Consider the following 57671-nt stretch of genomic DNA (forward strand, 5'->3'; position numbering starts at 1 on the left):
AGTGGAACCAGACAACAGGAACTGCATATAATGAGGAAAGTTATATTGTTAGAATAAATGCCAAAACAGGTAAAATAATTAAATTGGCAGAAGGAACCCAGCCTGTGGTAAAAGGAAAGAAAATCTATTTTTCCGGTTTAGATAAAGAAGAAGTTGATTTTGGAGAATACAATTACAAAAAATCAGAACAAAATTATGTTTGTGATTTGTATGGAAAACATTTGAAAAAGACAAACAAAAAAATAAAAATTAAAAAAACAAATGAAATAGGCAAGAATTTTAAATTGTACAAAAAGTATAATGAAAAAGGCACAAAATATAATATGAATGTCATATTGAAATTCCCTAACGGAAATAAAGAAATCATAGGCAAATATTTTGAATCCTAAAATTTATTGGAAAACATATAAATCATAAATTAGATGTGCAAATTTGAACTCAAAAATATATGAAAATATAATCCTAAACAAGAAATTGATTGCCATCAAATAAGGGGCGCCCTGGAAGTGAAAATGTAGCTTCCAGGGCGCTTTTTTGCTGTATATGATAGGGGTCAGTTCGTGAAAAAAATAAAAAATTTTAGTGGTATAATATGCATAACAAATCATTTAAATAATTTGTACGAAATGAGAAGAAAAATAAATATGAAAAGGAGAAATGATTATGAGTAAATTTACACAAAATGAAGAAACAGAGATTGTTAAAAGTGCGAGAGATATTACTGCAACAATTGAGTATGAAGAAAGAGAGGTAAAAAGATTAAAATCAGAAAGCTTTAGTGAACCACCAGAGCCACCTGTGCGAAAGATACTTGAAAAAGCAAAAAAAGTTGAACCTAAATATCCTGAAAAGCCGCAAACTGCTTTAAAATATTCTGAATACTTTAAGGAAAGTATTGAGGAAAAATTAGCAAAGTTTTCTTTACCAGTAAAAATTTTACTTGGTATTGTTTCAATTCCTTTAATATTAACTGGAATTATTTTTTTAATACTAGTTATAATAGTTGCTGTTAGTTACAAAGATTATATTATAAAAAAGAAAGAATTGAATAATCAATTAGCTAATTCTAAAGAATATTTACAGGCAGTTGCAAATGCAGAAAAAAAAGCACAGGATAAACAAAACGAATTAGAAGAGAAAATACGTTTAGAGCAGGAGAAAATCGACAAAGAATATGCTACTCAGAAACAGCAATACGAAAGTGTTACACTTCCGAAATATAATGAGGATCTTAATTTATGGAGTGTTAATCAAGAAAGAAAGATTGCAATTATTGAAGAGGAAATAAGATTAAATAAAGAGGCTTTAGATGAACTTTATGTAAATACAAAAATACTTTCGCTTACATATAGAGAACTGTGGATTTTAAGCTGGTTATATAATGATATGAGTACATCAGATCACGATATAAGATATGCTACAGAATTGCTTGACCGAGATAGACAGAGATTAGCTACACAGGAAGCAGGAAATATAGTTCGCAGATCTGTTGGACAAGTAGAGCAGACTATGAAGGTAGGATTTAATGCAGTATATAATGCAATAGAAAAAGGTAATGAATTGCAGTTAGATACAATAAATAATCTATCAACAATGCGACGCAATATGAATACAGGAAATATGATTGGAACAGTTCAGAGACATAACTCTAACAAAATGCTTGAACAAATGGTGAAGAAGAGACGTTAATAATATAAAATGCCACAGAAAATTAAGATTCTGTGGTATTTTATTTATTTGAAATAATTGTAATCATCCTGCTTGAGTTATGTAAACTAAATTACGGATTTTGACTGATTTTTATATAATATTCTGTAAAAAATAACAGTTTTATTAGTATAAATTCTATTGATTACAGATGATAGAAAAATAATCAGAAAATGTCCGTAAATATGAATTCCTAATTGAATAAAAATTATTATTTCCAATATTTTTTTACAGATATTTGTGTAATTTTAGTTATAATCCGTAATATTCTAAATGCGAGAAATTTTGGATAATAATTGTTGATGTTTTTTACGGATAAATTTTTCTTTTTTGATTTCATCCGTAAATATAGTAAAAAATCCAAAAACAAATCCTATATACAATCTACAAGCAAACCCCAAACTATAAATCCCAACAAAAATCCCCCAAAAACAAACCATAAACACAATCTACAAGCAAACCCTGCTTTCCCACTATATAAATATCCCTCAAAATACATCTCTACATTCATTGACGAATATATCCTAATTAGGTATAATTTACTTTATGAGTTTAAAGCAAAAAAGCAGTAAATTATGCTAAATACAAAATAATATGAAGTGCATTTGTATTGCACTATCAGTTTTATACATAATGACGAAAGGCAGGTTACATATTTTGAGTAAAAAAATTATGTTAGGTAACGAGGCGATTGCCAGGGGAGCATACGAAGCAGGAGTTAAAGTTACTTCAGCTTATCCTGGAACACCTAGTACAGAAATTAGTGAAAATGTTGTTAAATATCCGGGAATTAAGGCTGAATGGGCACCAAATGAAAAAGTAGCAACAGAAGTTGCAATTGGTGCATCTATGGCAGGCGTACGTTCAATGTGCATGATGAAACACGTTGGTGTAAACGTTGCATCTGACCCATTATACACAGTATCTTATATCGGTGTTAATGGTGGTATGGTTTTAGTTGCAGCAGATGACCCTGGAATGTACAGTTCACAGAACGAACAGGATTCAAGAATGGTTGCAAGAGCAGCAATGGTTCCTGTTGTAGAACCATCAGACAGTGAAGAAGCAAGAGTATTTACAAAGAGAGCGTATGAACTTTCAGAAAAATATGACACTCCTGTAATTCTTCGTTCAACAACAAGACTTTCACATTCACAGGGAATTGTTAATCTTGAAGAAAGACAGGAAATAGAAGATAAGCCATATGAAAGAAATGTAGCAAAAAATGTTATGATGCCGGGAAATGCAATTAAGCGTCATATTTTTGTAGAAGAACGTTTAAAGAGAATGGCAGAAGATGCATGTACATTAGACATTAATAAAGTTGAATACAACGATACAAAGATTGGTGTTATTACAAGTGGTATCGTATATCAGTATGTAAAAGAAGTATTACCTAATGCATCAGTTCTTAAGTTAGGATTGGTAAATCCACTTCCTATGAAACTGATCGAAGAATTTGCATCAAAGGTAGACACATTATATGTTATAGAAGAATTAGAGCCTGTAATAGAAGAACAGGTTAAGGCTCATGGAATCAAATGTATTGGAAAAGAAATTTTTACAGTACAGGGTGAATACAGTGCCAATATGCTTAGAAAAGCAATCTTAAAAGAAGATTTAGATTTAGATACACCTGCACAGACACCGGCAAGACCACCAATTCTTTGTCCGGGATGTCCTCATAGAAGTACATTCTCAGTATTAAAGAAATTAAAAATTCATGCAGCAGGTGATATCGGATGCTACACATTAGGAGCTGTAAATCCTTTAAATGTAGTAGATACAACAGTTTGTATGGGCGCAAGTATTTCAACACTTCACGGTATTGAAAAAGCTAAAGGAAAAGATTTCATAAAGAACTGGGTTGCAGTAATTGGTGATTCAACATTTTTACATACAGGTGTTAATTCACTTATGAACATGGTTTACAATCAGGCAACAGGAACAGTTATGATTTTAGATAACTCAACAACAGGTATGACAGGTCATCAGGATCACTCAGCAACAGGAAAAATGTTAAATGGTGAACCAACATACGCTATTGATTTAGTAGATTTGTGTCATGCAATCGGTGTAAAGCATGTAGAAGTTGTAGATGCATTTGATATTAAGAAATTGGAAGAAGTAATTAAGACAGAAGTTGCAAGAGATGAAGTTTCTGTTATTATTTCTCAGTCACCATGTGCATTGCTTAAGTCATTTGTGCCAAAGGGCAAATGTTATACAATTCCTGAAAAATGTAAGAAGTGTGGAATGTGTCTCGTACCGGGATGTCCTGCAATTACAAAGAATGAAGACGGAACAGTTTCAATTGATGCAACAATGTGCAACGGTTGTGGATTATGTATGCAGAATTGTAAATTTGATGCAATTGGATTAAAAGAGAGAGGTGACAAATAATGGCAGATACAAAGAATATTATGATTGTTGGTGTAGGCGGACAGGGTACACTTCTCACAAGTAGAGTTTTAGGTGGAATCACAATTGAAAGCGGATATGATGTAAAACTTTCAGAAGTTCATGGGATGGCACAGCGTGGAGGAAGCGTTGTTACATTTGTAAGATATGGAGAAAAGGTAGCTGAACCAATTGTTGAAGAAGGTCAGGCAGATGTATTAATCGCATTTGAACGTCTTGAAGCATTAAGATATGCACATTTTCTTAAAAAAGACGGTGTAATTATTGTAAATGACCAGAGAATTGACCCCATGACAGTAGTTACAGGATTAGCAGAATATCCTGAAAACATTATTGAAAATCTTAGCAAAAAACATAAAGTAATCGCAGTAAATGCAATGGATGAAGCATTAAAACTTGGAAATTCAAGAGTATTTAATGTAATTATTTTAGGCGTTGCTGCAAAACATATGGATTTTGAAAAAGATAAATGGATTGAAGTTATAAAAGCAACAGTTCCACCAAAGACAGTAGATATTAATATTGCTGCATTTGAAAAAGGATACGAATTAGCATAATAAAAATAAACAATAAAGAAGGTGTAGTTGTGATAATTGATACACATACACACACTTTCCCAGATAAAATTGCCACCAGGGCATTAGCCGGGATGGAGAAGAGTATTGTTGATAATCATGGCTGGGATGTAAAAATAAAGGTGGCAGGAACAAGAGATGCACTTAGTGAATCTACAAAGAAAAATGGAGTAGATATTTCAGTGGTTGTTCCGGTTGCCACGAAACCAGAGCAGTCTGTGAGTATAAACGAATTTGCAGCACACACAAATGAAAAAACAAAAGAAACCGGGGTTTTTTCATTAGGAGCAATACATCCTGACAATGAAGATTATAAGGATATTTTAGATGACATTAAGAAAAAAGGATTAAAAGGAATTAAGGTTCATCCTGACTATCAGAAAGTTGAATTTGATGACCCAAGATATCTTAGAATTTTTAAATATGCAGATGAACTTGGGCTTGTAATTGTAACACACGCAGGAGAAGATATAGGTCTTCCGAAAAAGATTCACTGCACACCTGATATGGTGCTTAATGTACTAAACAAAGTTAATCCTAAAAAATTAGTCCTTGCTCATATGGGTGGATGGAATTTATGGGATGAGGTAGAAGAAAAATTAGTGGGAAAAAATGTCTATTTTGACACGGCTTTTTCTTTTGAAAAAGGTATTCCCCACTTAGAAAAAGAACAATTTTTAAGAATTGTTGAAAAGCATGGTGCAGATAAAATTTTATTTGCAACAGACAGTCCGTGGTCTGATCAGGGATATACACTTGAAAGATTAAAAGAATTTGGAATGCCTGAAAAAGCATTGAACCTTATATTAGGGGAAAATGCAAAAAAACTATTTGAATTTTAATGAGGTAGAGAAATGCCAATCACAGAGATTTTAGAGAAGAACGCAAAAGAATACGGAAAAGATGTCTGCTTAGTAGAAATTAATCCGGACTTGCAGGAAAAGAAAAGAGTAACATGGAGAGATTACGAATTAATCGAATCCAATCCAATGTGTCAGTATAGAAGAGAAATTACATGGCACGTATTTAACGAAAAAGCAAACCGTTTTGCAAATCTGCTTATTAGCAGAGGAATTAAGAAAGGCGACAAAGTAGCAATTCTTTTAATGAACTGCTTAGAATGGCTTCCAATTTATTTTGGAATTTTAAAGGCAGGAGCTTTGGCTGTCCCATTAAATTTCAGATATGCAGCAGACGAAATAAAATACTGTGTTGAACTTGCAGAAGTAGATGTATTAGTATTTGGACCTGAATTTACAGGCCGTGTAGAAGAAATTGTTGATGAAATTGATGAAAAGAGAATTTTATTCTATGTAGGTGGTGACTGCCCAACATTTGCTGAAGATTATGATAAGTTAGCAGCAAATTGCCCAAGCTATTCACCTGACATTAAATTAACAGATGATGATTATGCGGCAATTTATTTCTCATCAGGAACAACAGGTTTCCCTAAAGCTATTTTACATAAACACAGAAGTTTAATGCATGCAGCAAAAGTTGAACAGAAACATCATGGACAGACTAAGGATGATGTATTTCTTTGCATTCCTCCACTTTACCATACAGGCGCAAAAATGCACTGGCTTGGAAGTTTTCTTGTGGGAGGCAAGGCAGTATTGCTTAAAGGTGTTACACCAAAGACTATTCTTGAAACAGTGTCAAATGAGCAGTGTACAATTGTATGGCTTTTGGTACCATGGGCTCAGGATATTTTGCTTGCAATAGAAAAAGGCGATGTTAAGCTTGAAGATTATAAATTAGACCAGTGGAGACTTATGCATATTGGTGCACAGCCGGTTCCACAGAGCTTAATTAAAAAATGGAAAACAATTTTCCCTCATCATCAGTATGACACTAACTACGGTCTTAGTGAATCAATTGGACCTGGTGCTGTACATTTAGGAGTCGAAAATATTGACCATGTTGGTGCAATCGGTGTTCCGGGATATGGATGGGAAGTTAAGATTGTGGATGAAAATGGTGTAGAAGTTAAGCAGGGAGATGTCGGTGAATTAATCCTTAAAGGACCTGGTGTAATGGAATGTTATTACAACGACCCTAAGGCAACAGCAGAAACACTTAAAGACGGCTGGTTATACACAGGAGATATGGCTGAGCAGGATAGTGAGGGATTTATATACCTTGTAGACAGAAAGAAAGACGTTATAATTTCCGGTGGTGAAAATATTTATCCGGTTCAGATAGAAAACTTCTTAAGCAAACATCCTGATATTAAGGATGTAGCTGTAATAGGTATTGCTGATACAAGATTAGGTGAAATATCAGCTGCAATTATTGAATTGAAACCAGGTGTAGCAACAACAGAAGAAGATATTAATAATTTCTGTAAGGAACTTCCACGTTACAAGAGACCTAGAAAAATTATTTTTGCGGATGTACCTAGAAATCCAACAGGTAAGATTGAAAAACCTAAGTTAAGACATATGTATAACAGTGAAAACTTAGTAGATGCCCAGAACAGAGCGTAAAATAATGCTTGATTTAAGTATAGACAATAGTTTTATTGGTGAAAAGTTATTTAGCATTAATATTAACAAAGATAATTAGAAAATATTAATAATTAAAGCGATAAATTTCTGATATAAATCGAGATAATATCAGTATTTTTATCGCTTTTATTTTGTAAAAAAGGCTTAGCATTAATGCATAAGCCTTTTAATTATTATATAAAATTAATAGTTATTTGTTAGATTTAGACTCCAAGTTGATGATCTACGTTTTAGTTTTATTGATTGATTAGCACCAGCTTGACATGAAGTTTCAGAGCATATAGCTTTCCAATTTGAAGGAGAATAAGACCAAGTACTTCCAACAGAACAAGATGCAGAACCATTATAATTATAATTCTTAAAACCAGATTTTTTTGTGAAACCAGATTGTCCAACGGAGTATGTATTAGATGTAACACTAACTCCATTTCCAAAAGTATGAGAGTTACCATTACATGCTGTGAGTTTCCCAGTGGCTTTTGTAATATTAATATATTCTTGATTTCTATAAGTTGAAATTTCATAATTTACAGTAATAGTTATTTTAGCTGTTCCACTACTGTCGCTCTTATTTGAGGTAGTTGATTTATCCCCTGCATATACAACATCTAAACCAAACTTATCTTTAATTTTTTCACATAATGATTTGTCATTAGAAGAATCTGAAATAGTGTCAAGATTAACTTCTAATGAATCTATTCTAGTATGTTCTTCAACAGTACCTAAATCTTTTAATAAAGTATCTTTTACAATATGCTTTATACCGCAATCTTCGGTAACTTTTTTTGAAGTATATCCTTCAATATTAGAAAATACATTGTCACCGAAAAAAGATTTGATTACTTTTGTTTCTGAATCAAAACTATTAGCTTTAATAAAATTAAAGTTAGGACTAATTGAAGTCAAAGCTAATATGGATGAAAAGAAAATAATTTTTGATTTGTTTAACATAAAACCTCCTATGTACTTTAAAAAATTGACATTGACGCTAAAGCTTTAACAATTTTTAATATAACAAGTATTGAAATATATGTCAAGAAAATATTACTGCGAAAAAAATAATTCTCATAAAAATATTGGTTGACAGAAATTAAACTATAAGTTAATATATAAATAAAATAAAATTATTTAGGAGGAGCGATATGAAAAAGTATTTGGCGGGAATTACAAGTGCAATTGCAACACTAGCATGTATCTTGGCAAACTATCTGGTGAGACTTGTTAATAAGGAAGTTTCAATGTCTTATAAGGCATGGGAAGGAATAGGAAAAGAGATTATTATTTACATAGTCTTAGGATTGATTATTGGATATAATATTTATGTATTAAGCAAAAATATTAAGAATAATACAATCACAATAATAGTTGCCGTAATTGTTAACATAGTAATTGCAGCTATTTTGTTTTATTGGTGGGATCAGGTATGGACAATAGTTTTATTAGTGGGAAGTTATTTAGCACTATTATTAACAAAGATAATTGAAAAAGAAGCATAAATAATAAAAGCGATAGAGTTCTGATATGAATCCACAACACAAGTTGAGACAATATCATTAATTCTATCGCTTTTATATTTAAAGGAAAGAGGAGGACACAGAGATGAGAAAAAGAAGATGCAAATGGGGAATTTGTTTCACAGCTTTATTAGTATGTGTAATGAGTGCAAGTGTTTTTGCGGCAACAGCTAGTAGAACAACTGTATATGCAGATTCAGAAGATAAATCGATTCAACTGGAGTACAGATGCTATGATACAGAAAAAGATAGAGGAATAATTATGGATTAAATATAGAAGAGGCAGTTGCGTCTGTGATTAAATCACTAAAGCNNCGTCTGTGATTAAATCACTAAAGCAACTGCCTCTTCTTAGATAAGTATATTACTGCCGGATTATTCCGGTAATATTATTCAATTTTATTTAAACTGGTGATTCTGTATCTGTAATCTGCATCCTGGTACATAACCACTGAAATATAAGTAACTGCTCATGTTAATGTTTTTATTATTATAAGAAACTGTGTTGTCTCCGTTTAAAATATCTTTAGCAGCTTTAATGCAGTCAGAATTTAAATTACCGCTGTCATATAATGATAATGATCTGCTAAGAGAACCATTTCTTGCAGGAGTAAACTGTCCACTCTGGTAAACAACTCCACTAACTGTGTTAGGGAAGAGGGAAGATCTTACTCTGTTCATAACTACAATTCCTACAGCTTTCTTACCGGCATAAACCTGATTGCCTGATTCACTGTAAATAATTGAAGAAAGCATTCTTAAATCACTGCTGTTGTAACGATTCTTAACTGTTATATTAACTGTTCCGTAAGTTGAACCATTAACTTTACTTGTTATTGTAATTGTTGCCTTGCCGGCCTTTAAACCGGTAACAGTACCTTTCTTTGAAACCTTGGCAACTTTCTTGTTGCTTGATTTAAAAGAATAGTAATCAACATTATTACCATTGCTTTTTAAAAGTTTCTTTATCTTGTATGTCTTATTTACCTTAACTGTCTTCGTAATACTTATCTGTGATTTGTTTGTTGAATTAATATCTGCGTTTACCATTGTAATGCTTGATGCAATAAGCATAAATGCTATCATTAGTAAACTATAAATCTTTAATTTCACAACGACCTCCAAATGTTACACTTATATTTTACAAATGTTACAAATTTGTTACGTTTATTAATAATGCCTTAAAAAACAGTTTTTGTCAAGCGTTTTCTTAAAGGAATAATATGACAAATCGTAATAAATAATAAAAAATGAGAAGAAAAACGAAAAAAATCGAATAAATTTGTTACGGTTTGTAACAAATAAAAACAGAATTATGCAGATGTAATAAAAACAGAGTTATTCAATTTAAAACGGAATTATGCAGATTGACAAATACAAAGCTATATGGTAAATTTTTCAGGAAAAAAGAATATAAATTAACTGCCACCGGGTAGTAGCGTATAACGCTGGAGTTCATATCGTTAGGTCTTTGAAGATATGAAGTTCCGGCGATTTTTTTGTAATAAATAACAGAAGAAAATAGTGGACGGCAGAATTTGTGTAATAAAAGAATAATAAAATGCTAAACAATATTTTTAAAATAGAAAGAGGGAATAATGAACAGTAACTTAAAAGAATTTATTAAATATACAGTTTTTAATGTTTTAGGAATGATAGGGTTGTCATGCTATATATTAGCAGATACTTTCTTTATATCATTTGGACTAGGTGCAAATGGACTTGCGGCTCTAAATTTGGCACTGCCGGTTTACAGCGTTATTAACGGAAGTGGGTTAATGCTTGGAATAGGTGGAGCTACTAAATATGCAATAATGAAAAATCAGGGAAATAAGAAGTATAATGAAAGTTTTATGAATACAGTGTTTATGGCAATCGTTATTGGAATAATATTTTTCTTAACAGGGATAATTTTTTCGGGAAATATAGCAACGCTGTTGGGGGCAAATAAACAGGTTTACCATATGACATCTATTTATTTAAAAGTTCTTCTCATGTTTGGTCCGGCATTTGTATTAAATAATGTAATGAATGCATTTGTTAGAAATGATGGAAATCCCAGACTTTCTATGATAGCAATGTTAGTAGGTAGTTTTGGCAATATTATTTTAGATTATTTATTGGTAATTAAATTTAGCATGGGAATGTTTGGAGCTGTCCTTGCAACCGGATTTTCGCCGATTATGGGACTTATGGTGTTATCGGGACATATTGTTTCAGAGAATAGCAACATTAAATTTAAAGTAGCAAAAATAAGAGCGTCATTTATTAAATCAATCATAATGCTTGGAATTCCTTCGTTTGTTACAGAAATGTCATCAGGTATAGTGATTTTTGTGTTTAATATAATTATATTAGGCTTACAGGGAAATGTAGGGGTGGCAGCATATGGTGTTATTGCAAATTTAGTCCTTGTAGTGATTTCAATTTACACAGGTGTAGCACAGGGAAGCCAACCTTTGTTTAGTGCGGCATATGGGAAAAATGACAAGAAGATGCAGAAACAGTTATTTAAATATGCAATTACTGCTGTAACTTTGATTTCTATAGTAATATATGCAGTTATTTTATTATTTGCAAATCCAATTACTTCTATATTTAATGGCGAAGGAAATATGCAGCTTCAGGCTATAGCAGTTAAAGGAATGTATTTATACTTTACTTCAATTTTATTTATTGGAATGAATATTGTGATGGCTACTTATTTTGCTGCAAGAGAAAAAGTAATTCCTTCATATATAATATCTTTGGGCAGAGGGTTTGTGGTTATAATTCCAATGGCGTTTATAATGAGTTTTCTATGGAAAATGACAGGTGTATGGCTGGCAATGACTGTAACTGAGGGAATAATTGCTGCTGTCGGAGTGGCACTAATAAAAAAAGCTTAGGCCTTTAAGGTCTAAGCTTTTTTATATAAATTATTTAAACATATGATGTGCAATTCTAAATTTACTTCTGTAAATATATCTGCTAAAGAATAATGTCTTTGTCATGTTGATAGTTGAGTTCTTGTAAACAACTGTCTTATCACCATTTAATGCTTCCTTAGCTGCTGCAATACAGTCAGGATCCATTCTTCCGCTATCATATAATGCTAAAGATCTGTTAAGTGAACCGTTTCTTGCAGGAGTGAACTGTCGTCTCTGATAAAGAACACCTTTAATTGTGTTAGGGAAGAGACTTGATTTCATTCTGTTAGCAACTACAATACCAACAGCTTTCTTTCCAGCATATGGTTCTCCACATGCTTCGCTGTAAATGATAGATGACATATATCTTAACTGACTTGCTGTGTAACTGCTCTTAACATCAAGATTAACAGTGGCATATACTGAATCATCTGTGTCAGAAGTAACAGTAACAGTTGTTGAACCTGTCTTAAGACCGGTAACAGTACCTGCCTTTGAAACCTTAACTACAGTTGAGTCATCAGCTGTAAAAGTCATATCTTTTACTGATTCAGAATCAAGATTTAATGATTTCTGTAATTTGATTTTCTTGTTAACTTTAACTGATTTATTAATATCTAATGTATTGTCTGTGTTATCTGTACTAGTTATATTGTTGTATGAATTTTCTGTTGATGTTTCTACTTCTGAAGCTGTTGATGTTTCAATTGCTACTGTATTAGTATCAGGTATTGAAACTGAATCATCAGCGTGTACTGTTACAAGTCCTACTGCTGCAAACATAAAAGTAAAAACTAAAGAACTGTAAATTTTACGTTTCAAAACTAACCTCCAATTATTTATATAATTAATTACGAATAATTATTACGAAAAGTCGTAAATTTATTACAAAAATATTACGCCTATTAATAATGCCTTAAAATTCAAAAAATGTCAAGAGTAGGACACAGTCTTTTAACATATTTAAGAATAGGATAAAGAAAGATAAATAAGTTGCAATGAATAGTTTGTTTTGTTAAAATTTAAAAAGGTTTTGCCGTATAAATAGGCATTCTGAGTAAAAATGGTTAAAAATTTTTTCTAACAAATATATAGAATAAAATAAAAAGAAAGTAAAAAATAAAAAATTTACTAAAATATATAAAAATTTCGTTTTTTTGTGAAAATTATTGAAATTTGAAATAATTAGAATAATGAAAAGAGGCATTAATTTGAATATATTATCAGTTGAAAATATAACACATTCTTTTACGGAAAGAAAATTATTTGACAAAGCAAGCTTTTATCTTCATGAAGGAGACAAAGTAGGTGTTATTGGCATAAATGGAACAGGAAAATCTACATTATTAAAAATAATGGCAGGAATAGAAGAGCCGGATGAAGGAAAAGTAATTAAGGCATCGAATTTAATGATTCACTATTTGCCACAGAATCCTAAGTTTAATGATGAGGATACGGTCATAGAAAGTGTACAGAATATGGTACATCATCATGCAAATGAAAATGAACTTATAGAAGCTAAAAGTATGATGACACGTTTAGGAATAACGGATTTTGAACAGAAAACAGGAGAATTGTCAGGAGGACAGAGAAAAAGACTGGCCTTGGTTTCGGTGTTGCTTACACCATGTGATATTTTAATTTTAGATGAACCTACAAACCATTTAGATAGCACAATGGCTGAGTGGCTTGAAAATCAGCTTAAGGCATTTAAAGGCGCTCTTGTAATGGTAACTCATGACAGATATTTTTTAGATAGTGTAACAAATAGAATAATCGAACTTGATAAAGGAAAGATTTACAGTTATCAGGAGAAATATTCAGGATATTTGCAACGTAAGGCAGAAAGAGAAGCGAGTGACAAAGCCAGCGAACGTAAACGCCAGAGTATTTTAAGAAAAGAAATTGAGTGGATGCAAAGAGGTGCAAGAGCAAGGTCTACGAAGCAGAAAGCTCATATTCAAAGATATGAAAATTTGAAAAATCAGCAGGGAATAGTAGAGGATGAAAAAATTGAACTTAGCAGTATAAAGTCCAGAATGGGAAGAACAACCATCGAAATTGAAAATATTTCTAAGGCTTACGGAGACAATGTGTTAATCAAAGATTTTACATACAATTTTCTGAAAGGTGACAGAGTCGGATTTGTAGGAAAGAATGGATGCGGAAAAACAACTTTGATGAAGATTATTGATGGCCGAATTAAGCCTGACAGTGGAAATATTAATATTGGACAGACAATTAAGATGGGTTATTATACTCAGGAAATTGAAAATGACAAAGATGCGGGAATTGCTTATATGGATTCTGAAGACAGAGTTATTGATTACATTAAAAATACTGCTGAATTTGTCAGAACTGAAGAAGGGCTTGTTTCGGCATCAGTTATGCTTGAAAGATTCTTGTTCCCATCATCACAACAGTACAGTAAGATTGGCAAATTATCAGGTGGTGAGAGAAGACGATTGAATCTTCTAAGGGTTCTAATGGAAGCACCAAATGTTCTTATTTTAGATGAACCTACAAATGATTTAGATATAGAGACGATGACAATATTGGAAGACTATTTAGATAGTTTTGATGGAATTGTAATTACTGTTTCTCATGACAGATATTTTCTCGACAGAGTTGTAAGAAGAATATTTTCTTTTGAAGGAAATGGTGTGATTCGTCAGTATGAAGGTGGTTACACAGATTACATTAATAAAAAGAAGGAAAATGAAACACCGGAAGAAAATATTTTTTCAAATTCAAAGTCAAAAAATTCTTCAGAAGATAAAAATGGTAAGTCAGACTATAAAAATAGAAATAAAAAATTGAAATTCTCTTACAATGAGCAGAGAGAATATGAAACCATAGAAGATGACATATCTAAATTAGAAGAAAAACTTGAAAAATTAGATGATGAAATGAACAAAAATGCAACTAATTCCGTAAAACTAAAAGAATTGATAGATTCTAAAGAAGAAACAGAAACTCTTTTAATGGAAAAGATGAACAGATGGGAATATTTAGAAGATTTGGCTAAAAAAATAGAAGAGCAGGGAAGGTAAATATTTTTATAGAAATGATAACCATAAAATAAAGGCAAGGGAAAATTTTCCTTTGCCTTTGTTGTTTACTAATATAATAAAGTCTGTTAATGAACAGATTTTTTAGTTCTAAAAAAATGTCTGAAAGAATATTTTCATAATATTCCTTGTTTACTGATTATCAGATACTTTATCTAAACACTCTAAGAATTTCTCATGGTATTCAGTCATGTTGTTTTTTAATGAAACAGGTCTTCCGTTTTTACTTAAAAAGCAATGGCTTGTAATGCCTCGAGTTGTTACTTTGCCGGATTTTTTATCAACTATTTCATAATTTAATTTCATACGAATGCCATTGTATTCGATAAGGCTAACCTTAATAAGCATTGTTTCGCCAAACTGAACCATACGCTTGTATTCACATTGAACACTAAGAACAGGTGACATAATACCATTCTCTTCTAATTCTTTATAAGGTATACCTAAGGAATCCATAAAAGCAATTCGGGCTTCTTCAAAATATCTTAAGTAATTTGAATGATGAACAACTCCCATCATATCAGTTTCATAATAATTTGCTTTTCGCTCATATGTAAATGTCATATTAAAAATCCCTTCTATCTTAATTTAAATCATTGCATCTTTAATTTTTATCAACATTATTAGTATACATCATTTTACAAAAATGTGTTATCAAAAATATTGACAATAAAAATGCGATTTTGTATAGTGTATCTGGGTTTAGTTTTACTAAACTTTAAGGTTAGTATTTGAAAATAAAGGAAAAAATAATGGATATAGGATTTAAGATAAAAGAATTGAGAATGGAGAGGGGATTAACGCAGGAAGAACTGGCTGACAGGGCAGAACTTTCTAAGGGGTTTATTTCTCAGGTTGAAAACAATCTTACATCTCCATCAATTGCAACATTGACAGATATTTTGCAGTGTCTGGGAACGGATTTAAAAGATTTTTTTAATGATACGAAGGATGAGCAGATAGTCTTTTCGAAAGAGGATTATTTTGAAAAAAATGATAGTGAATTAAAGAATTACATACAGTGGATAATCCCTAATGCCCAAAAGAATACGATGGAACCGATTCTTCTTACATTAGAACAGGGAGGTTCGACGTATCCGGACAATCCTCATGAGGGAGAAGAATTTGGATACATATTAAAGGGAAGCGTGGAAATCCATATAGGTGGAAAAATTTATAAGGCAAAAAAAGGCGAGTCATTTTATTATGAAGCAAAATACAGCCATCATATAGAATCAAAAAAGGGTGCAACAATAATATGGGTAAGTTCACCACCGAGTTTCTAAAAATATCGAAACAATAATGGTAAGTTTATCACTTGATTTATAACGACGACTAAGAACTATCATAAATTTATAGGTGTGTTGATTAACGTATACAATTGTAAAAAATTGGAACCAATAAAAAGATTGGAGGATATACAGTGAGTAATAAGATTATTGAATTAAAAGGAATAACAAAGACATTCGATGACCAGCAGGTTTTAAAAGGAATAGATTTAAATATATATGAAAATGAATTTTTGACATTGCTTGGACCTAGTGGATGCGGAAAGACAACACTTCTTAGAATTTTAGGCGGATTTGAATCGGCAGACAATGGAGAGGTTTTGTTTAATGGTAAAGATATTGCAAAGGTTCCGCCATATAAAAGAGAAATAAATACGGTATTTCAGAAATATGCTCTTTTTCCATTTTTAAATGTATATGATAATGTGGCTTTTGGTCTTAATTTGAAAAAAATGGATAAGGATGTAATAGATAAAAAAGTTAAAAATATTTTAGCTTTAGTTGGACTTGAAGGATTTGAAAAGAGAGATGTTACAAGACTTTCAGGTGGACAGCAGCAAAGAGTTGCCATAGCAAGAGCTCTTGTAAATGAACCTAAAGTTTTGCTTCTTGATGAACCACTTGGAGCGCTTGATGCAAAATTAAGAAAGGACATGCAGATTGAACTAAAAAAGATTCAGAAAGAAGTAGGAATTACTTTCGTATTTGTAACTCATGACCAGGAAGAAGCGTTGTCAATGTCCGACACGATTGTTGTTTTAAATGATGGTGTTATCCAGCAGATTGGTACGCCTATGGACATTTACAACGAACCTGAAAACAGATTTGTTGCAAATTTTATTGGCGAGTCAAATATTATAGAAGGAAATATGCTTAAGGATTGTCTGGTAAAATTTGATGATATTGAATGGGAGTGCGTTGATAAAGGGTTTAAAGATAATGAAGAAATTGAAGTAGTTCTTCGTCCTGAAGATATGGATATTGTAAAACCCGAAGAGGCACAGCTTGTAGGCACAATTATTTCAAAGGTATTTATGGGAGTTCACTATGAGTATCTTGTTGAAACAAAATATAGAAATTATAAAGTTCATACAACAGATGATTATGAAGTGGGGCTTAAGGTTGGAATGACAATTGACCCATTTGACATTCAGGTTATGTATAAGATGGATTATTAATAGGAGGAAACAAAATGAACGAAGTTCATTTTCTATAAATGTTTCCGACGAATAGCCGCCGACCGAAGGGCGGGGGCATTACATGTTTTACAGGAGGAAGAAATGGGACATTATAAAAATTTAATAAAACCGTATGTGTTCTGGTCATTTTTGCTTATTGTTGTGCCGCTGTTATTGATTGTGTTGTATTCAGTTACGGCAGGCGACAATTCCGTGTTGACCATACATTTTACATTAGACAATTTTAAGAAAATATCAGATCCTGTATATTTAAATGTATTTATAAAATCTCTTAAGATGGGATTGATTACTACAGGAATTTGTGTGGTGTTTGCATATCCGATGGCATATATTATTGCAAAATTTGACGAGAGTGTTCAGGATATTTTAATTTTGCTGGTTACAATTCCTATGTGGATTAATACTTTGCTTAGAACTTATGCATGGATTAGTTTGCTATCAGACAATGGAATTGTAAATTCGTTATTAAAGGTTTTAGGAATAAATCCTGTAACAATGATGTATACAGATTTTTCAGTTGTAATGGGATTAGTATGTGACTTGCTTCCGTTTATGGTAATTCCAATCCATACATCTCTTGCCAAAATGGATTATTCCTTAGTAGAGGCAGCAAATGATTTAGGAGCAAATAGATTTCAAACTTTTACAAAAGTTATTTTTAAACTTTCGATTCCGGGTGTTATAAGTGGTGTAACGATGGTGTTTTTACTTTCAATATCAAGTTTCGTAATTCCATCTTTACTAGGTGGACGTCAGTATGTACTTATTGGAAATTTAATTGAAAATCAGTTTATATCAGTTGGAGACTGGAATTTCGGAAGTGCGATTTCTATTATCCTTGCAATTATTATATTAGGATTAATCAGATTAATGAAAAAGATTGACTCTGAGGAAGCAGGAGGTGAATAGATGAATAAGAAAGTTTCAATAGGACCAAAGTTATATATTGCGTTGTGTTTTATATTTTTCTATTTGCCAATTGCAATTACAATGTTATTTTCATTTAACTCATCGAAGTCACTTACTCATTTTACAGGATTTTCATTTAGATGGTATGAAAAATTAATTACGGACAGAGATATTATTTCGGCTGTTTATGTTTCAATCAGTATTGCCATAATTTCAACATTGGTATCAACTGTTCTTGGGACAATTACTTCAATCGGACTTTCAAGAAGTAGAAAGGTTCTTAAAGAATGGGTTCTTAGCGTAAATGACCTTCCTATTATGAATCCTGATATTGTTACGGCTATAGGTCTGATGATTTTATTTTCTTCTATTAAATTAGGTAGAGGATATTTGACAATGTTGCTTGCACATATCGCATTTTGTACGCCATATGTAATAACAAGTGTTTATCCTAAGGTAAGACGAATGGATCACAACCTTGCAAATGCTGCAATGGATTTAGGAGCAACACCTTTTCAAGCACTTACAAAGGTTATAATTCCAATGTTAAAGCCTGGAATTTATGCTGGAATGCTACTTGCATTTACAATGTCACTTGATGACTTTGTAGTTTCATATTTTGTAACGGGAAATGGTGTCCAAAACATTTCAATAGTAGTTTATAACATGACAAAAAGAACAAATCCGACAATTAATGCACTGTCAACTCTTCTTATTTTGGCAGTTGTAATTATTTTGATTGTTGTAAATGTAATTCCTGCCATTGCAAAAAGACAGCACAGAGAGGCAAATGAAATTGCATCAAAGGGACATGGAGTGTGGAAGAAATTTGCTCCGGTGCTTTCAGTTATATTGGCAATTGCAATTGCGGGCGGATGTGTTTATGGATTTGTTAAAGAACAAAACCGTCAGGTACTTAGAGTGTTTAATTCAGGAGAATATATGGATACAAATCTTCTGACTAAATTTGAAAAAGAATATGACTGTGAAGTTGTTTACGAAACATATGATTCAAATGAGTCAATGTATACAAAACTGTTAAGTGGAGCTGAGTATGACATTTTAGTACCGTCTGACTATATGGTTGAAAGACTTATAAAAGAAGAAAGAATTCAGCCGGTTAATTGGGATTTAATAACAAATAAGGATAATGTTATCAGTAATCTGTTTGAGAATGAATATGATCCTGAAAACAAATATACAGTGCCTTACTATTGGGGAACTGTAGGAATTTTATATAACAAAAATATTGTAGATAAGGCAGATTTGGCACAAGGTTGGGAAATCTTAAAAAATAAAAAATATACAGGCAATATTTATATGTATGATTCAGAAAGAGATTCATTCATGGTTGCATTGAAAGCGTTAGGTTATTCAATGAATACTTCAAATCATGATGAACTAAAGAAGGCATATGACTGGCTTGTTGACCAGCGTGAAACTATGCATCCTGTTTATGCCGGAGATGATGTTATTGACAATATGATTTCAGGCAATAAAGCAATGGCAGTTGTATACTCAGGAGATGGAGCGTATATTATGTCAGAAAATGAAGATATGGATTTCTTTGTCCCTGGGCAAGGCTCAAATGTGTGGTATGACAGTATGGTTATTACTAAGCAGTGTAAAGATACAAAACTTGCTAATGAATTCATTAATTTTATGCTAAGGGAGGACGTGGCAAAGCAGAATACGGAATATGTAGGATATGATAGTGCAGTAAAATCGGTTTATGAATATTTTAGAGATGATGAATATGAAGGAATTTCAGCATGTGCGCCTGATATTTCAAATCCGTTAAATGAAACATTTAAATATCAGGATACTGAATTAAAAGAATTCTGTGCCGGTTTATGGACAAAGGTTAAGTCTTATTAGAAGTGACTATTGCTATTATGACTTATAAAAATAAGTATGAGTTGAAATCTATAGAATTGTAACCGATTACAAATGAAGAAAAAGTATTATTAGAAAAAGGAGCATTATGGCAAATATTATAGAGATAACTGATTTTAATTCTCCGCAGTTAGATATTTATGCAAGAATGTCGGAAGGGCAGCTTCTTAACAGGCATGAACCTGAAAAAGGGATATTCATAGCAGAAAGCCCAAAGGTAGTTGAAAGGGCGTTGGATGCGGGATGTGAGCCGATATCAATGCTTGTTGAACGCAAGCATATTGATGGAGAAGCAAAACCTGTTATAGACAGATGTAGAGAAGTTCCTGTGTATACGGCGCCATTTGAAGTGCTTACACAGTTGACAGGATTTAAATTAACAAGAGGAATGTTGTGTGCAATGCATCGCCCACAACTTCCTAATGTTTCGGAAGTTTGTAGCAAAGCAAGGCGTATAGCAGTTCTTGAAAATGTAATGAATCCAACAAATGTGGGAGCAATTTTCCGTTCGGCAGCAGCTTTAAACATGGATGCGGTTTTGCTCACTCATGGATGCAGTAATCCGTTGTATAGAAGAGCGATAAGAGTAAGTATGGGAACGGTATTTCAGATTCCTTGGACTTTTTTGGACAAAGAAAAAGGAGTAAGTGAACTTAAAGAATTAGGATTTAAGACAGCCGCTATGGCATTAACTGATGATTCGGTATCAATTGATAACGAGGAACTTTTGGCAGAAGAAAAACTTGCAATAGTTCTTGGAACAGAAGGGGACGGACTTGCTAAAGAAACAATTGCAGACTGTGATTATACTGTAAAAATTCCGATGTCTCATGGGGTAGATTCATTAAATGTAGCAGCAGCCAGTGCAGTTGCATTCTGGCAAATGGGAAAATAATGTGGGCTTAGACCTTTTACTTCAGGCATTTTAAAATTAAAAGTGTAAGACTAAAATCGACTTTGTCCACTTCAAAGTGGAAATAAACTTTTCGCTTCACGTTAAAATTAAATAAAAAAAATCGCTTGACAAAAGAGTGTGGTTATTGTACTATAAAACACGCGAGTGCGACTCAAAGCAAGCGCATCATGAATAAGTGATGTGCCCAGTTAGCTCAGTTGGTAGAGCAGAGGACTGAAAATCCTCGTGTCTCTGGTTCGATTCCGGAACTGGGCATTAACTATGTCCGAATGTCATTTGGTAAGAGAAGAACAGGGAAGAACAGGAAGAACGGGACGGATAAAGGAACGTTAATAAGCAATGAAGTGATGGGAAGCAGGAATGCTTCTTTTTTTATTATATAAGTATATGAATTTTTTACATAATTAGCGTCAAGTTGGTTTGAATAAAAATAGAAATTAAATTAAAAAAATAATAATTCTAGGAAATAATAAGATTTGATATAGTCTTGAAAAAATAGTAAAATATAAAAGGATGTAAGCAAATAAACAAATGAGTAGGTGGTATATATGAAAGAACATCAGGCAAGAGAGTATATATTTGAGAAAAAAGTAAATAAATTATTAGAAGATAGTGGATATGTAACTATAAAAGAAAAAGAAATAAATGGAAATAGTTCACAACATGGAATATATAGTTATGGTATTTTAAATATGCCTTCAGCATTTACAACTCCAATAAGAATGATTTGCCAATATAAATTTTATGCAAAAAATAGAGTTGAATTGTCTCATATAAGAGATTTTTATGGAATTATTACAGATATTAATGAAAATAGGTATTTAGGCGTGGATAAAAACGAAAATATATACAATAATGTAGGATGTTATTTTAGTGCGACAGGATTTAGTCGTGCTGCTCAGGAATATGCATGGGCACATAATATATTTCTTATTTCATTTGAAAAAATAGATGTTTTTAAACCTATATTAGAAAACATAAATGAATTTGTTAATGGATTAAATGAAAATGTAATAAATACGATTTCCAAAGAAGAATTATTAGTTGGATACGAAAATGCAGTAGATGAAACACATGTATTGCCTGATGCAATGGTTGGAATAGTCAATAACGTATATCCGATTATAATTTGTGGAAATGAAGGATGGTCTATTCCAGTTATTGAAGAGGCCGAAAAATCAGAAGTAGGAAGAGTTTATATAGAACAAGTTTATAGAACGGAAAATTTGTTTGAAGCCAAATTTGAATTAACATTTATGGAAAGTGTAGCTGAATTTTCTATACCATTGGCTATTGTAGAAAAATTGATGAAGCGAGAAGATAATCCGACAAAAGAAAATGTAATATTTAATATAGATGTACCTTATTTGATTAAAAAAGGCAGAAAAGAGTATGCGTCTATGGAAGTATTTTTAGAGGGATTTGAGAAAAATCAATACAATTACAAGCAGATTTCATTTGAAAATATGTTTGATAATGAGGAGTTAGAAGAAGAATAGTAATGTCAAAGGATTTATATGATAAATTAAAAGAATATAGTAAGTCTGATTTTTACCCATTTCATATGCCGGGACATAAGAGAAATGTAAATTTAATAAAAGAGCAGTATGGAATTGATATTGATATAACAGAAATAGATGGATTTGATATGCTCTACGAAGCAGATGACGTGCTTAAGGATGCGATGGAACGGGCAAAAAAATTTTGGGGGACGGAAAAAACATATTTTTTAGTAAATGGAAGTACAGTTGGCATTTTAACAGCAATGCATTCGTGTCTTACACAGGGGGATAGAATAATAATAGGAAGAAACTGTCACAAAGCAGTATATAATGCAAGTGAATTGCTTAAGTTAAATAATACATATTTGTATCCAAAGTATATACCTAAATATGGGATAAATGGGGGATATAGTGCAAAAGAATTAGAAAATTTATTTGAAAAAAATAGTAATATAAAAGCAGTTGTCATAACGTCGCCTACATATGATGGAATTGTGTCAGATATAAAAACTTTGGCAGATATTACGCATAAAAATGGAGCAGTGCTTATTGTTGATGAAGCTCATGGAGCGCATTTTGGAATATCAGATAAATTCCCAAAACCAGCATATGATATGGGAGCAGACTTAGTAATTGAGAGTATGCATAAAACTTTGCCGACTTTTACGCAGACTGCATTGTTACATTTATCTAAAGAAGGAAAAAAAAGAGTTGATGAGAAAAAAATAAAACATTTTTGGTCAATTTTTCAGACAAGCAGTCCTTCATATGTTTTTATGGCAAATATGGATAAATGCATATCATTTTTAGATAAAAATGGAAATGAAATATATGAAAAATTTAGCAATGACATAGAAGAATTTAGAAAAAAATGTGATAAATTACATAACATACATATTCCGGGAAAAGAACTTATTGGAACGAATGAAGTTTTTGATGTTGATTTAAGTAAATTAATAATTAACTCAAGTATGGGTGGAAAACCTATGAATGATATTTTACGTAAAAAATTTCATTTGGAAATGGAAATGGAAGCTGCAAAATATGTGTTGGCTATAACTACCTTTTGTGATAATAAAGAGGGATTTGATAGATTATATAAAGCATTAGATTATATTGATGCAGAACTCAAAAAAATTACAAACAAATCAGAAATAAAGAAAATTAAGAATACAAATTTTGAATTAGTAAGAAATATTCAGGAGATGAGTATTTCTAATGCAGTTAATAGTAATACAAAGTTGGTAAATATTGAAAATGCAATAAATAAAGTATCTGCGGAGTATCTTTATTTGTATCCGCCGGGAATTCCATTAATTGTTCCAGGCGAAGTTGTTAATGTAAAGCTTGTTGAACAAATAAAGGAATACAAAAATAGAAATTATGAAATAGTTAGATATGATAAATTTAAAATTGTTGATTAATCTAATTATGTAATTAATATAAAAACAATTAAATTATTAATATTTAAATTCATAACATTTAAATTAATTTAATAATGACTAATAATATAATAAAAAATAGGTATGAACTATTTAAGTTGATTAAAGAAAAGGAAAGAAAATGGGAAAAATATTTTATATATTAGGAAAAAGTAGCTCCGGTAAGGATACAATTTTTCAGCAAATTAAAAATAATAGGCAATTGAATTTAAAGACAGTTGTCGGATATACAACAAGACCTATGAGAGTGGGCGAAAAAAATGGAGTAGAATATTATTTTGTTTCTCCTCAAAAATTAGAAGAAATGAAAGATAAGGGAAAAATAATTGAGTGCAGAGGCTATAATACTGTACACGGATTATGGAATTATTTTACAGCAGATGATGGACAAATAGATTTGGATAGTGACAATAATTACCTTTATATTGGAACTTTAGAGGCTTATAAAGGAATGAGAAAGTATTATGGAGAAGAAAATGTTATTCCGTTTTACATATATGTTGAACCAGGTGAAAGACTTTCTAGGGCGGTAGAAAGGGAAAGACGTCAGGAAAATCCAAAATATACAGAGTTGTGTCGTAGATTTATTGCCGATGAAGAAGATTTTTCAAGAGAAAAAATATTAGAAGTTGGAATTGATAAAATATATGAAAATGACAAATTATTTGAATGTGTAAATAATATTGAAAATGACATAAAGAAGTATTTATGATATATTTAATTAGTTAGTGTAAATAGATTATGAGGTTTGTTGTATGGCAAATGGAAAAGTTTTAGGTCAAAATCACATAACTCAACATTTTGAAAATGCAATAAAGATGGGAAAGATTTCTCATGCATATATAATCAATGGAGAAGCTGAGTCAGGTAAAATGGAGTTAGCGCTTCAATTTGCGAAAGCTTTACAGTGTGAGGATAATAACACTGTAGGAAAAACTCCGACAGGAGTTGCTTGCGGAAAATGTAAATCATGTCATCAGACAGATACCGGAAACCAACCGGATATAAGAATTGTGACATACGAGAAAAGTGGTATTGGTGTTGATGAGATAAGAGAACAGATTAACAATGATATTGTGATTAAACCGTATAGCAGTAAACATAAAATTTATATAGTTCCGGATTGTGAAAAAATGACAGAGGCAGCTCAAAATGCACTATTAAAAACTATAGAAGAACCGCCGGAATATGGAATAATTATTTTACTTACTACAAATGCAGATAAATTTTTGCAGACAATTTTATCAAGATGTGTTGTATTAAATATAAGAAGTGTAAAAGAAAGCACAATAAAGAATTATTTAATGAGTGAGTTTGGCATAGGTTCTTATGATGCAAGTGTTGCTGCGGCATTTGCTGAAGGAAATCCGGGAAAAGCTGTTAAACTTGCAACATCAGAAGAGTTTAAAGAACTAAAAAATTCTCTGGTTCAGACATTGATTGCAATGGAACATGGGGGAATAAATGTAATAACTCAGGCAGTAAAGACAGCGGGAGAACTAAAAAAGAATATAGATGAATTTTTTGATCTTATGTATGTGTGGTATAGAGATATGCTTGTGTATAAGGCATGTAAAGATTCAGAAAAGCTGATATTTCAGGATGATTATATGGCTATAGTTAATCAAAGTGAAAAACTAAGCTTTAGAGATATAAATATTATTTTAGAAGAAATAGATAATGCGGAGAAAAGGATTGGGTCAAATGTAAATTTTGATGCAACTTTAGAAGTATTGTTTTTGATTATTAGAGAAAGGATTCAAAAATGACAAAAGTAATCGGAGTAAGATTTAGACAGGCAGGAAGAATCTATAATTTTGCAGTAGGTGATATAGAAGTTGAAAATGGCCAGCATGTAATAGTAGAGACTGCAAGAGGAATAGAATATGGTGAAGTTGTTGGAAAGATAAAGGAAATTAATGAAGAAGAACTTTCAGCACCACTTAAGCCAATTATAAGAGTGGCTACTCCAGAAGATGATGAGAAAGAGTTAGAAAATAAAAAGAAAGAAAAAAAGGCATATAAAATCTGTCTCGAAAAAATAAAGAAACATGGATTAGAAATGAAACTTATTAATACAGAATATACATTTGATAATAATAAAGTTTTATTCTATTTTACAGCAGATGGAAGAATTGATTTTAGAGAGTTAGTTAAAGATTTGGCATCTGTTTTTAAAACAAGAATTGAATTAAGACAGGTTGGAGTTAGAGATGAAACTAAAATGCTTGGAGGAATAGGAGTGTGTGGAAGACCTTTATGTTGTCATACATTTTTACCGGAATTTGCACCGGTTTCAATTAAAATGGCAAAAGAACAAAGTCTTTCATTAAATCCAACGAAGATATCAGGTGTATGTGGACGTTTAATGTGTTGCTTAAAAAATGAGCAGGAAACATATGAATACTTAAATGCGAATCTTCCAAGTGTAGGTGAAAATGTAAAAACATTTGACGGATTACGAGGAGAAGTATACAGTGTAAATGTTCTTAGACAGAAAGTAAAAGTAATTGTAGAAGTAAATGACGAAAAGGAAATCAGAGAATATAATATTAAAGAATTAAAATTCAAGCCTAAGAAAAAGAAAATCAATTTGGCAGCAGATGAAATAAAGGCGCTAAAAGGGCTTGAAGATAAAGAGGAATCAAAATTAGATGATTAATTTAAAACAGGGAGAACGAATTGATGACCTTAATCGGAATGGATATAAAATAATTCAGAGTAAGGACAAGTTTTGTTTTGGAATGGATGCAGTATTATTGTCAGGATTTGCAGACGCTAAATCAGGGGAAAATGTACTAGACTTAGGAACAGGAACAGGAATAATTCCTATTTTAATGGAAGCAAAGACCAACGGAGAGCATTTTACAGGACTTGAGATTCAGCATGAAAGTGCTGAGATGGCTACAAGAAGTGTAGAAATGAATGAACTGCAGGATAAAATTAATATTGTGACAGGTGATATAAAAGAGGCTTCGGGAATTTTCGGCGGAGCCACTTTTCACGTTATTACTACAAATCCGCCATATATGAATGAAAATCATGGATTGAAAAATCCTGAAATGCCTAAGGCGATTGCAAGACATGAAGTTTTGTGCAATTTGGAAGATGTAATAAGAGAATCGGCAAAGATGTTAAAGCCGAAAGGAAGATTTTATATGGTGCATAGACCACACAGGCTAGTTGACATAATATCACTAATGCGACAGTATAGAATTGAGCCTAAAAGAATAAGAATGGTTCATCCATTTGCAGATAAGGAAGCAAATATGGTTCTTATTGAAGGATGCCGTGGAGGTAAGTCCATGGTTAAGGTGGAAAAACCATTGATTGTATATAAAGAACAGGGCGTATATACAGATGAGATATATGATATATATGGTTATAATAAAGAAAAATGATTAATGTTTAAGTTGTGAATAGAAAATAAACATGGAGAAAGTCTATGAGTGAAGAAATTAAGCAGGGAAAATTGTATTTATGTGCAACACCAATTGGAAATTTGGAGGATATAACGTACAGAGTTGTAAGAATTTTGAAAGAAGTTGATATAATTGGTGCCGAAGATACAAGAAATAGTGTAAAATTATTAAATCATTTTGAAATAAAGACTCCAATGACAAGTTATCATGAATTTAATAAATATGATAAGGCAAAACAGTTGGTTCAAATGATGCTAAACGGGAAAAACGTAGCAATTATTACGGATGCCGGAACGCCTGGAATATCAGACCCCGGAGAAGAGGTGGTGAGACAGTGCTATGAAGCGGGAATAGAAGTTTCATCTCTTCCGGGAGCAGCAGCTTGCGTGACGGCACTTACAATGTCGGGACAAAAAACAAGAAGATTTTGTTTTGAGGCATTTTTACCTAGTGATAAAAAAGAAAAATCAACTGTGTTAGAAGAGTTGAAAAATGAAACAAGGACAATAGTAATTTATGAAGCACCACACCGCTTGGTAAGAACACTAAAGGAATTAAGAGATGCGTTAGGAAATAGAAGTATTACATTATGCCGCGAACTTACTAAGAAATATGAAGAAGCTGATAAAACAACAATTGATGGTGCAATAGAAAAATATAATGAAAAAGAACCAAAAGGAGAATTTGTTCTTGTAATAGAAGGAAAATCTCAGGAGGAGATTAAGGAAGAAAAAAGAAAACAGTGGGAAGATATGAGTATTGAAGAACATATGGAATATTATGTAAACCAAGGCAATGATAAAAAAGCTGCTATGAAATTGGTAGCAAAAGACAGAGGAGTTTCAAAAAGAGACATTTATAATACATTAATAAAAGAATAAGATGTCTATTTTTATAAAAAATTATTACGAAATAAATAAAAATATGCTAATTAATAAAACTATTTGAATTAATTAAAAAGAGATATTTAATAGTAATAAAAATAAAGGTAAAAGAATTTAGAAATAATTGTAACCAAAAAATTATAACAATTATGTTGTAATGATTAAATGATTTTGTTATAATTTTATGGTTTAATGAATTATAGTGTCAATTCTTAGAGAGTTTAATGAAAAAGTAAACATGTTAATTTAGTGAAAATGTGCTTTATGATGACATACAGTTAGACAGAAGTTTATGCAGAAATAGGTAGTAGTTTTTGGACAAGAGCATATCAAGTTTGGAAACTATTATTTTTTTGAGACTTAAAATTCTTATAATTTTATTAAATGTTATATAAGTTTATTTTAAAATACAAAAATTATTTACTAATGGAGAAAAAAATGAAACAGAAAATAGGAAGAATAGTAAAAATTATTTGTTTTTGTCTAGTGGCAGTATTAATGGTAAATGCTTTAGAAGGATTATTTAAACCAAAGTGGTTAGAAAATCGTTGGGCATCATCAAAAACAAATAAGAGCTTTTATGAATTGGAAAAAAACAGTACAGAAGTTTTATTCTTTGGAGCAAGCGTTATTGCTGCAACAGCAGATCCGTATCAGTTATATGAAGATTACGGTATTTCTTCATATAATTTAGGTGTTATGTCACAGCCGATGATAGGAACATTTTTTTGGTTCAAAGAGGCATTAGACACACAGGATATTAAAGTAGCAGTTGTCGAAATTAAATCTGCCGGAAAATCATCTGAAAAGGCAGAGGAAAAAGCAAGAAAATCATATGATTATATGAGAATTGGAAAAAACAAACTTCAATATGCAATTGAATACAATAGTGTTCAAAGAGACGAAGATGAAGTAAAACCGGATTTATTTTCATATTTATTCCCATTATCTTTATATCATTCAAGATGGTCAGAATTAAATTATGATGATTATGATTTCTTCTTAGGAAATAACAAAAGTTATACTAGAGGCTTTTCAGTATTATCAACACAATTTAAGGATATGAATACTTATATTGAAGAGGATGCACAAAAAGGCTTATATGATGGATTTGAAGTAGAGTCAGATAAAATTGAAAGTCCAAATGAAGTTAATGCTAAGTATGTGAGAAGAATAATTGAATTAGCTAAAGAAAGAAATGTTAAGTTATTATTCGTAAAGAGTCCTGACACAGGCTGGAAAGAAAAACAGCATAATTATATTCAAAAAATTGCGGATGAAAATGATATTCCGTTTATAGATATGAATCTTAAGAGCGTTAGAAAAGAACTTGATTTTAATTATAAAACAGATTTAGCTGATGCAATTCATTTAAATATAAAGGGAGCAAAAAAGACTTCAGAATTTTTGGGAAAATATTTAACTGAAAATTATGATCTTACTGATTACAGAGAAGGAAATAATAGCGTTAAGAAGAGTTTTGAAAAATATAAAAAATATTATGAAGCATCTATAAAAGAAGGTGAATTAAGTTTCCCGACAACTTTAGATGAATATTTAAAAGAAGTACAGGATAAGAGTAATGGAAATTATGAAGTCATTTTAGCAGCAGGTTCAAATGTTAATAATATTAAATTTACTGATGAACAGAAGAACACTCTTATAAATATGGGTGTTAGTAAAAAGATATTTGAAGATAGCGAATTTGGTACAAATATAGTAAGTGTTACAAATGATGGTAAGACATACAATGAAGTGGCTAAGCAGAGTGAAGACAGTGCAGTAAGTGTTTCATTAGGTGGAACATTTAGTGATGGAACAGACTATCTTGTGAAAGCTGATGCAACAGGAAGCACACTAAAGTTAAATGACAATGAATGTACAAGTTTAACATCTTATGGTTTTAATATTATAGTATACGATAAGCAACTAAAAAGAGTTGTAAGCACAGTTTATTTGTATTCAAATAATGGTGAAACTACATTGAACAGAGGAGAGTAGCTAAAATGGGCTTTAATACACTATCTTTTATCCCATTTCTATTAATAGTAATTTTATTGTATTTTACAGTTTTTAGAAAATGTCAGTGGATATTTTTATTAATTGCAAGTATTGCATTTTATTTATTTGCAGGACCTAAATATATTGTTTTTATAATTATTTCATCGCTAAGCACATATTTTTTCGCAAGAAAAATTCAGAAAATGCATGATGCTGAGGATAAAATTTTAAAGGAACGTGAATTCTCTTCAAAAGATGCAAAGAAGGCTTTTAAGAAAAGACGTACAAAACAAAGAAGAAGAGTCCTCGTAGTTGATTTTATTATTAATTTAGGATTGTTATGTGTAATTAAATATACAGATTTTATTTTATCAGGTGTATCCACAATCCTTTCAAAATTTGGAATGGATTGGAGTAAAGAGTTTAATTTCATACTTCCACTTGGAATATCTTTTTATACATTTATGCTTGTTGGATATATACTTGATGTTTATTGGAAGAGATATAGAGCAGAAACAAATTATTTTAAACTTGCCTTATTCTCAATGTATTTCCCTCATATTGTGCAGGGACCAATTGGAAGATATAACAGGTTAGCACCACAGTTTTTTGCAGATCATCCATTTGATTACAACAGAGTAACTAAAGGATTTCAATTAATCTTATGGGGTTACTTTGAAAAAATGGTAATATCTGACAGAATACAGGCATTTACAAATGGAATATTAGCAAATTGGCAGCAGCTTACAGGTTTTCCACTTTTACTTGGAATATCATTATTCTCAATTCAGTTATATTTAGACTGGATGGGATGTATGGATATTGCCCATGGTGTTTCTGAAATATTTGGAATTAATCTTGATAGAAACTTCTGGCATCCGTTCTTCTCAAAGAATATGCCTGAGTTCTGGAGAAGATGGCATATTTCACTTGGTGCATGGTTCAAAGATTATTTATTGTATCAGGTTTCAATGTCAGGATTATGTAAGAAAATTAATAAATTCACAAGAAGAAAATGGGGAAACCAGGCTTCAAGAGCATTTTCAGCAGTTATACCGGCAGCAGTTGTATGGATTGTTACAGGTGTTTGGCATGGTGCCGCAAGTTGCTTTGTGCTTTGGGGCGTATACCATGGAATTTTAATTATAACAAGTTCGTTATTTGAAATTCCAATACAGAAACTGTGTAAATTCCTTCATATTGATACAGAATGCTTTAGTTTTAATTTATTTAGAATGATTAGAACATTTATGCTTTCGACAATAGGTAGAATTTTCTTTGCAGTTTCAGCAGGATTTACAACAATGATTGAATTTACAAAGAGAATGTTTGACTTTAGACAGTTTGGACTTCACACTCTTTGGGATGAAAGTTTATTCTCATACGGATTAGACAGACATGGATTTACATTAGCTATGCTTTTAGTTGTATTAGTATGGTGTGTAAGTATGTTACAGGAAAAATTCGATAAAGATAATAAGACAGTCAGAGATGTAATTGCAGAACAGAATATTGTTTTCAGATGGGTTTTATATTTAGGACTTATTGCGGGAATTCTTATTTTTGGAATGTACGGTTCAGGATATGATGCCGGCGCATTCTTCTATGGTAAATTCTAATCTGAAAATACAATGATGTCCGGAGTAAATACGGTATGATAATTATTTTGTATAAATACAGAATAATTTTAGTCTTATAACTCCGGCATCTATAAATTTAGTAACATATGTTGAAGAGATAGTTTTAGGAGGATTTCATGAGTTACAATTCAATTTTGGAAGCGATAAAAACTAATTCAGAAATTAATCCCGGCAAATTATGTGTGGGAGACAAAAAGAATAAGGAAACATACGGGCAGTTTTGGAAAATGATAAATAAGGGAGCTGCTTATTTGGAAAAGAATGGTGTAAAAAAAGGTGACGTTGTAGTTTTAAGAGGCGCACAAAAGGTTGAATATTTATTTTCGATATTTTCAATTCAGCTTCTTGGAGCGATTGCATGTCCATTAGAAAAAGCTGTAAAAGAGGACAGAATTCTTGAAATTATGAATTTTGTAGAAACAAAGTATTTTCTTGATACTAAGAAATTAAAGGATACTTCTGCAGAATGCATTAGTTTAAAGGAAATGTTTAAAGAGGCAATGAATGATGAAACTGAATGTGATGTAAACAAGTATGAATTGCCTAAATCAGATGATTTATCAGAAATTTTGTTTACTACAGGTACTACAGGTAAGTCAAAAGGAATTAAGATAATCTGCAAAAACAATATAGCAATAGCGCAGAATGTAAGTGAAGCTATAGGAATAACTTCAGATGATGTTGAAATGGTTACAGCACCGTTAAATCATTCTATGGGACTTAGAAGAACATATTCCGTTTTTTATAAAGGTGGAACAGTTATAATGACTGACGGAGTAAAATTTGTTGAGGATTTCTTCAAATTATTGGACTTATACCATGTAACAGGACTCACATTTGCTCCTGCAATTCTTGAACAGTTATTGAAATTTGCAAAGGATAGATTTGGAACATATAGCGAACAGATTCATTATATACAGTTAGGTTCAGCACCTTTATCTGAAAAAGCAAAAGAAACATTAAAAGAAATGTTCCCAAATACAAAATTATTTAATATTTACGGCGCAACAGAATCTGGTTGTACTGTTAGTCTTGAATTTAGCAAATACGGAGATAAAAAAGGAAGTATTGGAATTCCAAACGTAAATGCAAATATAATTTTTGTAGATGACAATAGAAATATAGTTGATGCATCAGCAGAAAATCCGGGAAATCTTGCATTTAAGGGTGCAATGAACATGCCTGGTTATTTAAAAGAACCTGAAATTACTAAAGAGGTTTTAGACGATGAAGGCACTTTATATACAAACGACTTAGGCTATATGGGAGAAGACGGATTTGTATATTTACTTGGAAGAAAAGGCGATGTAATAAATATGGGTGGAATTAAGATTGCACCTTCAGAAATAGAAGAAGTTGTTGCACAGAACGAAATGATAAAAGAATGTGCATGTATTCCTATACCTGATGAAATTACAGGAGAAGCACCTAAATTATTTATAGTTATAAATGAAGGATATGAATATGATGAAAAAGCATTACATAAATTTATGACTGATAAATTAGAAGCGATAAGAGTTCCAAAAGTTGTTCAGGTAATAGATGAACTCCCAAGAACTTTTAATGGAAAAGTAATTAAACGTAAATTAAAAGAAATGTAACTTGTAAATAGAAAATCAGAGTGATTTTAAGAGTATTTTGAGATGAGGAATTAAAATGACAAAGACAAAACAGCGTATTTATTTATTAATAGGACCATTATTATTTGTTTTATGTTGTTTAGCAATACCGGAGAGTGCATTTCCGGCTTTAGCTGAAAGAGCAGCAATAGGAACGGTTGCATGGATGGCATTTTGGTGGGTAACAGCGCCTATCGATTATGCAGTAACAGCATTTTTACCAATAGCAATAAATGCTATTGTCACTATGTGCGATATGTCTGCAGTAATATCAAATTATGCATCTGAGACAATTTTATTATTACTTGGAGCATCAATATTGACTGTATCTTGGGAAGAAACAGGACTTGATAAAAGAATTGCAGCATCATTACTTGGATTAATTGGTGATAACTTAAGAATTCAGTTAATTTTCTGGTTTATGTTATCTACAGTATTATCTGCAATTTTACCAAATGCAGTAGTATGTGCAACAATTACACCTATTGCAGTTTCGATGTTAAAGTACATAGGTGAGGGTGATATTGAACATAGTAGAATTGGTTCAAAATTATTATTATACATAGCTTACGGTGCAGGACTTGGAGGATTGACATCACCACTTGGTGGAGCAATGAATCTTGTAACTGTTGATTATTTACAGCAGCTTACAGGAAAAGAATACATGTATATTTCATGGGTAATCCGTTTCTTACCAATTATGATTACATTACTTGTTATTAACATTGTTTTCATGATTAGGGATGTTAAAAAATCAGAAAGCCTTGGTGGATCAAAAGAATATTTTAGAAATGAATATAAAAAATTCCCACCAATGAGCATAGAAGAGAAGATTTCTCTTGGATTATTTGCAGTAGCAACAATACTTGCATTCACAAGACAGTTCTATCAGACATTATTACCAGGATTAAAACCGGCATATGTATTTATTATTTGTGCAATTTTATCATTCTTAATAACACGTTCTGATGGAGAAAGACTTATGCTCTGGAAATCAGTTCAGACAAAAATTATTTGGGAAATGATTTACATTTTTGCAGGTGGTCTTGCAGTAGGAACATTAATAAATGAATCAGGTGCAGCAGAAAGAATTGGTGAATTGGTTTCAGGAATGGGACTTACAGGTGGAGTTACAACAGTATTTGTAATTATAACAGTAACTTTACTTATGTCTGATGTAACATCAAATACAGCAACTGCAGCAGTTGCAATACCTATAGTTATATCTATAGTAAAGGGAATGAATTTAAATCCAATACCTTACGTTTACATTGCATCAGTAGGAGTAAATTTATCTTATATGTTACCAACATCAATCAGAGCAATACCTGTTGGATATGGTTTACAGCCAAAGTATATGCTTAAAGAGGGTTGGAAAATGACAGTAATCATTATAATAGCAATGACAATAGTATGCTCATTATTGTTAAAATATTGGCCGGCATTTAGTACAACGTAAATATTTACAGATTAACTTAAGATGGAAACTAAATTAATGAAGTTTATATTTAATAATGTTTCCAATAACTAGTCGCCGACTAGATAGAGAGGCAATACATGTTAGACGAGGAGCAACGAAATGAAAACCAGATTTAGAAAATATAGTAAAATATTGTTCGGTGTAATTATGATGTTATATTTTGTGGCAGTAAGTAATAACGTATACGCCGATGATGTTCAATTTACACAGAAAACATATAAAATATTGTTTGTAGGAAACAGTCATACATATTACAATGATATGCCAAAAATGTTTAAAGGACTTTGTGATGCAGATAAAATAAATTGTGAAGTTACATCGATTACATCACCAGGATACAAACTTAGCCAGTTTGCAGATAAGACTAACATGTATGGAAGTCAGGTTTATCAGGCATTAACAAATAATACATGGGATTATGTAGTATTACAGGAAAACAGGGCAGTTTTAGTAGAAAAAGAAGAAGAGGCAGAAGCAGCAGTTAATACTCTATACACTTTAATACATAATGCCGGAGCAAAAATGGTTATATATGCAACACAGCCAAATAATATTGGAAGCACATTTAAAGTAGATTCATTATCATTGTTTTTATCAGATTTTCAGATTGAACAGATTTTAACAAGAAATAACTTTAAAATAGCTGATGAATATGATGGACTTGTTGCAGCATCAGGAACTAACTTTATGAGAGTAATGCAGGATTATCCTAAAATTACAATGTATAAAACAGATAATCTTCATCCATCAGTAACAGGAAGTTATTTGGCAGCATGTACTATTTACAATACAATATTTGACAGAAGTCCATATGGAAATAAATATTTACCAAATAGTGAATATGATAAAGATAATTTAATATCAAAAGTTTCAATGGAAAATGCCCTTATAATGCAGAAAATTGCAGACAGCAGATTAAAAGTAGATAGTTATTATACAACAGTAAGTAAGGGACAAAATTCTAAATTGACAGCAACATTTACATCAACTCAGACAGATGAATCAGATACTACAGAAGATACTACTAAAAAAACAGAAGATGTAACAAAAACCTCAGATGAAAAAGAGACAACAGTTACTGATAAGAAAGATACTACACCAACATATACAAATAAAATAATGTGGGATGCTGTTGATGCAAACAGTATTTCAATCAACAGAATTACAGGTGAATTTACTGCATTAAAGGCCGGAAAATATCAGGTAATGTCAACAACAGACAGCGGTTTAATATGCTATTCAACAATTGATGTAAAACAGCCATCAACAGCTTTTAACATTAATGAAAGCAAGATTTTAAAAGTTGTAAGGGGATATGTAGGAAAATATACTACTACGATAGCACCTGATGATACAACAGATACAATTACATGGAAGAGTAATTATCCGGATATAGTTTCTGTTGATGCACAGGGAAATATACAGGCAAAAAAAGTAGGCATAGCAAAAATAACTGCTGTAACTACAAGCGGAATTAAGTCAGAACGTTATGTGCGTGTAAAGTTAAAGATACCAGGTAATGTTAAGCTGACAAAAAAGGTAAAAAAAGTTAAGAAAAAGAAAGTATATCGTGTAAATGTAAAATGGAGTAAAAATACAAGGGCTACTAAATATTATGTATTCCGTAAAATGGAAGGCAAAAAGGTATTTAAAAGAGTCGCAACAACTACTCAGGCAAAATACATAGATAAAAATATTAAGAAAAATAAAACTTATTCTTACAAAATACAGGCGATATATTCAAATAGCAAACTTAACAGTGATAAAACAGCAGAGTATAACATAAAAGTTAAATAATAAAGTTTTAAGAATATTAGCAAATTATAAAAATTAATTATAAAGACCTCTAAAATGTGTAGATTATATACAAAAATCTGTTATTTTAGAGGTTTTTTACGTTAAAAAAATTAACATATATATATTAAAAAATGTTTAACAAAAATAGTTTATTGGAAATTTTGTTGACAAACAAAAACAAGGTGACTATACTTTAAGCAGAAATTAAATAAAAATTCTTCGGGGCAGGGTGATATGCATAAAGCATAAATTCCCAACCGACGGTAAGTGTTCAGAGCGTAAAGATGCACGAGTCCGTGACCTGCGAAAGCAGCTGATTTGGTGAGAATCCAAAACCGACAGTATAGTCTGGATGGGAGAAGAATAGATGATGTAATTAATCTTCATCAGTAATAAGGATTTAATCTGATTATAGATGGTTATCCGGTTAGATGTTTGTATGATTTACACAACAATTAATTAGATAAATACAACTGATGATAATTTGCTAAAAACCATACGCGAATAGGAATTAGCGATGAATAGATTAATAGACATTTTGTATTTGTGCGAAAGCCCCTTTGAATGAAAGGAGGCTTTTTTTGAACCCAAAATACATGAAAAGAGCAATTGAATTAGCAAAAAAAGGTATAGGTTATACAAATCCAAATCCTATTGTAGGATGTGTTGTGGTTAAGAATGACAAAATTATTGCGGAGGGTTATCACAAAAAAATAGGTGGATTTCACGCAGAACGAAATGCACTTACAAATTGCAAAGAAGATACAACAGGAGCAGAACTTTATGTAACGCTTGAACCGTGTTGTCATTATGGAAAAACACCACCATGTACGGAAATTATTATAGAAAAAAAGATAAAAAAAGTTTATGTGGGAAGCATGGATCCAAATAAGCTTGTAGAAGGAAAGGGCGTGAAGATTTTAAAAGAACACGGAATTGAAGTTAAGTGTGGAATTTTAAAAGATGAATGTGACAAGTTAAACGAAGTATTTTTTCACTATATTACAAACAAAACACCTTATGTTGTAATGAAATATGCTATGACTATGGATGGAAAAATTGCATGTGAAAATGGAGATTCAAAATGGGTTACAGGTAAAGACGCAAGAGAGACAGTTCAAAAAATGCGAAAGCAGTATATGGGAATAATGGTTGGAATTAATACAGTACTAGAAGACAATCCGATGTTAAATTGCCGAATAGAGGAAAATGTCGACCCGATAAGAGTAATATGCGATTCAAATTTAAGAATACCATTTGAAAGTAATATTGTTAATACGGCAAATAAAATACAAACAATAGTTGTTTGCACAAATGAGGCTGATACAGATAAACAAAAATATTTAGAAGAATGTGGGGTTGAAGTCGTAAGGCAGAAAAGGAAAGGAAGAGTTAATTTATCAGAACTTATGAAAACATTAGGTGAGAAAGGGATAGACAGTATATTGCTTGAAGGTGGTGGAACACTTAACGCGCAGGCATTAAAAGAAAATATTGTAAATAAAATCTGTTGTTTTATAGCACCTAAAATTGTAGGTGGAGCTGATGCTAAATCACCAATTGAAGGAAAAGGCGTAGAAAAAATGATGGAAGCTTACAGCATAGAAAATATGGAAATTCAAAAATTAGGAAACGATATTATGTTAACCGGATATTTGAAAAGAGGTAGTCAATGTTTACAGGAATTATAGAGGAAACCGGTCAGATAGAATACGTTAACAGCAATAGTGAGAAATATCAGATTGGAATTAAATGTGAAAAGGTTTTAGAAAAAACAGTAGTTGGAGACAGCATAGCAGTTAACGGCATTTGCCTTACAGTCACAAAAATGTGGAAAAATGGATTTGAAGCGGATGTGATGTCAGAAACGTTAAAAAGAACCGGTTTAAATGGAAGCAAAAAAGGTACATGTGTAAATCTTGAAAGAGCTATGGCAGCAGATGGACGATTTGGAGGACACATCGTTAGTGGTCATATAGATGGAACCGGGATAATAGGAAGTATACGTGAAGATAAAAATGCAGTATGGTATGAAATTTTGGCAGATGATGAAATTATAAAATATGTGGTTGAAAAAGGGTCAATATCAATTGATGGAATAAGTCTTACAGTCGCTTATGTTGATAAAAAAGGATTTAAAGTATCCACAATACCACACACAAGGATAAGCACAAATTTAAAATACAGAAATGTTGGAGATACAGTAAATCTTGAGTGTGACATTATAGGAAAATATGTAGAAAAGCTATTAGGCTATTCAGAATGTAATGAAAAGAAAGAATCAAAAATTACAGAAAGCTATTTAATAGAAAATGGATTTTAAAGAAAGAAGGAATATAAAATGAGCAAAACAATAGGAACAATAGAAGAAGCAATTAAGGATATAAAAGAAGGAAAAGTTATTTTAGTAATAGATGACCCTGATAGAGAAAATGAGGGGGATTTGGTATGTGCAGCAGAATTTGCAACAACTGAAAATGTAAATTTTATGGCAAGTTATGCAAAAGGACTAATTTGCATGCCTATGGAAGAAGAACTGTGTGAAAAACTTGACTTGGAGCAAATGGTAAAAGTTAATACTGATAACCACTGCACAGCGTTTACAGTTTCAATTGACCATGTATCAACTACAACAGGAATATCAGCGGTCGAAAGAGGAATTACGGCGAGAGCAATTGTAGGCAAAGATGCAAAGCCGGAAGATTTTAGAAGACCGGGCCATATGTTCCCACTTAAAGCAAAAAAAGCAGGAGTATTAGAAAGAACAGGTCATACAGAAGCTACAGTTGACATTGTAAAATTAGCAGGACTTAAACCTTGTGGATTATGCTGTGAAATAATGAGAGAAGATGGAACAATGATGAGAACAACAGAACTTCTTGAATTTGCACAGGAACATAATCTTACGGTAATTACAATTGCTGATTTGGTTAAATACAGAATGGAAAGAGACAGTTCAGTAAAAAGAGAAGCGGTTGCAAAGATGCCAACGAAATATGGAAACTTTAATATCGTGGGTTATCAAAATAAAACAACAGGGGAACATCATGTTGCATTAACTATGGGAGATGTAGGAAATGGAGAGCCTGTTCTTTGCAGAGTACATTCGGAATGTCTTACAGGAGATGTATTCGGTTCTAAAAGATGCGATTGTGGACAACAGCTTGAGAAAGCAATGGAGATGGTTGCAAAAGAGGGAAGAGGAATAATACTTTACTTAAGACAGGAAGGAAGAGGAATTGGATTAATAAATAAACTTAAAGCATATGAGCTTCAGGAACAGGGATTAGATACAGTAGATGCAAATCTAAAACTAGGATTTCCGGCAGATATGAGAAGCTATGGAATGGGAGCACAGATTTTGGCAGACCTTGGAGCAAAAAAACTAAGAATTATGACAAATAATCCGGCAAAAATTACAGGCTTGTCAGGATATGGAATAGAAATAGTTGAAAGAGTTCCGATACAGATAGAAGCACAAAAATATGATGAATATTATTTGAGAACAAAGCAGTTAAGAATGGCACATATGACAACTTACTAAGATTATTTGCTGAACCCGATTTCTTAAATTTAACGAAATAACGCTCGCGCTGCTTGCCGCTCGTAGCGGTTCTAAAGTTTTAGCACACAGCCTGACTTTGTAACTTACAGTTTCAAGTCAGGCTATGCACCAAAGCTTTGAACCGACGGCGACAAATGCTATTTCTTTTAAATTTAAGAAATCTGGTATAAGCAATTTAATGTTAAGTGTAATAATGTCAGAACTTATAATTTAAACCATACTTTAAAAAACTGACATCAAAATATATTATACAAGAGGAGATTTAAAATGAGAACTTTAGAAGGAAAATTAGTAGCAGAAGGATTAAAAATTGGTATTGTAGCAGCAAGATTTAATGAGTTTATTGTAAATAAACTTGTAAGCGGTGCAGAAGATGCATGCGTGCGACATGGAGTTAATGATGACGATATTACATTAGCGTGGGTTCCGGGTGCATTTGAAATTCCTATAGTAGCAAAGAAAATGGCTCAGTCAGGAAAATATGATGCCATTTTATGCTTAGGAGCAGTAATTAAAGGCTCGACAGATCATTATGATTATGTATGTGCAGAGGTAAGCAAAGGAATTGCAATGGTAGGAATGGAAACAGGAGTGCCTACAATGTTTGGAGTATTAACAACAGACAACATTGAACAGGCAATAGAAAGAGCAGGAACAAAAGCAGGAAATAAAGGATTTGATGTTGCATGCTCAGCAATTGAAATGGCAAATTTAAATCGCATGCTGTAAATTATGTAATTATTATGGTAGGCTTGCGTAAAATATAATAATTCATTTAATAATAAAAGGAAAAATTAAGTGCTAAATTATATTTGGGCAGGAATGATTATATTGTCAGTGCTTTATGGAATGGCAACAGGCAGGATGGAACAGGTAGGAAATGGAGCAATAGAATCCACAAAAGAGGCTGTGAGTATGTGCATTACAATGCTTGGAATTATGAGCATGTGGATGGGATTTATGAACGTGGCTTCTAAAAGTGGAATGATAAAAAAACTGGAAAAAATACTTGAACCGATTATTATGTGGCTGTTTCCGGGTCTGCCTCATAACCATAATGCAAGAGAACCGATAGTAACTAATATAATTGCAAATATATTAGGCTTGGGATGGGCGGCAACACCGGCAGGACTAAAAGCAATGGAGGCATTGGCAGAAAATCCATTAGAACAGAGTGGATACGTATTAAGTGAAAATAAATCAGAGATAAAGAGGCAAAGAAAAAGAAAGTGTACATTTCCAAAGCATATTGCAACTGATGAAATGTGCACTTTTTTAGTATTAAATATTTCTTCACTTCAAATTATTCCTGTAAACATTATTGCGTATAGAAGTCAATATAGTGCAGTAAATCCGTCAGCAGTTGTGCTTCCGGCAATTATTGCAACAAGTTTCAGCACAGGAGCAGGGATATTGTGGTGTAAAATAATGAGTAGAGAGTAATGTCAATCGTTTGACATAACTAATTGATTATTATAAAATTAGTTGATTAATTATACATGGAGGAAATGACAATGAGAAATACAGTAAAAAAAGCAATGGCGATAGCAATTGCAGTCTCAATGACAACAAGTATTGCAACAGTAGGTTATAACAAGATTCAGGCACAGGAAACAAATAAAACAGTAACTTTTTCAGTAGAAAAGTTTACAATTGGACAGGGTTATGTAGTTGAGCCTGTAAGCGTTGAAGTTAGTGACGATATGACAATATCTGATGTATTTGAGAAAGTAATGAATGAAAAAGAGATTAAATATACAGGTTCAAAAAACTATGGATATTTATATTTGCAAAGCATAGAGAATGCTGATACAGGAATTATTGACATACCGGAAGAAATAGCAAAAATGCCTTCTTATGAAAGTTCATATGAGTATGAAGGAGAAACTTATACAACATCATATTCAGCTCCGTCAAATGAAAAAAATGATGGTAATACACAGCCAAACAATGGTTTAGGAGAATATTCATATAATAGTATGGCTGGATGGATGATTTCTGTAAACGGAGATAATGATAATGGAAATCTTACACCGGCAGATATTGTAAAAGATGGTGATGTAATCAGATATCAGTTTTCAGTATATGGATGGGGAGCAGATGTTGGATTAAGCAATTATGCAGGAATGGAACCATTAAAGGTTGCCGATAAAACAACTCTGACAAAAGAATTAGCAAAAATTAATAAAAATAAAGCAGTATGGATGAATAATGAAAATGTTAAAACTGCGTATGAAAATGCAATTAAAGTTGCAACAAAATTGATGGCAACGCAGGATGAAGTTGATGAGGTGGTTGCAGAATTAAAGAAAGCTGAAAACGAAACAACTACAGGACAGGATGCGACAACAGTGCAACCTACAACAACAATTCAGCCTACAACAGCAGAAACAACAGTGCAGGCTACAACAACAGAAATACAGACATTAGGAAAAGCAACTGTAAACTCAGTAAAGAAAGTAAAAGCAGGAAAAGCAAAAATTTCAATTAAGAAAATTGCAGGTGCAGAAGGATATCAGTACAAATACTCTTCAACAAAGAATTTCAAAAAAGGAACAGTAATTGTAAAGACTACTAAAAAGAATGTTTTAATAACAAAGAAATTTAAGAAAAATCAGAAATGCTACGTTAAAGTAAGAGCTTACAAAACAGTAAATAAAGTAAGAGTTTATGGAAAATGGAGCAAAGTTAAATCAGTAAAAATTAAGTAATAAATATTTATATTAGAGGAAACACATGAAAAAATTATTAGCAACAATTGCAATATTCTTTATGTGTGTCTCAACTTCAGTTATGGGAAGTCAGACACCGTCAAAGGATGATATAGAAAACACAATAAATAAAATTTCATATTATCAGATGAATACGGTAAAAAATCCAGCATACGGAAGCGTAGGCGGAGAATGGACGGTGTTTGGACTTGCCAGATGTGGAAATATCAAAGATGAATATATAGAAAAATATGTAGGCAATGTATCAAAAACAGTTGCAGATAACAAAGGAATTTTATCAACAAGAAAATATACCGAATATGCAAGAACAATTATTGCATTAACTGCAATTCAAAAAAATCCTCAGAATTTTTCGGGATACAATTTATTACAGCCTCTTGCATCATTTGAAAATATAATGATACAAGGTGTAAATGGAGCTGCTTACACACTTATGGCGTTTGATTGTGGCAATTATGAAATTCCGGACGCAATGACAGGAAAACAGACAACAAGAAATAAGTTAATTGATTTCTTAGTAAAACAACAATTGAACAATGGCGGATGGAATTATATGGGGACAGAAGCAGATGTTGATGTGACTGCCATGGTTATTCAGGCACTTGCTCCATACTATAATGAAAAACAAAATGTAAAAGAAAGCATTGATAAAGGACTTGCAAATCTTAGCACTTTACAGAAATCTGATGGTGCATATGGAAATACAAGTGACTCAAACTGTGAAAGTACAGCACAGGTTTTAACTGCATTATCTGAAATGAGAATAAAAATTGATGATAGCAGATTTGTGAAAAACGGCAAAACCGTATATGATGGTTTAATGACATTTTATAAAGATAATGGTGCTTTTTGCCATACGAAGGGAAAAGGCGCAAATCAAATGTCTACAGACCAGGCAATGTATGCAATAACAGCTTATTACAGAAGTATATCAGGAATGAACAGACTCTATGATATGAGTGATGGAATTATTAAAATAGAAAATATAAAGGTAGAAACAACTAAGGCAGATAATAAAGAAGAAACAAAAAGTAGTGCGTCTGATAAAAATAAGAATGATGCAAATAACAACGATAAAAACAATTCCACAAGTAAAAACACAAAAAGGAATGCATCATCAAATTCAAAAAATAATAGTAAATCAAATGGAAATACGTTAAATAATAGCGATGATAACGACAATAGAGAAAATAATGAATCTAAGAATAGAAAAGATAATAATGTAGAAACGGAAGAAAATACTAATACTACAGATAACTTAGAAAATGCTACAGATGTTTTAGAAAATAATGATGAAGAAAATAAGATAGCTACAGACAATAATATAGAACAAACAGAAAATAAAAATTCAGTTAATAATAAAGAAAATGTTACTAAAGAAACAAAACACAAAAATAGAAGACCTTATATTATACTGATTTTTGGAATATGTTGTGGTATAGCCGGAAAATTTGGATTTGATATTTATAAATATAAGAAGAAAAGAGTGACAAATAAAGATGAACAAAACTAATTTGAGAAAATTAAGCATATGTATAATTACAATACTTATGACATTTTCCTTGTGGGGCTGTGGAAATAGTAAAAGTGTAAAATCTGAAAAGGCAACACAAAAATGTACTTTGTATGTGACTTGTATAAATGCAATAAATAGTAACAAATTACAGGATAATATACGAAAAGCACAACCAAAAGATGGCGTGATATATGAGACAAAGGAAGTTAAATTTACAGAGGGGGAATCCTGTTTCGAAATTTTAGAAAGAGAATTGAAAAATGAAGGAATACTGATTGAAAGTAGCATAACGCCGGCAACAAAAAGCGTATATATAGAAGGAATTAATAATTTATACGAATTTGACTGTGGAAAACAGTCAGGTTGGATGTATACTGTAAATGGAGATGTACCAAATGTAAGTTGCAGTGAGTACAAGATTAAAGAAAATGATGAAATAAAATTTCAATATACATGTAATTTAGGAGAGGATATAGAAAAGAAATGAGAGAAGAATTCGGAAGATTTCACCCGGTAGTAAATATATTATTTTACGCATTTATATTGGGAATTACTATGTTTGTGAATCATCCGATTATGATATTCATTTCTTTTTTATTTGCCACGGTTTATTTTGTAATTGTATACAAAAACAAAAAAATAAAAAAGTTAACAGGGTTATTAGGCTTGTTTATTTTTGCAGGGCTGATAAACCCTCTTTTTTCTCATAGAGGAATTACGGTGCTATTCTTTTTGCCAACAGGAAATGCAGTCACTTTGGAATCTATTATATATGGAATGTTTGCAGCAGGAATTTTAGTTACGGTAATGATTTGGATTTTTACATTTCAAAAAATAGTAACGGAAGATAAAATTATAGCTGTATTTGGGAAGATAGTACCTACGCTTGCTTTAATTTTTTCAATGGTATTAAAATTTGTACCGGCATTTGTGGCTCATGCAAAAGAAACTTCGGATGTAAATATAGTTATGGCAATTGCAAATGAAAGTGATATTAACAAAATGAATTTTATTCGAAAAGTAAAAATGCAGGTGAAAAATTTTTCTATTACAGCAACATGGGCATTGGAAAATTCAGTGGATACGGCTGATTCGATGGCATCAAGAGGCTACGGAGTAAAGAGAAGGACAAATTTTAATAATTATAAATTAACATTAAGGGACATAATCGCCTTGATATGGATTATATTTTTGGGCGGAATTGTAGTTTTAGGGTGTATATTTGGATGTGTTAAAACATACTACTATCCGATGTTTTATATAGAAGAAAATAAGTATGCAACATTGGTTTACATAACATATTTAGCACTTTGCGCAACACCAATTTTAATAAATATTATGGAGGAGATAAGATGGCTCAGATTGAAATCAAAAATTTAACATTTAAATATGCTATGGCAGATTCTCCATGTTTAAAAAATGTTTCATTAAATATAGAAAATGGTGATTTTGTTGTTGTATGTGGAAAATCAGGCTGTGGAAAGACGACATTGCTCAGATGTTTAAAAAGTGTACTTACTCCAAATGGAGACAAAGCTGGGGAAGTCTTATTTGAAAATAAAAAAATTGAAGAAGTTGATGAAAGAACTCAGGCAATGAAAATTGGATTTGTAATGCAGAATCCTCAACAGCAGATTGTAACGGACAAAGTATGGCATGAGCTTGCATTTGGTTTGGAAAACATGGGAATGGCAAGAGAAGAAATAGGGGCAAGAATTGGCGAGACAGCAGAATATTTTGGAATAGCAAAATTATATGAAAGGACGACAAACAGCCTTTCAGGCGGACAAAAACAGTTACTTAATCTGGCGGCAGTTATGACAATGCAGCCTAAGGTAATAATTTTAGACGAACCTACAGCTCAGTTAGACCCTATAGCGGCAGAAAAATTTATTCAGATGTTACATAAAATAAATGATGAACTTGGAACTACTGTTATTATTTCTGAACATAGATTAGACCAGTTGTTACCTGTTTGCAGTAAAGCCGTAGTTATGAAAAATGGAGAAATTTTAGCTGATGAAAATAGTTATAAAGTCGCAGATAAACTTTATAATACAGAAGAATTTCAATTTATGCCTATACCGACTCAAATTTATAAAGAGATTGGAGAATTATCTGAAAATATTCCACTTACAGTAGGTCAGGGAAGAAAATGGATTGAGAATTATGTAAACCAAAATCAGATAATAAAAGAAAATATAGCAAAACAAAATAGATTAATCAACTTAGAGTATGAGAATAAAGATAAAAATAAATCTGCGAAAGATATTGCAATCAGTGGAAAAAACATATGGTTCAGATATGAACGTGATGGAGCAGATATAATTAAGGGGATTAGTGTTAATATAGAAAATGAGCAGATTTACTGCATATTAGGAGGAAACGGTGCAGGAAAATCAACATTAATTAAAATATTGTGTGGAATATTGAAGCAATATAGAGGAAAAGTAAAAATAAATGGCAAAATTGTGTACATGCCACAGAATGTCCAGACAATGTTTCTTCATGACACGGTTATAGATGAGGTTGATGGAAATAAAGATATTTTAACAAAACTAAATCTGGATAAATATGAAAAAACACATCCATATGATTTGAGTGGAGGTGAGCAGCAAAAGCTTGCAATGGCAAAGGTGTTGTTGTGTAATCCTGATATTTTACTTTTAGATGAACCAACAAAAGGAATTGATGTAATTTATAAAAAAGAAATGGGAAAAATAATTCTTGATTTAAAAAAACAGGGAAAGACGATTGTAATAGTAAGTCATGACGTGGAATTTTGTGCAGAATATGGAGACAGATGTGCTATGTTTTTCCAAGGAAAAATTATTTCAGAAAGCAGCATAAGAGAAATGATTTGCACAAACAGATTTTACACAACAGTTTCTCATAAAATGGCAGGAGAATTAATTGAAAAAGCAATTACAAAGGAGGAAGTAGTATGGTCAATGACAGCCGGTTCTATTACGGAGTAGGTTTATTAATTATACTTATTTCATTTGTTGTATTTGCGTTAGGATTTGAAAAAAGAAAACCGAGGGCAAGAGAAATAGTAATGCTTGTGTGCATGATTAGTTTTGCAGTTATCGGGAGAGTTATTTTTTACATGACTCCACAGGTAAAACCTTGCGCTGCAATTATAATTATTACAGGAATTGCATTAGGTAAGAAGGCAGGATTTTTAACAGGAGCCATGACGGCATTTGTGTCAAATTTTTTTATGGGTCAGGGTCCCTGGACACCATGGCAAATGGTAGCCTTTGGACTTTTAGGATATATTTTTGGAATTGCATACAGTAAAAGGAATGTGGGAAGTTATATTCCTAAGAAGCAAAAAAATTTTATTTGTTTTATGGGGATGCTTGCAACAATAGTTGTTTATGGTGTTATTATGGATACGGCAACAGTGCTTATGTCTACAGACAGTCCAAGTGTTCAGGCTTTTATAACAGCTTATACTGCAGGATTTATTATGAATGTAATACATGGTATATCAACTTTTATATTTTTATGGTTTATGTTAATTCCGATGCTAAAAAAAATTGATAGAGTTAACATTAAATACGGAATGTATGTAAAATAAGTAGCAAAAAGTATTTACAAAAAACGAGCAAAAATAACACAAAAACAAGTAAAATAAATATGATTGACATTTGTAAACAAAGTGTTAAAATAAACGTGGTGCGAAGATGTACATAGTGGTACTTCGCACTATATTTTTGTTTCGTATATAAGAAACTAATGAGAAAAGAGGTAGGAAAAATGGATTACAAATTTCTTTTAGACATAGCTATTATTCTAGCTAGTACAAAGATTCTTGGTCTCTTCACAAAGAAAGTTAATATGCCACAGGTTGTTGGTGCTCTTTTGGCTGGTGTTATTTTAGGACCTGCATGTGTAGGAGTGTTAACAGAAACAGACATGATACAGAATATGGCAGAATTAGGTGTAATTGTTCTTATGTTCTGCGCAGGTATGGAAACTGACATTGAAGAACTTAAACGAAGTGGAAAAGCTTCATTTGTAATAGCACTTTTAGGTGTTATAGTTCCTTTAGTTGTTGGTGGTGGTGTTGCATATTTATTCATTAATAATGGATATATTGACACATCAGATGTTACAAGTTCAGTATTTTTACAGTCAGTATTTATTGGTGTAATTTTAACAGCAACTTCTGTAAGTATTACAGTTGAAACTTTAAAAGAATTAGGTAAATTAAAAACTAAATCAGGAAATGCAATTCTTGGAGCTGCCATTATCGATGATATTTTAGGTATCATAGCTCTTACAATTGTAACAAGTTTAGCTGACACATCAGTAAATATTGCAGTTGTTTTATTTAAGATAGTATTATTCTTCGTATTTTGCGGAGTTGTCGGAGTTATTGTTTATTATGCATTTAAGAAATGGTGTGAAATTAGTGGTAAAGGAATGCACAGACATGCAATTATTGCATTCGTTATCTGCCTTGTAATGGCATTTTGTGCAGAACATTTCTTTGGAGTTGCAGATATTACAGGTGCATTCTTCGCAGGCTTAATTATATCAATGACTCAGAAAGATCAGTTCATCGCATCAAAATTTGATGTATTATCATATTTGCTTTTAAGCCCAATTTTCTTTGCAAGTATCGGTCTTAAGGTTGAACTTCCAAAGATGGGACCTGCAATAATTGCATTTGCAGCAGTAATAACATTAGTTGCATTGTTAACAAAGATTATCGGTTGTGGACTTGGCGCAAAGGTTTGCGGATACAAGAATTATCAGGCACTTAGAATTGGTGTTGGTATGATTTCAAGAGGTGAAGTTGCCTTAATCGTAGCCAGCAAAGGTGCAGCAGTAGGTCTTATGAGTAACAATATTATGGGACCAATTATTATAGTCGTTGTTATTACAACAATCATTACACCTATTTTATTAAAACCTGTATTCAATAAGGAAATTATCCCTATTGAAGGAGAAGCATCACTTGCAGATAATTACAAGAAGATTGATGAATACAGAACAGGTGAAAAACAGGATAATTAAAATTGACATAATGGATTTTTATACATAAAATGTCATAGCTTAATCAAATGGTTAGGCTATGGCATTTTTTTTATGTAAAATTCATATTATTTATAAAAATAAAATGGCAGGTGCTAAGTGAATATTGCAACATTGTCTAATTACATAATTCCCATTTTAATATTAATAATAGTTTTATATGGATTAAAGAAAAAAACGAAAGTGTACATTGATTTTGTAGATGGGGCAAAAGATGGATTTGCGACAGTAATAAAAGTTATGCCGACTTTAATAGGGTTAATGGTGGCGGTAGGAATGCTTAGAGAGTCAGGAGCAATGGACTTTTGTGGCAAACAGATTGGAAAAGTAACAAAATATATTGGATTTCCGGGAGAGTTAGTGCCGTTAAATATAGTAAAAATATTTTCGTCTTCGGCAGCAACAGGAATGCTTCTTGATGTTTATAAAAAATATGGAGTAGATTCATATATTGCAAATGTAGCTTCAATCATATTGAGTAGTACAGAAACGGTTTTTTACACGATGTCGGTTTATTTTATGACTGCAAAGGTAACAAAGACAAGATGGACTCTTCCAGGAGCATTATTTGCCACTCTTGCCGGAACAATTGCAAGTGTAATGGTAGCTAAATTAATGTAGCTGATAAATAATTTAACTAAACTTAGTGCAAAATTAATATTAGAGACAAGTTGAAATGAAAAAAATATAAAATTATAATGTAATAAATAGTGTTAGGACGAATAGTCTGTGTATATGAAATATAGTAATAAATTCGGAGGTGCATCTATGATTTATACGGTTACATTTAATCCTTCTATTGATTACATAGTAACAGTAGAAGATTTCAAAGAGGGATTTGTAAACAGAACATCTGAGGAGTTAATGTTCCCTGGTGGAAAAGGAATTAATGTTTCAATGGTACTTAGTAATCTTGGATTTGAAAATACAGCTTTAGGATTTTTGGCAGGATTTACAGGCGACAGTGTTCAGGGAATGCTTACAGCAAATGGTGTAAATGCTGACTTCATAAAAGTTAATGAAGGTATAACAAGAATAAATGTTAAAATCAGAGCTCAGAAAGAAAGTGAAATAAATGGTATGGGCCCTGGAATAAAACAGGACGATATTGATGCGTTATATGAGAAATTAGACAAAATTCAGGATGGGGATATTTTAGTTTTAGCAGGAAGTATACCATCAGTAATGCCTGAAACAATGTACAGTGATATTATGGAACACTTACAGGGAAAAGATATTAAGATAGTTGTTGATGCAACAAAAGATTTACTTGTTAATGTTTTAAAATACAAACCATTTCTTATTAAGCCAAACAATCATGAATTAGGTGAAATATATGGAGTTACATTAAATACAAGAGATGAAGTTGTGCCTTATGCAAAGAAAATGCAGGAAGCCGGAGCAAGAAATGTTTTAATTTCAATGGCAGGCGAAGGCGCAGTATTAGTTTCAGAAGATGGACAGGTTTACAAGAGTGAATGCCCAAAGGGAAAAGTTAAGAATTCTGTAGGAGCCGGTGATTCAATGGTAGCGGGATTTATCGCAGGCTATTTAGAAAGTGGCGAATACAAAGAGGCTCTTAGAAAGGGCTTGTTAACAGGAAGCGCAAGTGCATTTTCTGATAATCTTGCAACAAAACAAGAAGTAGAAGAATTAGGAAAGACATTCCAACTTTAAAATAAAATAAACCTACAAAAAATTCCGGCAGATTTTATGCCGCAAACACGTTGATTTTTTTATTTTGCTACGCCGCTTATTATAAATTAAAAAGTTAAACTCGCTTTTTGGCTCATACATAACTTTTTAATTTAAGCTATGCTCGCAAAATTTCAAAAATCTGCCTATCGTTTGCAACATAAAATCTGCCGGAATTTTTTGGCGTATATTTATTTCTTATCAATAAAAACTAAAGCAAATGAAAATATACACTACAATTAAGAATATATGAATTGTTATTTTGTCGCTGGTAGCATCAACAATTATTTTCTAACATCCATTTTTTAATTACATCAAATGGTGCAGGACCAAACTTTAAGATAAACTCATGAAAGTTACGTAAAGCATTTTTCTCAGAATGTTTTTCCATATATAAATTCTTTAACTCGTTTATTTCAAGATAACCAACATAATATTGCAAATAATTTGCCGGGGATTCAGTAACGGAATTATATATTTCAGTCTGTATATCAGGCTGGGAAAATCCATAATGTTTTAAAAATGCTCCGGTGTCTTCAGGTGTCCAACCTTCATAGTTAACCCCAATATCTACAAGAGAATAAAGCCCAAGAGAAAATGAGGCACTACAATTTAATGCTTTTGCAAGAGATGGATCAGCTACTTCATAACTGTAAGACAAAAATTCGGCATAAGTTGCCCAACCTTCGGTATATCCACCAAAACTTAAAAGAGAGCGAATTGCAGAAGGATTAGTAGTGGAGAAAACATGGTTTTGGTACAAATGTCCGGGAAATCCTTCATGGGCTAAAGTTGTATATAAATCCTGATTCTTAAATTTGTCACTTTTGTTGACATAAATAGTGTTTTTGTCAGGCATATCAATCGGTGGAGAAAGATAAAATGCCGGACTTAAATAGTCCTGAAGAGAAGGTTCAACATATTTTAAATCATATTTAATGGAATCTAATTTGCAGATTTCATAAAATGAACTGTCAGGATTATTTATTTTGTCTTTTAAATCCTTAAGTATATCTGTAGGTTCTGTAATAGTAGTTGAAGTTGAATTATAAAATTGTGATTCAAGTTCAGGATTAGAAGTAAATAAAGAAGAAACCTGAGTCATATCGGCGGCAATCTGACTTTGAATACGTGCTTTTAATTCAGAAACCGTTTTGGTACTTCCGGTTTTAGAGGAAACAAGATATTCATAATAAGCTTTACCTTGTTTAGAATCTGCAAGAGTATAGTATTCTAAGTCTTTGTTTATATAATAAGAAGAATTAAAATGGGATAATTTGTCAGCAAGTTTTTTATACGAAGATAAAACATAATTATTTACATAATCTTCGTTTAAATTTAAGTAATTAGTAACTGTTTTGTCTGACAGGAATTTGCATTTTTTTAATCTGGAATTAAATGTTTCTATTAATAAATTATTTTTTTGGGAAATGTCGTTAATTAAGGAAAGACATTGAGCAATAATTGACTCACAATTTGATTTAGACATAAATGTTTTGTTATCAATTTTTTCAGATTCAAAATTTATAATGCTATCAAAAAAATCGGGAACACTTTTTAATAGTAAAAAATAGTTTTTTATGTCTTTTTCGGAATAAAATTCGTATTCAGATAATAAAATAGGAAGTTGTGCCTGAATTCCTGTTGTAGGATTAAGGCAATCATAATATTTGCATAAATCTCCAAAATCTAATTCAGTACGAAAGTGAGAAAGTAAAATGTCATATGTAATCTGTTGTGATTTAGAAAGTAATCTATAGTCAAATTTTTGTAATGTATTTATTTGTTCAATATAGTCCGATTGACTATTTTTCATATCTTTTAAAGAAAATGTTCCCAATGACTGTGGAAAATCTGTTTGAAAAAATTCATTTGTGTTTGCAATATAAAAGTGCATACTAAGAGTGTCAGAAGATAGGGAAGATGTAACAAGAGAGGTTGTATAATTGTCAAATTCTGATTGAACAGACATATTATCCGGAGTTTGTGGGGAAGTAAAAAATCTAAATTTTGCAAATAGAGCAAAAAATAAAATTATTGGTAAAGCGATTATAAAAAGCCATTTTTTACCTGAAAAATTTTTAAAAAACATAAAAAATCCTTATGTGGTTATTATTATAGAATATATTTTTTATTTTATAGGTATGATTAAAAAAGCAAATATGATAAAATAGTTCAATAGTGGGACAAATTTTTTAATAAATTTAGTTAAAATTATATGTCTGGCTTAATAAAATAAATACTTAATTAGTGTATGTATATAAAAATAGGAAATAGAAAGGAGCGTAATATGGAAATATTATTTTTAAATCCGGTATTCAAAGAAGCTATATGGGGTGGCAAATTATTAAAAGAATTTGGTTACGAACAGGCGACAGATAAGACAGGTGAGTGTTGGGGAATTAGCGCACACAAGTCAGGTGATTGTACTATTTCAAATGGTGAGTTTGAAGGAAAAACTTTATCATGGGTTTATGAAAATCACAGAGAATTATTTGGAAACATTCAGGATAACATATTTCCATTATTAGTAAAAATAATAGGTGCTGAAGACGATTTAAGCATTCAGGTTCATCCAAATGATGAATATGCAGCGGTTCATGAAAATGGCTCACTTGGAAAAACAGAGTGCTGGTATATTTTAGACTGTAAAGAAGATGCAAATATCGTTATCGGACATCATGCAAAAGACAAAAAAGAACTTGCAGACATGATTCACGAGGGCAGATGGAATGAATTAATTAGAACAATACCTATTAAGAAAGGGGATTTCTTCCAGATTAATCCAGGTTGTCTTCATGCTATTAAAGGTGGAACACTTTTAATTGAAACACAGCAAAGCAGTGATATTACTTACAGAGTTTACGATTATGACAGATTAAGTAATGGAAAGCCTAGAGAATTACACGTACAGCAGAGTATTGACTGTATTGAGGCACCACATCATGATTATGATGGGAAAATTACAGTTGAAAATGAAGGAGATTTGACAAAGACAACTCTTGTTAAATGTGATTTCTATACTCTTGAAAAGTGGGATGTTGCAGGTAAATATAAATTTACGATGGACAAACCGTTTATGAATGTCAGCGTTATTAACGGTGAAGGTGAAATAAACGGAAGCAAAATTACAAAAGGTGACCATTTTATTATTCCTTCAGGAATAGGCGAATGCAAAATATCAGGAGACTTAACAGTAATGGCTTCATATTTGTAATGTTGCCATGTAGGAGAGGGTAATTATGTTATCAGAAAGAGGAATGCAAATAGTTGAAAAACTAGTTGAAAACAATGCAAAGCCGGTAACATCAAAAGTTTTAGCATTAGGCTTAGGTGTGTCTGAGAGAAGTGTAAAAACTTATATAAAAGAAGTTTCAGATTTTTGTGATGAAAATGGAATGAAACTTGAACGAAAACCGGGAATAGGATTTGTTGCAAACTTCACAGACGAACAGATAGCTCAGATTGAAGATATGAAAAAGGACAAGAGAACAGTCTTGTCGAAGAATCAGAGAATGAGCTATATAATGTTTATTCTTTTAAGCGGATGGGATACTTATACATTAGCACTTTTTTCAGATGAGCTAAACGTAAGCAAAAAAGTTATAAGTGATGATATTGACTGTGTTGCGGAACGTTTACAGAAACATAACATAACTGTAAACAGAGTAGCAGGGCATGGTGTATTTGTTACGGGAGATGAATTTTCAATAAGAAAAGCATTAAAAAAATATTGCGTATTTCCTATTGGAAATCATAAAATTACAAAACCAATTGATTACAGGTTGTCAGTACTTGATGAAAGTATTTGTGTAAATAATTTTGGACGAGACAATTTTGAAAGAGCGATACAAACTGTAGAGACAATAGAAAAAGAATATAATATTGTTTATACGGATTACTCATTCAAAGCGTGTGTGAAATATTTGTGCATTCAGCTTTTAAGAGTAAGAATGGGACATCTGCTAAAGGAAAATATAGATGAATATGAAGAATATATTAATGAAGAAATCACAAATAAAGCTGTTGAAGAATTAGAGAAAATAGGCAAAATCGAATTAAATGATGTTGAAAAGCATTATGTGGATATTATATTTGCTTCTGCAGCAATGCAAAGAGCAGAAGTAGAATTTGAGCAGTTTCATGATGAAGGTTTTTATGATTTAAGAGATAAAGTATGCGATGAAATGCTTGAATATATGTCTGAAATTTTAAATATTAATTTTGTGGAAAATGATTTGCTTGTTAATAGCCTGAAGGCATTTCTTCCAGCTTCATTCATTAGAACAAAATATGGAATAGAGATAGCAAATCCATTTTTATATGATGTAAAAGAAATGTATTCAGGAATATTTGCAACAACATTTACATTATCTAAATTTTATGAAAAATATTGTCACGCATCACCAACGGAGCATGAAATGTCATTCTTAGCTTTGTACTTTGGTGGAGCAATGCATAGAAATCAAAAAAATGTAAAGGCTATCTTAATAGGAACAAGTGGCGTGGCAGCTGCAAGCATTGTTGCCGGTAAAATAGAAGATAAAATAGAAGAAGTAAAGATTGTTTCGATTTTATCATCAGAAAAGATAGCAGAAATTGATGAATTTGAATTTGACATTGTTTTGTCAATGCTTCCGGGATTTGAATATGAAGATAAGGTTGTAAATATATCACCTCTTGTAAGTAATAATGACATAAAGAAAATCAAGGATGCCTGCTTTGAATATATGACAAATTCAATTGCAGACAATTATGAATTATATTCAGTAATAGATAGAAAATATATAACTGTTGTAAGTAAAAAAATGACAAAGTCAGAAATTTTGAAAGCTGCAAGCGACAAGTTGGTAGAAGATGGATATGTTACTGAGGACTTTTATTCAGATGTAATGCAGAGAGAAGAAATCAGTTCTACTGCCATTGGAAACAAAACAGCAATCCCGCATGGAAAATCTAAAAATGTATTAAAACCAATAGTATATATTATTAAGGTTAATTATGAGATTGACTGGGGAGAGGATAATGTAGATATTATTTTCCTTTTGGCACTTAATTTTGACAATATTAATACAACAAAAATGTTCTTTGCAGATTTGTCAAGATTTTTGAACTCTGAAAGTAAAATTCAGAGAATCAGAAAAAGCAATAATGAAATGGAAATTGAGAAGAGCATTATGTCAGATTTGCACTGGAGTTAGGGCAAAAAATGACTAGAGAATCACAAAAAGTAAAATTGCTGTAATGCCCATAAATAAAGGACTACAAGAAAAACGTTTCACATAAGAGATACAGAAAAATTGCACTAGGAATAGTGCAATTTTCTGTTTTGTGGGGCGTTGAAAACAAGAAACGAAATTAGTAGAATTAATGTTATAAGAAAGGTAATAATTTTATTTAAGGAGGTACAAGAAGTTGGCTAAAGACTTAATGAGCAAAGAGATTGTAATGTTCGATGTAGACGCGAAAGACAGAAACGAAGTAATTAATTTAATCGCTGATGCAATGGACAAGGATGGAAGACTTATTGACAAGGAAGGATATGTTGCAGACGTAATGAAGAGAGAAGCAGGTTCAAGTACAGCAGTTGGATTTTCTGTTGCAACACCTCATTCTAAATCAGTACATGTAAAAGAACCTTCATTGGCATTTGTAAGACTTAGTCATCCAATGAAATGGGACGACTCAGAAGAAGTTGAGTTAATTTTCCAGATTGGTGTTCCTTCTCCGGGACAGGGAGATAGACATCTTGAAATTCTTGCAGGCTTATTTAGAAAAGTAATGCATGACGATTTCAGAGAAAAATTATTTAGTGCAAAAACTGCAGACGAAGTAATTGAATTAATCGGTGCAGTTTAAGCGAAAACATAATAAGAAAGGACAATATTATGAAAGATTTAGTTGATATTTTGAAAAACACGAGACAGCATCTTATGAATGGTGTTTCACACATGATTCCGGTTGTAGTTTCCGGTGGTATTTTATTTGCTATTGCAGCAATGTTATCTATGAATTCAGTACAGACAAGTGCTTCAGTTTCATCAGCAGGTTTAGCTGGTTTCTTAAGCAACGTTGGTAGTGTTGGTTTAGGGCTTATGGTTCCTGTACTTTCAGCTTATATTGCAGCATCTATTGCAGATAGACCTGGTATTGCACCTGGTATTATTGGTGGACAGTTAGCAGTAAATGTTGGAGCAGGATTTATTGGTGGTATTGTTACAGGTTTAGTTGCAGGTATTGCAGCATATTACTTAAAGAAAATTCCACTTCCAAAATCAATCCAGTCATTAAAGGCAATATTTATTGTTCCATTACTTGCAACATTGATTACAGGATTTGTTATTGTAGTAGTAGTAGGAAATCCTTGTGCAGCACTTCTTAAGTTCTTAGAAGGATGGTTAGGAGATATGA

The 57671-nt window shown here is 31.7% G+C and carries 50 protein-coding genes, 1 tRNA gene and 1 riboswitch (2 of these 52 cut by a window edge); of the genes, 46 read left to right on the top strand and 5 right to left on the bottom strand.

Features of this window, described 5'->3' with window-relative positions:
* The 6 genes from ABMA45_RS06655 to ABMA45_RS06680 form a co-directional block, all read left to right on the top strand.
* Positions 1 to 389: the 3' portion of a hypothetical protein gene (locus ABMA45_RS06655; protein WP_022089109.1), read on the top strand. Its footprint begins 274 nt before the window's first position; the window shows 389 of its 663 coding nt (coding positions 275–663); its start codon lies off the left edge, out of view; it ends in the stop codon at positions 387 to 389.
* Positions 390 to 663: 274 nt separating this feature from the next.
* Positions 664 to 1689 carry a hypothetical protein gene (locus ABMA45_RS06660; RefSeq protein ID WP_022089110.1) on the top strand — a complete coding sequence of 342 codons (1026 nt, stop codon included), beginning with the start codon at positions 664 to 666 and terminating at the stop codon, positions 1687 to 1689.
* 651 nt (positions 1690 to 2340) lie between these two features.
* Complete coding sequence (gene iorA, locus ABMA45_RS06665) at positions 2341 to 4110, top strand: indolepyruvate ferredoxin oxidoreductase subunit alpha (RefSeq protein ID WP_347996173.1); 1770 nt, start codon at positions 2341 to 2343, stop codon at positions 4108 to 4110.
* On the top strand, positions 4110 to 4685 hold the full coding sequence (locus tag ABMA45_RS06670) for an indolepyruvate oxidoreductase subunit beta (protein ID WP_022089113.1): 576 nt from the start codon (positions 4110 to 4112) through the stop codon (positions 4683 to 4685). The genes iorA and ABMA45_RS06670 overlap by 1 nt, the downstream gene beginning before the upstream one ends.
* 29 nt (positions 4686 to 4714) lie before the next feature.
* On the top strand, positions 4715 to 5545 hold the full coding sequence (locus ABMA45_RS06675; RefSeq protein ID WP_022089114.1) for an amidohydrolase family protein: 831 nt from the start codon (positions 4715 to 4717) through the stop codon (positions 5543 to 5545).
* Between the two features lie 12 nt (positions 5546 to 5557).
* Positions 5558 to 7192 carry a class I adenylate-forming enzyme family protein gene (locus tag ABMA45_RS06680; RefSeq protein ID WP_022089115.1) on the top strand — a complete coding sequence of 545 codons (1635 nt, stop codon included), beginning with the start codon at positions 5558 to 5560 and terminating at the stop codon, positions 7190 to 7192.
* 204 nt (positions 7193 to 7396) lie between these two features.
* Here ABMA45_RS06680 and ABMA45_RS06685 read toward each other — a convergent pair whose 3' ends face one another.
* Positions 7397 to 8164: a hypothetical protein gene (locus tag ABMA45_RS06685; protein WP_022089116.1), complete on the bottom strand. Its 768-nt coding sequence runs from the start codon at positions 8162 to 8164 to the stop codon at positions 7397 to 7399.
* Between the two features lie 191 nt (positions 8165 to 8355).
* On the opposite strand from ABMA45_RS06685, the gene ABMA45_RS06690 reads away from it, so the two are divergent.
* Complete coding sequence (locus tag ABMA45_RS06690; protein ID WP_022089117.1) at positions 8356 to 8709, top strand: hypothetical protein; 354 nt, start codon at positions 8356 to 8358, stop codon at positions 8707 to 8709.
* A 103-nt stretch (positions 8710 to 8812) separates the two neighbouring features.
* Positions 8813 to 8998 (top strand): hypothetical protein, encoded by a 186-nt coding sequence (locus ABMA45_RS06695; RefSeq protein ID WP_022089118.1) that lies wholly within the window; start codon positions 8813 to 8815, stop codon positions 8996 to 8998.
* A gap of 128 nt (positions 8999 to 9126) precedes the next feature.
* Here ABMA45_RS06695 and ABMA45_RS06700 read toward each other — a convergent pair whose 3' ends face one another.
* Positions 9127 to 9840 (bottom strand): cell wall hydrolase, encoded by a 714-nt coding sequence (locus tag ABMA45_RS06700; protein ID WP_022089119.1) that lies wholly within the window; start codon positions 9838 to 9840, stop codon positions 9127 to 9129.
* 485 nt (positions 9841 to 10325) lie between these two features.
* On the opposite strand from ABMA45_RS06700, the gene ABMA45_RS06705 reads away from it, so the two are divergent.
* Positions 10326 to 11615, top strand: a complete 1290-nt coding sequence (locus ABMA45_RS06705; protein ID WP_022089120.1) for an MATE family efflux transporter — start codon at positions 10326 to 10328, stop codon at positions 11613 to 11615.
* 30 nt (positions 11616 to 11645) lie between these two features.
* Here ABMA45_RS06705 and ABMA45_RS06710 read toward each other — a convergent pair whose 3' ends face one another.
* Entirely contained in the window at positions 11646 to 12458 is an 813-nt protein-coding gene (locus tag ABMA45_RS06710) for a cell wall hydrolase (RefSeq protein WP_022089121.1), read from the bottom strand.
* Positions 12459 to 12847: 389 nt separating this feature from the next.
* Between ABMA45_RS06710 and ABMA45_RS06715 the strand changes: the two genes are divergently transcribed.
* Positions 12848 to 14689, top strand: coding sequence for an ABC-F family ATP-binding cassette domain-containing protein (locus tag ABMA45_RS06715; protein ID WP_022089122.1), 1842 nt, complete (start codon positions 12848 to 12850; stop codon positions 14687 to 14689).
* A 150-nt stretch (positions 14690 to 14839) separates the two neighbouring features.
* On the opposite strand, the gene ABMA45_RS06720 is transcribed toward ABMA45_RS06715, so the two are convergent.
* Positions 14840 to 15271 (bottom strand): acyl-CoA thioesterase, encoded by a 432-nt coding sequence (locus tag ABMA45_RS06720; RefSeq protein WP_022089123.1) that lies wholly within the window; start codon positions 15269 to 15271, stop codon positions 14840 to 14842.
* A gap of 188 nt (positions 15272 to 15459) precedes the next feature.
* On the opposite strand from ABMA45_RS06720, the gene ABMA45_RS06725 reads away from it, so the two are divergent.
* The 32 genes from ABMA45_RS06725 (at position 15460) to pfkB (ending at position 51242) form a co-directional block, all read left to right on the top strand.
* Positions 15460 to 15993, top strand: a complete 534-nt coding sequence (locus ABMA45_RS06725) for a helix-turn-helix domain-containing protein (protein WP_022089124.1) — start codon at positions 15460 to 15462, stop codon at positions 15991 to 15993.
* A 137-nt stretch (positions 15994 to 16130) separates the two neighbouring features.
* A complete protein-coding gene (potA, locus tag ABMA45_RS06730; protein WP_022089125.1) occupies positions 16131 to 17174 on the top strand; it encodes a spermidine/putrescine ABC transporter ATP-binding protein in 1044 nt (347 codons plus the stop codon).
* Between the two features lie 102 nt (positions 17175 to 17276).
* A complete protein-coding gene (locus ABMA45_RS06735) occupies positions 17277 to 18104 on the top strand; it encodes an ABC transporter permease (RefSeq protein ID WP_022089126.1) in 828 nt (275 codons plus the stop codon).
* Entirely contained in the window at positions 18105 to 19982 is a 1878-nt protein-coding gene (locus ABMA45_RS06740; protein ID WP_022089127.1) for an extracellular solute-binding protein, read from the top strand.
* Positions 19983 to 20088: 106 nt separating this feature from the next.
* A complete protein-coding gene (locus tag ABMA45_RS06745) occupies positions 20089 to 20895 on the top strand; it encodes a TrmH family RNA methyltransferase (RefSeq protein ID WP_022089128.1) in 807 nt (268 codons plus the stop codon).
* 203 nt (positions 20896 to 21098) lie between these two features.
* Positions 21099 to 21171 (top strand) — tRNA-Phe (locus ABMA45_RS06750).
* A gap of 293 nt (positions 21172 to 21464) precedes the next feature.
* Positions 21465 to 22415: a restriction endonuclease gene (locus tag ABMA45_RS06755; protein ID WP_022089129.1), complete on the top strand. Its 951-nt coding sequence runs from the start codon at positions 21465 to 21467 to the stop codon at positions 22413 to 22415.
* Positions 22416 to 22417: 2 nt separating this feature from the next.
* Positions 22418 to 23842 (top strand): aminotransferase class I/II-fold pyridoxal phosphate-dependent enzyme, encoded by a 1425-nt coding sequence (locus ABMA45_RS06760; RefSeq protein WP_022089130.1) that lies wholly within the window; start codon positions 22418 to 22420, stop codon positions 23840 to 23842.
* 139 nt (positions 23843 to 23981) lie between these two features.
* Positions 23982 to 24572, top strand: a complete 591-nt coding sequence (locus tag ABMA45_RS06765; protein ID WP_022089131.1) for a hypothetical protein — start codon at positions 23982 to 23984, stop codon at positions 24570 to 24572.
* Positions 24573 to 24615: 43 nt separating this feature from the next.
* On the top strand, positions 24616 to 25629 hold the full coding sequence (locus ABMA45_RS06770) for a DNA polymerase III subunit (protein WP_022089132.1): 1014 nt from the start codon (positions 24616 to 24618) through the stop codon (positions 25627 to 25629).
* Entirely contained in the window at positions 25626 to 26522 is an 897-nt protein-coding gene (locus ABMA45_RS06775; RefSeq protein WP_022089133.1) for a PSP1 domain-containing protein, read from the top strand. Before ABMA45_RS06770 ends, ABMA45_RS06775 begins: the two co-directional genes overlap by 4 nt.
* Positions 26515 to 27261 (top strand): tRNA1(Val) (adenine(37)-N6)-methyltransferase, encoded by a 747-nt coding sequence (locus ABMA45_RS06780; protein ID WP_022089134.1) that lies wholly within the window; start codon positions 26515 to 26517, stop codon positions 27259 to 27261. Before ABMA45_RS06775 ends, ABMA45_RS06780 begins: the two co-directional genes overlap by 8 nt.
* Before the next feature lie 44 nt (positions 27262 to 27305).
* Positions 27306 to 28163: a 16S rRNA (cytidine(1402)-2'-O)-methyltransferase gene (gene rsmI / locus ABMA45_RS06785; RefSeq protein ID WP_022089135.1), complete on the top strand. Its 858-nt coding sequence runs from the start codon at positions 27306 to 27308 to the stop codon at positions 28161 to 28163.
* 441 nt (positions 28164 to 28604) lie between these two features.
* The gene (locus tag ABMA45_RS06790; RefSeq protein WP_022089136.1) at positions 28605 to 30167 is read left to right on the top strand and encodes a hypothetical protein; all 1563 of its coding nucleotides are present in this window, start codon (positions 28605 to 28607) and stop codon (positions 30165 to 30167) included.
* A 5-nt stretch (positions 30168 to 30172) separates the two neighbouring features.
* Entirely contained in the window at positions 30173 to 31786 is a 1614-nt protein-coding gene (locus ABMA45_RS06795) for an MBOAT family O-acyltransferase (protein ID WP_022089137.1), read from the top strand.
* Between the two features lie 137 nt (positions 31787 to 31923).
* The gene (locus tag ABMA45_RS06800) at positions 31924 to 33408 is read left to right on the top strand and encodes a class I adenylate-forming enzyme family protein (RefSeq protein ID WP_022089138.1); all 1485 of its coding nucleotides are present in this window, start codon (positions 31924 to 31926) and stop codon (positions 33406 to 33408) included.
* A gap of 55 nt (positions 33409 to 33463) precedes the next feature.
* A complete protein-coding gene (locus ABMA45_RS06805) occupies positions 33464 to 34885 on the top strand; it encodes an SLC13 family permease (protein WP_022089139.1) in 1422 nt (473 codons plus the stop codon).
* Positions 34886 to 35005: 120 nt separating this feature from the next.
* Positions 35006 to 36703 (top strand): DUF4886 domain-containing protein, encoded by a 1698-nt coding sequence (locus tag ABMA45_RS06810; RefSeq protein ID WP_022089140.1) that lies wholly within the window; start codon positions 35006 to 35008, stop codon positions 36701 to 36703.
* Between the two features lie 211 nt (positions 36704 to 36914).
* A riboswitch (FMN riboswitch) is annotated at positions 36915 to 37071 on the top strand.
* A 228-nt stretch (positions 37072 to 37299) separates the two neighbouring features.
* Positions 37300 to 38394 (top strand): bifunctional diaminohydroxyphosphoribosylaminopyrimidine deaminase/5-amino-6-(5-phosphoribosylamino)uracil reductase RibD, encoded by a 1095-nt coding sequence (ribD, locus tag ABMA45_RS06815; RefSeq protein WP_347996302.1) that lies wholly within the window; start codon positions 37300 to 37302, stop codon positions 38392 to 38394.
* On the top strand, positions 38376 to 39026 hold the full coding sequence (gene ribE, locus ABMA45_RS06820) for a riboflavin synthase (RefSeq protein WP_022089142.1): 651 nt from the start codon (positions 38376 to 38378) through the stop codon (positions 39024 to 39026). Before ribD ends, ribE (ABMA45_RS06820) begins: the two co-directional genes overlap by 19 nt.
* A gap of 18 nt (positions 39027 to 39044) precedes the next feature.
* Positions 39045 to 40247 (top strand): bifunctional 3,4-dihydroxy-2-butanone-4-phosphate synthase/GTP cyclohydrolase II, encoded by a 1203-nt coding sequence (locus ABMA45_RS06825; protein WP_022089143.1) that lies wholly within the window; start codon positions 39045 to 39047, stop codon positions 40245 to 40247.
* A gap of 288 nt (positions 40248 to 40535) precedes the next feature.
* The gene (ribE, locus tag ABMA45_RS06830) at positions 40536 to 40997 is read left to right on the top strand and encodes a 6,7-dimethyl-8-ribityllumazine synthase (protein WP_022089144.1); all 462 of its coding nucleotides are present in this window, start codon (positions 40536 to 40538) and stop codon (positions 40995 to 40997) included.
* Between the two features lie 69 nt (positions 40998 to 41066).
* Positions 41067 to 41711, top strand: coding sequence for a nucleoside recognition domain-containing protein (locus ABMA45_RS06835; protein ID WP_022089145.1), 645 nt, complete (start codon positions 41067 to 41069; stop codon positions 41709 to 41711).
* A 71-nt stretch (positions 41712 to 41782) separates the two neighbouring features.
* Positions 41783 to 42979, top strand: coding sequence for a hypothetical protein (locus tag ABMA45_RS06840; RefSeq protein ID WP_022089146.1), 1197 nt, complete (start codon positions 41783 to 41785; stop codon positions 42977 to 42979).
* Between the two features lie 25 nt (positions 42980 to 43004).
* Positions 43005 to 44513 carry a prenyltransferase/squalene oxidase repeat-containing protein gene (locus tag ABMA45_RS06845; RefSeq protein ID WP_022089147.1) on the top strand — a complete coding sequence of 503 codons (1509 nt, stop codon included), beginning with the start codon at positions 43005 to 43007 and terminating at the stop codon, positions 44511 to 44513.
* The gene (locus ABMA45_RS06850; RefSeq protein WP_022089148.1) at positions 44500 to 45003 is read left to right on the top strand and encodes a DUF4430 domain-containing protein; all 504 of its coding nucleotides are present in this window, start codon (positions 44500 to 44502) and stop codon (positions 45001 to 45003) included. The genes ABMA45_RS06845 and ABMA45_RS06850 overlap by 14 nt, the downstream gene beginning before the upstream one ends.
* Positions 45000 to 45896 carry an energy-coupling factor transporter transmembrane component T gene (locus ABMA45_RS06855; protein WP_022089149.1) on the top strand — a complete coding sequence of 299 codons (897 nt, stop codon included), beginning with the start codon at positions 45000 to 45002 and terminating at the stop codon, positions 45894 to 45896. The genes ABMA45_RS06850 and ABMA45_RS06855 overlap by 4 nt, the downstream gene beginning before the upstream one ends.
* Positions 45869 to 47494 carry an ABC transporter ATP-binding protein gene (locus ABMA45_RS06860; protein ID WP_022089150.1) on the top strand — a complete coding sequence of 542 codons (1626 nt, stop codon included), beginning with the start codon at positions 45869 to 45871 and terminating at the stop codon, positions 47492 to 47494. Before ABMA45_RS06855 ends, ABMA45_RS06860 begins: the two co-directional genes overlap by 28 nt.
* A complete protein-coding gene (locus tag ABMA45_RS06865) occupies positions 47461 to 48102 on the top strand; it encodes an ECF transporter S component (RefSeq protein WP_022089151.1) in 642 nt (213 codons plus the stop codon). The genes ABMA45_RS06860 and ABMA45_RS06865 overlap by 34 nt, the downstream gene beginning before the upstream one ends.
* Before the next feature lie 179 nt (positions 48103 to 48281).
* Entirely contained in the window at positions 48282 to 49547 is a 1266-nt protein-coding gene (locus ABMA45_RS06870; protein WP_022089152.1) for a cation:proton antiporter, read from the top strand.
* A gap of 117 nt (positions 49548 to 49664) precedes the next feature.
* Positions 49665 to 50186 carry a spore maturation protein gene (locus ABMA45_RS06875; protein WP_022089153.1) on the top strand — a complete coding sequence of 174 codons (522 nt, stop codon included), beginning with the start codon at positions 49665 to 49667 and terminating at the stop codon, positions 50184 to 50186.
* Positions 50187 to 50333: 147 nt separating this feature from the next.
* Positions 50334 to 51242: a 1-phosphofructokinase gene (gene pfkB / locus ABMA45_RS06880; RefSeq protein ID WP_022089154.1), complete on the top strand. Its 909-nt coding sequence runs from the start codon at positions 50334 to 50336 to the stop codon at positions 51240 to 51242.
* A gap of 295 nt (positions 51243 to 51537) precedes the next feature.
* Here pfkB and ABMA45_RS06885 read toward each other — a convergent pair whose 3' ends face one another.
* On the bottom strand, positions 51538 to 53352 hold the full coding sequence (locus ABMA45_RS06885) for a DUF885 domain-containing protein (RefSeq protein WP_022089155.1): 1815 nt from the start codon (positions 53350 to 53352) through the stop codon (positions 51538 to 51540).
* Between the two features lie 198 nt (positions 53353 to 53550).
* Between ABMA45_RS06885 and manA the strand changes: the two genes are divergently transcribed.
* From manA to ABMA45_RS06905, 4 genes are all read left to right on the top strand, one after another.
* Entirely contained in the window at positions 53551 to 54477 is a 927-nt protein-coding gene (gene manA / locus ABMA45_RS06890) for a mannose-6-phosphate isomerase, class I (protein WP_022089156.1), read from the top strand.
* A 25-nt stretch (positions 54478 to 54502) separates the two neighbouring features.
* A complete protein-coding gene (locus tag ABMA45_RS06895) occupies positions 54503 to 56461 on the top strand; it encodes a BglG family transcription antiterminator (RefSeq protein ID WP_022089157.1) in 1959 nt (652 codons plus the stop codon).
* Positions 56462 to 56675: 214 nt separating this feature from the next.
* Positions 56676 to 57119, top strand: coding sequence for a PTS sugar transporter subunit IIA (locus ABMA45_RS06900; RefSeq protein WP_022089158.1), 444 nt, complete (start codon positions 56676 to 56678; stop codon positions 57117 to 57119).
* Between the two features lie 29 nt (positions 57120 to 57148).
* Positions 57149 to 57671: the beginning of a PTS fructose transporter subunit IIC gene (locus tag ABMA45_RS06905; RefSeq protein ID WP_022089159.1), read on the top strand. 557 nt of this gene lie beyond the right edge of the window; the window shows 523 of its 1080 coding nt (coding positions 1–523); it begins with the start codon at positions 57149 to 57151; its stop codon lies beyond the right edge, outside the window.

The sequence above is a fragment of the Eubacterium sp. CAG:156 genome, from assembly GCF_000434315.1.
GTDB lineage: Bacteria > Bacillota > Clostridia > Lachnospirales > Lachnospiraceae > Eubacterium_U > Eubacterium_U album.

Excerpts from the sequence above, each read along its gene's own strand:
- ABMA45_RS06660 (WP_022089110.1), top strand. The coding sequence starts at position 664 with ATGAGTAAATTTACACAAAATGAAGAAACAGAGATTGTTAAAAGTGCG.
- iorA (WP_347996173.1), top strand. The coding sequence starts at position 2,341 with ATGACGAAAGGCAGGTTACATATTTTGAGTAAAAAAATTATGTTAGGT.
- ABMA45_RS06670 (WP_022089113.1), top strand. The coding sequence starts at position 4,110 with ATGGCAGATACAAAGAATATTATGATTGTTGGTGTAGGCGGACAGGGT.
- ABMA45_RS06680 (WP_022089115.1), top strand. The coding sequence starts at position 5,558 with ATGCCAATCACAGAGATTTTAGAGAAGAACGCAAAAGAATACGGAAAA.
- ABMA45_RS06685 (WP_022089116.1), bottom strand. The coding sequence starts at position 8,164 with ATGTTAAACAAATCAAAAATTATTTTCTTTTCATCCATATTAGCTTTG.
- ABMA45_RS06690 (WP_022089117.1), top strand. The coding sequence starts at position 8,356 with ATGAAAAAGTATTTGGCGGGAATTACAAGTGCAATTGCAACACTAGCA.
- ABMA45_RS06695 (WP_022089118.1), top strand. The coding sequence starts at position 8,813 with ATGAGAAAAAGAAGATGCAAATGGGGAATTTGTTTCACAGCTTTATTA.
- ABMA45_RS06705 (WP_022089120.1), top strand. The coding sequence starts at position 10,326 with ATGAACAGTAACTTAAAAGAATTTATTAAATATACAGTTTTTAATGTT.
- ABMA45_RS06720 (WP_022089123.1), bottom strand. The coding sequence starts at position 15,271 with ATGACATTTACATATGAGCGAAAAGCAAATTATTATGAAACTGATATG.
- ABMA45_RS06725 (WP_022089124.1), top strand. The coding sequence starts at position 15,460 with ATGGATATAGGATTTAAGATAAAAGAATTGAGAATGGAGAGGGGATTA.
- ABMA45_RS06735 (WP_022089126.1), top strand. The coding sequence starts at position 17,277 with ATGGGACATTATAAAAATTTAATAAAACCGTATGTGTTCTGGTCATTT.
- ABMA45_RS06740 (WP_022089127.1), top strand. The coding sequence starts at position 18,105 with ATGAATAAGAAAGTTTCAATAGGACCAAAGTTATATATTGCGTTGTGT.
- ABMA45_RS06745 (WP_022089128.1), top strand. The coding sequence starts at position 20,089 with ATGGCAAATATTATAGAGATAACTGATTTTAATTCTCCGCAGTTAGAT.
- ABMA45_RS06755 (WP_022089129.1), top strand. The coding sequence starts at position 21,465 with ATGAAAGAACATCAGGCAAGAGAGTATATATTTGAGAAAAAAGTAAAT.
- ABMA45_RS06760 (WP_022089130.1), top strand. The coding sequence starts at position 22,418 with ATGTCAAAGGATTTATATGATAAATTAAAAGAATATAGTAAGTCTGAT.
- ABMA45_RS06765 (WP_022089131.1), top strand. The coding sequence starts at position 23,982 with ATGGGAAAAATATTTTATATATTAGGAAAAAGTAGCTCCGGTAAGGAT.
- ABMA45_RS06770 (WP_022089132.1), top strand. The coding sequence starts at position 24,616 with ATGGCAAATGGAAAAGTTTTAGGTCAAAATCACATAACTCAACATTTT.
- ABMA45_RS06775 (WP_022089133.1), top strand. The coding sequence starts at position 25,626 with ATGACAAAAGTAATCGGAGTAAGATTTAGACAGGCAGGAAGAATCTAT.
- ABMA45_RS06780 (WP_022089134.1), top strand. The coding sequence starts at position 26,515 with ATGATTAATTTAAAACAGGGAGAACGAATTGATGACCTTAATCGGAAT.
- rsmI (WP_022089135.1), top strand. The coding sequence starts at position 27,306 with ATGAGTGAAGAAATTAAGCAGGGAAAATTGTATTTATGTGCAACACCA.
- ABMA45_RS06790 (WP_022089136.1), top strand. The coding sequence starts at position 28,605 with ATGAAACAGAAAATAGGAAGAATAGTAAAAATTATTTGTTTTTGTCTA.
- ABMA45_RS06795 (WP_022089137.1), top strand. The coding sequence starts at position 30,173 with ATGGGCTTTAATACACTATCTTTTATCCCATTTCTATTAATAGTAATT.
- ABMA45_RS06800 (WP_022089138.1), top strand. The coding sequence starts at position 31,924 with ATGAGTTACAATTCAATTTTGGAAGCGATAAAAACTAATTCAGAAATT.
- ABMA45_RS06805 (WP_022089139.1), top strand. The coding sequence starts at position 33,464 with ATGACAAAGACAAAACAGCGTATTTATTTATTAATAGGACCATTATTA.
- ABMA45_RS06810 (WP_022089140.1), top strand. The coding sequence starts at position 35,006 with ATGAAAACCAGATTTAGAAAATATAGTAAAATATTGTTCGGTGTAATT.
- ribD (WP_347996302.1), top strand. The coding sequence starts at position 37,300 with ATGAAAAGAGCAATTGAATTAGCAAAAAAAGGTATAGGTTATACAAAT.
- ribE (WP_022089142.1), top strand. The coding sequence starts at position 38,376 with ATGTTTACAGGAATTATAGAGGAAACCGGTCAGATAGAATACGTTAAC.
- ABMA45_RS06825 (WP_022089143.1), top strand. The coding sequence starts at position 39,045 with ATGAGCAAAACAATAGGAACAATAGAAGAAGCAATTAAGGATATAAAA.
- ribE (WP_022089144.1), top strand. The coding sequence starts at position 40,536 with ATGAGAACTTTAGAAGGAAAATTAGTAGCAGAAGGATTAAAAATTGGT.
- ABMA45_RS06840 (WP_022089146.1), top strand. The coding sequence starts at position 41,783 with ATGAGAAATACAGTAAAAAAAGCAATGGCGATAGCAATTGCAGTCTCA.
- ABMA45_RS06845 (WP_022089147.1), top strand. The coding sequence starts at position 43,005 with ATGAAAAAATTATTAGCAACAATTGCAATATTCTTTATGTGTGTCTCA.
- ABMA45_RS06850 (WP_022089148.1), top strand. The coding sequence starts at position 44,500 with ATGAACAAAACTAATTTGAGAAAATTAAGCATATGTATAATTACAATA.
- ABMA45_RS06855 (WP_022089149.1), top strand. The coding sequence starts at position 45,000 with ATGAGAGAAGAATTCGGAAGATTTCACCCGGTAGTAAATATATTATTT.
- ABMA45_RS06860 (WP_022089150.1), top strand. The coding sequence starts at position 45,869 with ATGGCTCAGATTGAAATCAAAAATTTAACATTTAAATATGCTATGGCA.
- ABMA45_RS06865 (WP_022089151.1), top strand. The coding sequence starts at position 47,461 with ATGGTCAATGACAGCCGGTTCTATTACGGAGTAGGTTTATTAATTATA.
- ABMA45_RS06870 (WP_022089152.1), top strand. The coding sequence starts at position 48,282 with ATGGATTACAAATTTCTTTTAGACATAGCTATTATTCTAGCTAGTACA.
- pfkB (WP_022089154.1), top strand. The coding sequence starts at position 50,334 with ATGATTTATACGGTTACATTTAATCCTTCTATTGATTACATAGTAACA.
- ABMA45_RS06885 (WP_022089155.1), bottom strand. The coding sequence starts at position 53,352 with ATGTTTTTTAAAAATTTTTCAGGTAAAAAATGGCTTTTTATAATCGCT.
- manA (WP_022089156.1), top strand. The coding sequence starts at position 53,551 with ATGGAAATATTATTTTTAAATCCGGTATTCAAAGAAGCTATATGGGGT.
- ABMA45_RS06895 (WP_022089157.1), top strand. The coding sequence starts at position 54,503 with ATGTTATCAGAAAGAGGAATGCAAATAGTTGAAAAACTAGTTGAAAAC.